The 54,791-nt window shown below is 63.2% G+C and carries 60 protein-coding genes, 1 tRNA gene, 1 other RNA gene and 1 pseudogene; 33 read left to right on the forward strand and 30 right to left on the reverse strand.

Annotated elements, in window-relative coordinates; translation table 11 throughout:
- From DP106_RS10560 to DP106_RS10575, 4 genes are all read left to right on the forward strand, one after another.
- On the forward strand, positions 1-392 hold a 392-nt coding region (locus tag DP106_RS10560; protein ID WP_165857870.1), incomplete at its 5' end, for a chemotaxis protein CheW.
- A 295-nt stretch (positions 393-687) separates the two neighbouring features.
- Positions 688-3,078 (forward strand): heavy metal translocating P-type ATPase, encoded by a 2,391-nt coding sequence (locus DP106_RS10565; RefSeq protein WP_120085200.1) that lies wholly within the window; start codon positions 688-690, stop codon positions 3,076-3,078.
- A gap of 74 nt (positions 3,079-3,152) precedes the next feature.
- Positions 3,153-3,623: an FKBP-type peptidyl-prolyl cis-trans isomerase gene (locus DP106_RS10570; RefSeq protein ID WP_120085202.1), complete on the forward strand. Its 471-nt coding sequence runs from the start codon at positions 3,153-3,155 to the stop codon at positions 3,621-3,623.
- Positions 3,624-3,959: 336 nt separating this feature from the next.
- Complete coding sequence (locus tag DP106_RS10575; protein WP_120085203.1) at positions 3,960-5,183, forward strand: RNA-guided endonuclease InsQ/TnpB family protein; 1,224 nt, start codon at positions 3,960-3,962, stop codon at positions 5,181-5,183.
- 57 nt (positions 5,184-5,240) lie between these two features.
- Here DP106_RS10575 and DP106_RS10580 read toward each other — a convergent pair whose 3' ends face one another.
- Entirely contained in the window at positions 5,241-5,561 is a 321-nt protein-coding gene (locus DP106_RS10580; RefSeq protein ID WP_120085204.1) for a hypothetical protein, read from the reverse strand.
- Complete coding sequence (locus DP106_RS10585; RefSeq protein WP_120085205.1) at positions 5,558-6,562, reverse strand: DUF7490 domain-containing protein; 1,005 nt, start codon at positions 6,560-6,562, stop codon at positions 5,558-5,560. The genes DP106_RS10580 and DP106_RS10585 overlap by 4 nt, the downstream gene beginning before the upstream one ends.
- A 228-nt stretch (positions 6,563-6,790) precedes the next feature.
- Here DP106_RS10585 and DP106_RS10590 point away from each other — a divergent pair, with 228 nt between their 5' ends.
- Positions 6,791-8,017 (forward strand): HEAT repeat domain-containing protein, encoded by a 1,227-nt coding sequence (locus tag DP106_RS10590; RefSeq protein WP_120085206.1) that lies wholly within the window; start codon positions 6,791-6,793, stop codon positions 8,015-8,017.
- Between the two features lie 22 nt (positions 8,018-8,039).
- Here DP106_RS10590 and DP106_RS10595 read toward each other — a convergent pair whose 3' ends face one another.
- Positions 8,040-8,279 (reverse strand): hypothetical protein, encoded by a 240-nt coding sequence (locus DP106_RS10595; RefSeq protein WP_120085208.1) that lies wholly within the window; start codon positions 8,277-8,279, stop codon positions 8,040-8,042.
- Positions 8,280-8,470: 191 nt separating this feature from the next.
- Positions 8,471-8,542 (reverse strand) — tRNA-Ala (locus tag DP106_RS10600).
- Positions 8,543-8,796: 254 nt separating this feature from the next.
- On the opposite strand from DP106_RS10600, the gene DP106_RS10605 reads away from it, so the two are divergent.
- From DP106_RS10605 to DP106_RS10620, 4 genes are read left to right on the forward strand one after another with little or no spacing between them, the layout of a single operon-like run.
- Positions 8,797-9,261 (forward strand): 30S ribosomal protein S15, encoded by a 465-nt coding sequence (locus DP106_RS10605; protein WP_120085265.1) that lies wholly within the window; start codon positions 8,797-8,799, stop codon positions 9,259-9,261.
- 9 nt (positions 9,262-9,270) lie between these two features.
- A complete protein-coding gene (locus tag DP106_RS10610) occupies positions 9,271-10,518 on the forward strand; it encodes an exonuclease RecJ (RefSeq protein WP_120085209.1) in 1,248 nt (415 codons plus the stop codon).
- On the forward strand, positions 10,511-10,882 hold the full coding sequence (locus DP106_RS10615; RefSeq protein WP_205738924.1) for a KEOPS complex subunit Pcc1: 372 nt from the start codon (positions 10,511-10,513) through the stop codon (positions 10,880-10,882). The genes DP106_RS10610 and DP106_RS10615 overlap by 8 nt, the downstream gene beginning before the upstream one ends.
- A gap of 2 nt (positions 10,883-10,884) precedes the next feature.
- A complete protein-coding gene (locus DP106_RS10620; RefSeq protein WP_120085210.1) occupies positions 10,885-11,538 on the forward strand; it encodes a 30S ribosomal protein S3ae in 654 nt (217 codons plus the stop codon).
- A 45-nt stretch (positions 11,539-11,583) separates the two neighbouring features.
- On the opposite strand, the gene DP106_RS10625 is transcribed toward DP106_RS10620, so the two are convergent.
- A complete protein-coding gene (locus DP106_RS10625; RefSeq protein WP_120085211.1) occupies positions 11,584-12,009 on the reverse strand; it encodes a plastocyanin/azurin family copper-binding protein in 426 nt (141 codons plus the stop codon).
- Positions 12,010-12,129: 120 nt separating this feature from the next.
- On the opposite strand from DP106_RS10625, the gene DP106_RS10630 reads away from it, so the two are divergent.
- A complete protein-coding gene (locus DP106_RS10630) occupies positions 12,130-12,855 on the forward strand; it encodes a protein sorting system archaetidylserine synthase (RefSeq protein ID WP_120085212.1) in 726 nt (241 codons plus the stop codon).
- A 5-nt stretch (positions 12,856-12,860) separates the two neighbouring features.
- Here the strand turns inward: DP106_RS10630 and DP106_RS10635 are convergent, their stop codons facing one another.
- From DP106_RS10635 to DP106_RS10645, 3 genes are all read right to left on the reverse strand, one after another.
- Entirely contained in the window at positions 12,861-13,184 is a 324-nt protein-coding gene (locus DP106_RS10635) for a DUF7111 family protein (protein ID WP_165857871.1), read from the reverse strand.
- A gap of 74 nt (positions 13,185-13,258) precedes the next feature.
- Positions 13,259-13,570: signal recognition particle sRNA (ffs, locus tag DP106_RS10640), an RNA gene on the reverse strand.
- Between the two features lie 79 nt (positions 13,571-13,649).
- A complete protein-coding gene (locus DP106_RS10645) occupies positions 13,650-14,219 on the reverse strand; it encodes a class I SAM-dependent methyltransferase (protein ID WP_120085213.1) in 570 nt (189 codons plus the stop codon).
- A gap of 142 nt (positions 14,220-14,361) precedes the next feature.
- Between DP106_RS10645 and DP106_RS10650 the strand changes: the two genes are divergently transcribed.
- The gene (locus DP106_RS10650) at positions 14,362-14,796 is read left to right on the forward strand and encodes a universal stress protein (RefSeq protein ID WP_120085215.1); all 435 of its coding nucleotides are present in this window, start codon (positions 14,362-14,364) and stop codon (positions 14,794-14,796) included.
- Between the two features lie 20 nt (positions 14,797-14,816).
- Here the strand turns inward: DP106_RS10650 and DP106_RS10655 are convergent, their stop codons facing one another.
- The 3 genes from DP106_RS10655 to gatD form a co-directional block, all read right to left on the reverse strand.
- The gene (locus DP106_RS10655) at positions 14,817-15,701 is read right to left on the reverse strand and encodes a universal stress protein (RefSeq protein WP_120085216.1); all 885 of its coding nucleotides are present in this window, start codon (positions 15,699-15,701) and stop codon (positions 14,817-14,819) included.
- A 107-nt stretch (positions 15,702-15,808) separates the two neighbouring features.
- Positions 15,809-16,075: a hypothetical protein gene (locus DP106_RS10660; protein WP_120085217.1), complete on the reverse strand. Its 267-nt coding sequence runs from the start codon at positions 16,073-16,075 to the stop codon at positions 15,809-15,811.
- A complete protein-coding gene (gatD, locus tag DP106_RS10665; protein WP_120085218.1) occupies positions 16,066-17,349 on the reverse strand; it encodes a Glu-tRNA(Gln) amidotransferase subunit GatD in 1,284 nt (427 codons plus the stop codon). Before gatD ends, DP106_RS10660 begins: the two co-directional genes overlap by 10 nt.
- A 151-nt stretch (positions 17,350-17,500) precedes the next feature.
- On the opposite strand from gatD, the gene DP106_RS10670 reads away from it, so the two are divergent.
- From DP106_RS10670 to DP106_RS10680, 3 genes are all read left to right on the forward strand, one after another.
- Positions 17,501-17,761 (forward strand): antitoxin VapB family protein, encoded by a 261-nt coding sequence (locus DP106_RS10670; protein WP_120085219.1) that lies wholly within the window; start codon positions 17,501-17,503, stop codon positions 17,759-17,761.
- Positions 17,758-18,144, forward strand: coding sequence for a PIN domain-containing protein (locus DP106_RS10675; RefSeq protein WP_120085221.1), 387 nt, complete (start codon positions 17,758-17,760; stop codon positions 18,142-18,144). The genes DP106_RS10670 and DP106_RS10675 overlap by 4 nt, the downstream gene beginning before the upstream one ends.
- Positions 18,145-18,232: 88 nt before the next feature.
- Positions 18,233-18,697 (forward strand): hypothetical protein, encoded by a 465-nt coding sequence (locus DP106_RS10680; RefSeq protein WP_120085222.1) that lies wholly within the window; start codon positions 18,233-18,235, stop codon positions 18,695-18,697.
- On the opposite strand, the gene DP106_RS10685 is transcribed toward DP106_RS10680, so the two are convergent.
- The 3 genes from DP106_RS10685 to DP106_RS10695 are packed head-to-tail and all read right to left on the reverse strand — an operon-like array spanning position 18,694 to position 21,398.
- Positions 18,694-19,374, reverse strand: a complete 681-nt coding sequence (locus tag DP106_RS10685) for a DUF1405 domain-containing protein (protein WP_120085224.1) — start codon at positions 19,372-19,374, stop codon at positions 18,694-18,696. The two genes, DP106_RS10680 and DP106_RS10685, sit on opposite strands and share 4 nt — an antisense overlap.
- Before the next feature lie 48 nt (positions 19,375-19,422).
- On the reverse strand, positions 19,423-20,658 hold the full coding sequence (locus DP106_RS10690) for an ABC transporter permease (RefSeq protein WP_120085225.1): 1,236 nt from the start codon (positions 20,656-20,658) through the stop codon (positions 19,423-19,425).
- Positions 20,658-21,398: an ABC transporter ATP-binding protein gene (locus DP106_RS10695; protein ID WP_120085227.1), complete on the reverse strand. Its 741-nt coding sequence runs from the start codon at positions 21,396-21,398 to the stop codon at positions 20,658-20,660. The genes DP106_RS10690 and DP106_RS10695 overlap by 1 nt, the downstream gene beginning before the upstream one ends.
- 110 nt (positions 21,399-21,508) lie before the next feature.
- Between DP106_RS10695 and DP106_RS10700 the strand changes: the two genes are divergently transcribed.
- The 3 genes from DP106_RS10700 to DP106_RS10710 all read left to right on the forward strand — a co-directional run bounded on the left by DP106_RS10700 (position 21,509) and on the right by DP106_RS10710 (position 24,910).
- On the forward strand, positions 21,509-22,579 hold the full coding sequence (locus tag DP106_RS10700) for a LolA family protein (protein WP_205738925.1): 1,071 nt from the start codon (positions 21,509-21,511) through the stop codon (positions 22,577-22,579).
- 107 nt (positions 22,580-22,686) lie between these two features.
- Positions 22,687-24,495, forward strand: coding sequence for a HEAT repeat domain-containing protein (locus tag DP106_RS10705; RefSeq protein WP_120085229.1), 1,809 nt, complete (start codon positions 22,687-22,689; stop codon positions 24,493-24,495).
- A 46-nt stretch (positions 24,496-24,541) separates the two neighbouring features.
- Positions 24,542-24,910, forward strand: a complete 369-nt coding sequence (locus DP106_RS10710) for a hypothetical protein (protein WP_120085231.1) — start codon at positions 24,542-24,544, stop codon at positions 24,908-24,910.
- On the opposite strand, the gene DP106_RS10715 is transcribed toward DP106_RS10710, so the two are convergent.
- Positions 24,911-26,371, reverse strand: coding sequence for an RtcB family protein (locus DP106_RS10715; protein ID WP_120085232.1), 1,461 nt, complete (start codon positions 26,369-26,371; stop codon positions 24,911-24,913).
- A 41-nt stretch (positions 26,372-26,412) separates the two neighbouring features.
- On the reverse strand, positions 26,413-27,474 hold the full coding sequence (locus DP106_RS10720; RefSeq protein WP_120085234.1) for a class I SAM-dependent methyltransferase: 1,062 nt from the start codon (positions 27,472-27,474) through the stop codon (positions 26,413-26,415).
- An 85-nt stretch (positions 27,475-27,559) separates the two neighbouring features.
- Between DP106_RS10720 and DP106_RS10725 the strand changes: the two genes are divergently transcribed.
- On the forward strand, positions 27,560-27,847 hold the full coding sequence (locus tag DP106_RS10725) for a hypothetical protein (RefSeq protein WP_120085235.1): 288 nt from the start codon (positions 27,560-27,562) through the stop codon (positions 27,845-27,847).
- Positions 27,848-27,877: 30 nt separating this feature from the next.
- On the opposite strand, the gene DP106_RS10730 is transcribed toward DP106_RS10725, so the two are convergent.
- Entirely contained in the window at positions 27,878-28,690 is an 813-nt protein-coding gene (locus tag DP106_RS10730; protein ID WP_120085236.1) for an ABC transporter ATP-binding protein, read from the reverse strand.
- The gene (gene btuC / locus DP106_RS10735) at positions 28,687-29,784 is read right to left on the reverse strand and encodes a vitamin B12 ABC transporter permease BtuC (RefSeq protein WP_120085237.1); all 1,098 of its coding nucleotides are present in this window, start codon (positions 29,782-29,784) and stop codon (positions 28,687-28,689) included. The genes DP106_RS10730 and btuC overlap by 4 nt, the downstream gene beginning before the upstream one ends.
- Before the next feature lie 62 nt (positions 29,785-29,846).
- Between btuC and DP106_RS10740 the strand changes: the two genes are divergently transcribed.
- Positions 29,847-30,923 carry a PGF-CTERM-anchored ABC transporter substrate-binding protein gene (locus DP106_RS10740; RefSeq protein WP_120085239.1) on the forward strand — a complete coding sequence of 359 codons (1,077 nt, stop codon included), beginning with the start codon at positions 29,847-29,849 and terminating at the stop codon, positions 30,921-30,923.
- Positions 30,924-30,941: 18 nt separating this feature from the next.
- Here DP106_RS10740 and DP106_RS10745 read toward each other — a convergent pair whose 3' ends face one another.
- Positions 30,942-31,676: an adenosylcobinamide amidohydrolase gene (locus DP106_RS10745; RefSeq protein WP_120085240.1), complete on the reverse strand. Its 735-nt coding sequence runs from the start codon at positions 31,674-31,676 to the stop codon at positions 30,942-30,944.
- Positions 31,677-31,858: 182 nt separating this feature from the next.
- On the opposite strand from DP106_RS10745, the gene DP106_RS10750 reads away from it, so the two are divergent.
- Positions 31,859-32,113, forward strand: coding sequence for a hypothetical protein (locus DP106_RS10750; RefSeq protein WP_120085241.1), 255 nt, complete (start codon positions 31,859-31,861; stop codon positions 32,111-32,113).
- Here DP106_RS10750 and DP106_RS10755 read toward each other — a convergent pair whose 3' ends face one another.
- Entirely contained in the window at positions 32,114-33,373 is a 1,260-nt protein-coding gene (locus DP106_RS10755) for a COG1470 family protein (protein WP_133305132.1), read from the reverse strand.
- A 220-nt stretch (positions 33,374-33,593) separates the two neighbouring features.
- Here DP106_RS10755 and DP106_RS15870 point away from each other — a divergent pair, with 220 nt between their 5' ends.
- The 4 genes from DP106_RS15870 to DP106_RS10775 all read left to right on the forward strand — a co-directional run bounded on the left by DP106_RS15870 (position 33,594) and on the right by DP106_RS10775 (position 36,078).
- The gene (locus DP106_RS15870) at positions 33,594-33,998 is read left to right on the forward strand and encodes a high-potential iron-sulfur protein (RefSeq protein WP_165857872.1); all 405 of its coding nucleotides are present in this window, start codon (positions 33,594-33,596) and stop codon (positions 33,996-33,998) included.
- 77 nt (positions 33,999-34,075) lie between these two features.
- Positions 34,076-34,609: a DUF2062 domain-containing protein gene (locus DP106_RS10765; RefSeq protein ID WP_120085245.1), complete on the forward strand. Its 534-nt coding sequence runs from the start codon at positions 34,076-34,078 to the stop codon at positions 34,607-34,609.
- A gap of 93 nt (positions 34,610-34,702) precedes the next feature.
- On the forward strand, positions 34,703-35,362 hold the full coding sequence (tenA, locus tag DP106_RS10770) for a thiaminase II (protein WP_120085246.1): 660 nt from the start codon (positions 34,703-34,705) through the stop codon (positions 35,360-35,362).
- Positions 35,359-36,078 carry a TenA family protein gene (locus DP106_RS10775; protein ID WP_120085247.1) on the forward strand — a complete coding sequence of 240 codons (720 nt, stop codon included), beginning with the start codon at positions 35,359-35,361 and terminating at the stop codon, positions 36,076-36,078. The genes tenA and DP106_RS10775 overlap by 4 nt, the downstream gene beginning before the upstream one ends.
- Here DP106_RS10775 and DP106_RS10780 read toward each other — a convergent pair.
- From DP106_RS10780 to DP106_RS10790, 3 genes are read right to left on the reverse strand one after another with little or no spacing between them, the layout of a single operon-like run.
- Complete coding sequence (locus DP106_RS10780) at positions 36,063-36,251, reverse strand: hypothetical protein (RefSeq protein ID WP_120085249.1); 189 nt, start codon at positions 36,249-36,251, stop codon at positions 36,063-36,065. The two genes, DP106_RS10775 and DP106_RS10780, sit on opposite strands and share 16 nt — an antisense overlap.
- Positions 36,252-36,307: 56 nt before the next feature.
- Positions 36,308-36,880: a MogA/MoaB family molybdenum cofactor biosynthesis protein gene (locus DP106_RS10785; protein WP_120085250.1), complete on the reverse strand. Its 573-nt coding sequence runs from the start codon at positions 36,878-36,880 to the stop codon at positions 36,308-36,310.
- Positions 36,881-36,918: 38 nt separating this feature from the next.
- On the reverse strand, positions 36,919-37,344 hold the full coding sequence (locus tag DP106_RS10790; RefSeq protein ID WP_120085269.1) for an EamA family transporter: 426 nt from the start codon (positions 37,342-37,344) through the stop codon (positions 36,919-36,921).
- A 117-nt stretch (positions 37,345-37,461) separates the two neighbouring features.
- Here DP106_RS10790 and DP106_RS10795 point away from each other — a divergent pair, with 117 nt between their 5' ends.
- Both DP106_RS10795 and DP106_RS10800 read left to right on the forward strand, forming a co-directional pair.
- Entirely contained in the window at positions 37,462-37,950 is a 489-nt protein-coding gene (locus DP106_RS10795) for an Lrp/AsnC family transcriptional regulator (protein WP_120085251.1), read from the forward strand.
- Positions 37,947-39,092 (forward strand): pyridoxal phosphate-dependent aminotransferase, encoded by a 1,146-nt coding sequence (locus DP106_RS10800; RefSeq protein ID WP_205738926.1) that lies wholly within the window; start codon positions 37,947-37,949, stop codon positions 39,090-39,092. The genes DP106_RS10795 and DP106_RS10800 overlap by 4 nt, the downstream gene beginning before the upstream one ends.
- A gap of 19 nt (positions 39,093-39,111) precedes the next feature.
- Here DP106_RS10800 and DP106_RS10805 read toward each other — a convergent pair whose 3' ends face one another.
- Positions 39,112-39,705 (reverse strand): HalX domain-containing protein, encoded by a 594-nt coding sequence (locus tag DP106_RS10805; RefSeq protein ID WP_120085252.1) that lies wholly within the window; start codon positions 39,703-39,705, stop codon positions 39,112-39,114.
- A gap of 119 nt (positions 39,706-39,824) precedes the next feature.
- On the opposite strand from DP106_RS10805, the gene DP106_RS10810 reads away from it, so the two are divergent.
- From DP106_RS10810 to DP106_RS10820, 3 genes are all read left to right on the forward strand, one after another.
- Positions 39,825-40,247 carry a nuclear transport factor 2 family protein gene (locus tag DP106_RS10810; protein WP_120085254.1) on the forward strand — a complete coding sequence of 141 codons (423 nt, stop codon included), beginning with the start codon at positions 39,825-39,827 and terminating at the stop codon, positions 40,245-40,247.
- Positions 40,247-40,471: a hypothetical protein gene (locus tag DP106_RS10815; protein WP_120085255.1), complete on the forward strand. Its 225-nt coding sequence runs from the start codon at positions 40,247-40,249 to the stop codon at positions 40,469-40,471. Before DP106_RS10810 ends, DP106_RS10815 begins: the two co-directional genes overlap by 1 nt.
- Positions 40,472-40,556: 85 nt before the next feature.
- Entirely contained in the window at positions 40,557-41,993 is a 1,437-nt protein-coding gene (locus DP106_RS10820) for a phosphohexomutase domain-containing protein (protein ID WP_120085256.1), read from the forward strand.
- A gap of 44 nt (positions 41,994-42,037) precedes the next feature.
- Here DP106_RS10820 and DP106_RS10825 read toward each other — a convergent pair whose 3' ends face one another.
- Positions 42,038-42,511 carry a redoxin domain-containing protein gene (locus DP106_RS10825; protein ID WP_120085272.1) on the reverse strand — a complete coding sequence of 158 codons (474 nt, stop codon included), beginning with the start codon at positions 42,509-42,511 and terminating at the stop codon, positions 42,038-42,040.
- A 158-nt stretch (positions 42,512-42,669) separates the two neighbouring features.
- Here DP106_RS10825 and DP106_RS10830 point away from each other — a divergent pair, with 158 nt between their 5' ends.
- Entirely contained in the window at positions 42,670-43,437 is a 768-nt protein-coding gene (locus tag DP106_RS10830) for a hypothetical protein (protein WP_120085257.1), read from the forward strand.
- On the opposite strand, the gene DP106_RS10835 is transcribed toward DP106_RS10830, so the two are convergent.
- Positions 43,438-44,037, reverse strand: coding sequence for a class I SAM-dependent methyltransferase (locus DP106_RS10835; protein WP_120085258.1), 600 nt, complete (start codon positions 44,035-44,037; stop codon positions 43,438-43,440). It lies immediately after the preceding gene.
- Between the two features lie 47 nt (positions 44,038-44,084).
- Positions 44,085-44,411 carry a 2Fe-2S iron-sulfur cluster-binding protein gene (locus DP106_RS10840; protein WP_120085259.1) on the reverse strand — a complete coding sequence of 109 codons (327 nt, stop codon included), beginning with the start codon at positions 44,409-44,411 and terminating at the stop codon, positions 44,085-44,087.
- Positions 44,412-44,522: 111 nt separating this feature from the next.
- Here DP106_RS10840 and DP106_RS10845 point away from each other — a divergent pair, with 111 nt between their 5' ends.
- Complete coding sequence (locus DP106_RS10845; RefSeq protein WP_120085261.1) at positions 44,523-46,178, forward strand: sensor histidine kinase; 1,656 nt, start codon at positions 44,523-44,525, stop codon at positions 46,176-46,178.
- Positions 46,179-46,202: 24 nt separating this feature from the next.
- Here DP106_RS10845 and DP106_RS10850 read toward each other — a convergent pair whose 3' ends face one another.
- From DP106_RS10850 to DP106_RS10860, 3 genes are all read right to left on the reverse strand, one after another.
- Complete coding sequence (locus DP106_RS10850; protein ID WP_120085262.1) at positions 46,203-46,607, reverse strand: VOC family protein; 405 nt, start codon at positions 46,605-46,607, stop codon at positions 46,203-46,205.
- A 75-nt stretch (positions 46,608-46,682) separates the two neighbouring features.
- A complete protein-coding gene (locus DP106_RS10855) occupies positions 46,683-47,231 on the reverse strand; it encodes an SRPBCC family protein (RefSeq protein WP_120085263.1) in 549 nt (182 codons plus the stop codon).
- Between the two features lie 36 nt (positions 47,232-47,267).
- Positions 47,268-51,809: a glycoside hydrolase family 15 protein gene (locus DP106_RS10860; RefSeq protein ID WP_120085264.1), complete on the reverse strand. Its 4,542-nt coding sequence runs from the start codon at positions 51,807-51,809 to the stop codon at positions 47,268-47,270.
- A gap of 240 nt (positions 51,810-52,049) precedes the next feature.
- Between DP106_RS10860 and malA the strand changes: the two genes are divergently transcribed.
- The gene (gene malA / locus DP106_RS10865; protein ID WP_240625401.1) at positions 52,050-54,023 is read left to right on the forward strand and encodes an alpha-amylase MalA; all 1,974 of its coding nucleotides are present in this window, start codon (positions 52,050-52,052) and stop codon (positions 54,021-54,023) included.
- A 366-nt stretch (positions 54,024-54,389) separates the two neighbouring features.
- Positions 54,390-54,536 (forward strand): annotated as a pseudogene (locus tag DP106_RS16090) (universal stress protein); the annotation flags it as partial.
- Positions 54,537-54,791: the final 255 nt, after the last annotated feature.

Below are 54,791 nucleotides of genomic sequence, written 5' to 3' on the forward strand. Positions count from 1 at the left end.
GACTGGAGTATGTCACCGAAATCACTGACAGGGGTGAGATGACATCGGTGCCGAACACGCCAGCGCACGTTGAGGGAGTGATGGATCTTCGTGGCTTGACGACAACAATTGTCAATCCGCTGGTCGTGCTTGAAGGAGAGTCACTTGATCCAGCGGAGCTCGTTACCGATGGCGGCAAGGCGACAAATCGCATCATCATGCTCGATAGGAAACTTGTCGATGGCGACGGAGCCATCGGGTGGCTTGTCTCGACAGTTTCGAACGTCACCGATATTCCCACAGATGCAATTGAAGCCGACACGATCACAGATTCACCGCTCTTCGGAGGTGTGGTAAAGCGGGACGAAGAGGGGTTCCTGATCTGGCTCAATCCAAACGAATTGACTGCCTGAACCACTCTGCAGTAGACTCCTTCTTATACTAAATCATATTTAAAATCTGTCAGGGTTGACAAACCGCTCAGAGCGAGCACCGGGAATCATCGACGAAGCAGATGCCGACCGCACGCCAGTTTGGCACACACCAGAGGCAGCCGGTCTGCAAATCCTCGTAGATCGTAGTGAGGATCATCTCGATCGTGGTCGTGGTGCTCTTATTAACAACGACGCCGTGAGACGCAATCCTTCTAGTAATATACGCGCTATTTAGCAGTTGAGTTAATAACCATCGAGCGAGTAGTCCCACTCAATGAGCGACGATCCCGCTGAGGCACCCCCGTCTCCACCACCGGATGCGACAGGGTCGACCACGACTGACCTGGCCGAAGGCGGTCTCGATACCCTCTCGCTGTCGGTGCCCTCGATGGACTGTCCATCCTGTGCTGGCAAAGTTGAATCCAGCGTGAGCGATCTCGCGGGGATCGCCGACATCGATCCTCGAACCGCCTCAGGAACGCTTGTCGTCGGTTACGATCCCGACCAGACAACACCCGAATCGATCCGTGGCCGTGTTGAGGCCGCCGGCTACGAGGTCGACGACGACGACGAATCCGCCGACCCGATGGCGATCTGGACAAGCGGGCGGGCGATCCGCACCGCCGTCGGCGGGGTGTTGTTGCTGGTCGGGATCCTGTTTGAGTGGGTGCTCCCGGCTGCGAATCCAACGCTCACAACGATTGCTGGCGCGCCGGTCGGCCTCGATACGGTCGCCTACGTGGCCGCGGCGACGGCCCCGGGTGTAATCATCCTGCGGAACGGCTACGCCTCGCTTCGCAACCGCAGTCTGGATATCGACCTGCTGATGAGCGGCGGGATTCTCGGCGCGCTCGCGGTCAACCTTCCCTTCGAGGCGGCGACGCTGGCGGTGTTGTTCAGCATCGCCGAACTGCTGGAACGGTATTCGATGGATCGTGCCCGCGGCTCGCTGCGGGAGTTGATGGCGCTGTCCCCGGAGACCGCAACCGTCAGACAGGACGGCGAGGAGCAGGTCGTCGCCGCCGACGCCGTCGAGATCGGCGACCGCGTGATCGTCCGGCCCGGCGAGAAGATCCCTGTCGACGGCGTGATTCGTGAGGGTTCCAGCGCGATCGATGAGTCGCCGATCACCGGCGAGAGCGTCCCCGCGGATAAGGAACCGGGCGCGGAGGTGTATGCGGGCAGTCTGACCGAGACCGGCTACATCGAGATCGAGGCGACCGCGCCGGCCAGTGAGTCGACGATCGCCCGCGTGATCGACCTGGTTGCAGCCGCCGAAGGCGAGGAGACCAACACCGAGCAGTTCGTCGACCGCTTCGCGGCCGTTTATACCCCGATCGTCGTCGCCGCCGCGTTGTTGACGATGGCGGTGCCGCCGCTGCTCGGCTGGGGCGCGTTCACCGAGTGGTTCGTTCGCGGGCTGACGCTGCTGGTGATCGCCTGTCCCTGTGCGTTCGTCATCTCAACGCCCGTTTCTGTTGTCTCTGGGCTGACGAGTGCGGCGCGCAACGGCGTGTTGATCAAGGGTGGCCCGCATCTCGAAGCGATGGGCGATGTTGAAGCGGTTGCGCTCGATAAGACGGGGACGCTGACGACCGGTAATCTCGGTGTCACCGACGTGATCCCGCTCAACGACACAACCGAAGCTGAGCTCTTAGACTGCGCGAGCACGCTTGAACAACGCAGCGAACATCCGATCGCCGACGCGATCGTCGACCAGGCCCGCGAGGCCGGTGCCGTCGGCGACCGCCCGGTTGAGGATTTCGAGGCGCTGACCGGTGAGGGCGTTCGCGCCGAGATCGACGGCGTCACCCACTACGCCGGCAAGCCATCGGTGTTCACCGAATTGGGCTTCGAACTCGATCATGCCCACCTCAAAACGGACGGCGGGCTGACGACCGACGCGATCGACGCCGATGAAACGGGTGCCGCCGACCCCAGCGACGAGCACCCGACGGTCGTCGAGGAGGCAACCGACTGCGAACACGGTCGGTACGTCGACCTGCTGGCGGAGACGGTCCCACGGCTTCAACAGGCTGGTAAAACTGTCGTGCTCGTCGGCACCGACGAAAAACTGGAGGGGCTGATCGCCATTGCTGACACCGTACGCCCCGAGGCGACGTGGGCTGTCGATCAGCTTCGAGCCAACGGGATCGAGCGGATCGTCATGTTGACCGGCGACAACGAGCGCACCGCCCAGGCGATCGGCGAGCAGGTCGGTGTCGACGAGGTGCAGGCGAGCCTGCTCCCCGAGGCGAAGGTCGATGCAGTGGGTGATCTCCGGGAGGCCCACTCAGGTGGGGTGGCGATGGTCGGTGACGGCATCAACGACGCCCCCGCGTTGGCAACGGCGACCGTCGGGGTCGCCATGGGTGCTGCCGGCACCGACACCGCACTGGAGACCGCCGACATCGCGTTGATGGCTGACGATCTGGGTCGGCTCCCCTACCTCCATACCCTCTCGGAGACCGCCGATGGCGTCATCCGGCAGAATATCTGGTCGAGTCTGGCCGTGAAGCTGCTGTTGGCGGTCGCCGCGCCGTTCGGCTACGTCTCGGTGCTTGGCGCGATCGTCATCGGCGACATGGGGATGAGTCTCGGGGTCACCGGCAATGCGATGCGACTGGCCGGCCTGACCCCTGATGAGCCGCCGGAACCGGAATAGCTGACACCTGCTGTCCCCGCTTTCGACGGTCTACCCAACGCAAGTCCTATTCGGCTCGGTGATGTATCTGTTCTATGACAATCGAATCCGGCGATGAGGTCGTTATCGAGTATGTTGGCCGTGACGACGATGGAACGGTGTTTGACACCTCACGCGAGGCTGTTGCAGCCGAATCCGGATTGGCTGAGGCTCAACCAGACCGAAAGTTCACCCCGTTGACCGTCTCCGTTGGGGCCGGCGAGGTTATCGCTGGGATCGAAGAAGCCCTCCCAGGGTTAGACGAGGGTGAGACCACATCTGTCGACGTGCCGCCGGAGAAAGGCTACGGCGAGTGGTCGGAAGACCGCGTCCAAGAGTACGAGACCGACGAGCTTGCTGCCACGCTCGGTGGCCAACGGCCGGCGGTCGGCCAGTACGTCGAAACCGAGCAGGGCGCAGCCGCCGAGATCACCGACGTTGCCGACGATGTCTCGAAGGTAGATTTCAACCCGCCGCTGGCCGGTGAAACGCTCCACTTTGAGCTTGAAGTGGTCGCTATCAACTGACGGGTTACTGTCGACGCTGTATGGCGTCGCGGATGCCGTTTCTTTACAAGCCGTTTTTACCTGAATTGAGGCGCTAAGGCCCCTTCCTCAACGAGCGATCGAAGAGAGCGAGTAGGGAGGGGATACGGCGCCGTACGAGTAGCAAACACGTTCGACGCTCGGCCCACAGGCCCACGCAATCGCAACAACTATACGCACAAATACGTATAATGCGTATGTCGTGAGACGGAAGAACATCACCATCCGCGAAGACCAAGCCGAGTGGGTCGAGGAGAACCACCTCAACCTCTCGTCGTTCGTTCGCGGACAACTTGACGAACTCATCGAAGAACGCTCGTGAACTACAACTACCGGTATCGACTCCGACCGTCCGACGCTCTCGAACAACAGTTAACGTGGACTGTCGATACCTGTAGGCAGGTCTACAACCACTTCCTCCATCGACTCAACCGCACCGAGGACACCTCGGCATACTCAGAGCAGAAGCTCCTGCCGGGACTCAAGAAGTGGTGGACTGACCTGAAAGACGTACACTCGAAAGTCCTTCAGAAAGTCGTACAACGGCTGTACGACAACCTCTCAACGCTTCGCGGTCGCAAAGAGAACGGTTATCACGTCGGCACACTCAAGTGGAAAGCTCCGAGCGAGTACCGCAGTTTCACCTACAGTCAATCCGGCTTCAAGCTCAAAAACACGAGCGGTCGGACAAAACTGTGGCTCTCGAAACTCGGAGAAATCCCGCTCACCTTCCACCGCGCCCTCCCCGAGGACGCTGAAATCAAGACGGTCACAGTCAAACAGGAACCGACTGGGAAGTGGTATGCCATCCTGGGCGCCGAAACCCCGGACGACCCGCCCGCGAAACCGGAGAACCCCGAGAAGTGCGTCGGCATCGACGTAGGGATTCTCAAGTACGCTCACGACACCGACGGAACAGCTGTCGAATCGTTCGACCTATCCGACGAACGCGAACGATTGGAACGCGCACAGCGGGATCTCTCTCGGAAAGAACACGGCTCTGCGAATTGGGAGAAACAACGCCGAATCGTGGCCGAGCGTCACGCCGAGTTGAAGAACAAGCGGCGGGACTTCCTCCACAAGCTCTCGAACTACTACGCCCGCGAATACGACTTCGTGGCCGTGGAGGACTTGGACGCAAAGGGCTTGGTTGAACTGCCGGGCAACTCGCGGAACCGAGCGGGAGCGGCGTGGGGAACGTTCCTGCGGATGCTCGAATACAAGTGCGAACGGGAAGGAACGCATTTTGTCGCGGTGAATCCTCGTGGGACGACGAAAGAGTGTGCGTCCTGCGGCGTTTCGACGGAGAAACCACTGTGGGTGCGTGAACACTCCTGTCCGGCGTGTGGTTTCGAGGCGGATAGAGACGTGAACGCGGCGTGGAACATTCTTTCTCGCGGTATCACAAAGCGGTTAGGAGCGGGACGCTCCGAATCAACGCCTGTGGAGACTGCGCTCCCTGTGGATACCTCGGTATCTGCAAAGCGCGTCGTAGAAACAGGAAGCCCCACCCTCAAGCGCGAGCCGTCAGGCGAGCGGTAGGGTGGGGTAGTTCACACAGTGGATCGCTCTGAAATAGGCCAAGCAGGGCTTTTGTCGCTACCGAAGCTTCTGTACCTGCCAGAGAATCCCCGCGCCGGATACCAACAGGATTGTGAGGTTGAACAACGCTTGAAACAGCGAGCGATACTCCCGTGTAACCCACGTATCGATCGTTGCCCCGGCCGCGAAATAAAAGCGGAGCGTCGCGATCAACGCCAACAACGCGAGGCCGGCGACGACCGCATACCGAAGCGTCCGCTCGATATCACCGGAAAGAAGCCGGCTCTTGCCGGTGTACCCGTCTACCGATGGCGGTGATCCGGGATCAGTCGACGCCTGTTCGTCTGTCGTCGTGGGGTCGTTGTGGTCAGAGCTCATACAGTTCGCCTCCGTGCAAGCAGCCCACCGACCAGGAGAGCCAGTGCCGCGACCGGAACACCGAACCCGGGGGTTGCTGAATCGCTTTCGCCCGCTGTGTCCGCCTGTTGTTCCTCACGATCCAGCCGTCGGTCGCGTTCGAAATCGCTGACCTCGAGTTCGACCGACTGTCTGGTCTCGTTGACCGCGATCCGCTCACTTGGGTTGAGATTCACCGCCGTCCGGGTTGTATCAACGATAACACCGTCCTTTTTCAGGACACCATCGACGTAGTAGTTGTAGTTGTTTGGCACCGAGACGGGCAGCGTAGTGCCGGTTGTGCGTCCGGGCTCGATCGTAGCCACATCAGCGGTGTCACGGGCGGCCACGAGATTTGAATCCGCCTGTCGGGCGATCACGCTTACTTCCACAGCATCCGACTGCACTGATCCTCGGTTGATCAGTTGGGCGGTGATATCCAGCGTTGCTTGGCGCTCGGTTGCCGCCTGGACTGAGACGCCAAGCGGTGGCAGCGTCGTTTCGTCGGCAAACTGGATCGGTGTGCGCGCGTATTCGGGCACCAACGCCGCCAGTCCACGCACCTCCTGACGGCCGGTATCGACCCGCTGGCCGTCCTGATACACCACCGTTTCGATGCGGTAGCCACCCTCACGGGCGACGCCGAGCGTTGCGGGAACGACCCGCTCGCGGCTATCCGCCAACTCGCCGACGTCGACTGTTCGGGTGGTCTCCAGCAGTCCGGACTCGGCGTCGATGGCTCGCAGGCGAACCGTGACATTCGGGCTTGGATTCCCACGGTGGCGCAGTGTTGTGTTGACCCGGAGGGCGACGGTTTGGCCGCCGACAGCCTGTGGCTGGATGGTGGTGTCGGCGATATCGACGCTGCCGGGTTGGGTCGCCGCACGCGGGGCTGAAAGCGCGCCTGGCGCGAGCAGGGCAACAAGGAGAGCCACCACAAACACGCCGGCGGCACCGGCTGTGAGGGTTTTCGTGCGATCCATACCGGCGAACCACCCGCCGCCTGTAAGTGTTTTTGGGAGGCTATAACGTCGGCTTGAGTCACGGTTGTGACGGTGTTGATGTCTTGGTGGACGGGTTGACGCTTGGGTGGGTACGACCGTCGGTGTGAGTGACCGTGTCGGCTATTACTCTGCCGCGGTGACATTTTATCCAGCCGGTATGTGTACGTAGCCAGTATTTTTTTACTCTACCGATCATAGTATGCGACAATGGCACAAGAACCCTCCTCGGAGATGTTCGACCAGTTCTATTCGTTGTCGAGCCGGGGAGCATACGGGGAACTTGTCCGCTATATTCGGGATCACGACGACGAGGATGTGCGATACGGTGCGGCCGGGGTGTTGTCAGAGTCCGTGTCAGGGTTCGCCGAGCAGATGACGCCGTCGGTACGGAAGGCCCTCGTTGATGTCGTACTCAACGACCCCAGCGACGCTGTTCGGGCAAACGTCGTCAAGACGCTGCTTGCTATCGATGAGTCGATCGCCGACAACATCATTACGCGGTTGGGGATAGCCCCGAAATCGACGCCGACCGACACGCCGTATCCGCTGCTTTTGACCAAATGGCACGAGCGACAGTGGCCCGAGCTTCGATTTCTCGCTGTCGTCGGGTTTGGACGCGTCGGCAGCCACACTACGATCGAAAAGCTGCGGACGACGATCCAACGGGAGACCGATCTGCGGGTGATCCGCCGGGCGATCGAAGCCGGCGGCACGGTTGGCGACGAGACGTTCGTCACACCGATCAAGAGCTATCTGCGGATCGACGACGAGAGTATGTATCAGTCGGCCGATGCCGAGGAGATCAGACGCACCAAACAGGCCGCCGTTGAGGCGTTGGTCACACTCGGAACTAACGGTGCCTACGAGGCGTTACACACAGCCTCCCGCGGGACGGATGCCGAGCTCAAAGCCTGCGCGCTCAGCGAGATCGGCCGGCTCGAACCCGACGAGGCGGTCGATCTGATCGTCGACGAACTGCACAACGGTGGTGACGATGTGGTACGCGAGGAGGCCGCTGAGGGGTTGATCACCACCTTCACCGAATCCGACTTCGAGGACGGCCACACTGTCCGCGAGCAGGCCCTTGCTGAGATGGGCGACGATGTCGACGCCGCGGTGTCGGCTGAGTTTGCCTCGATCGTCGACGAGTCGCCCCGCAAACCCGAACAGCGCAACGCGGCGTGGGTGTTAACCCAACTCGGATCCACCACCGAAGAGACCGTCGAGAGTCTGCTTTCGGCGTTGGATGATGACGACGACTATCTTAGAATCATCGCCGCCGCCGGGTTGACGACGCTTGACCCCTCGCTGGTCGAAGCGAAGCTTGAGGAGTTCCTTGCGTCGGTCGACGAGGAGTCTGTCGCCCACAACTTGGCGTCGTCAGTTCGATCAAATCTACAGGACGGCCCGGAGAAAGTGATCTGGGGCTCGTAGGGTAGCTGTCACCAACACCGTCTCAAGGGTTGATATCCTCGTCGTTGCGGATGTAGTAGGTCACCCCACCGTTGAAGCCGAAGGACTCCAATACGTTCCATTCGATCATCGTCGCTACGGTGTCATCGATCGTGTCCCGTGACGGTGCGTCCTCGCCAAACAGCTCCTCACAGACACGGCTGATCTCCTCGATCGAGAACCCAGCCTGTTCGTTCGATACCCGAAGTACCCCCGCCCAGACGCGGTCACGATCGGTTCCCACGAGACATGTCTACAGCCGGTAGTGATAAAAATACTACCGCTAAGCGTGGGCACGACAGTATCGCGTCGCTGACAGACGGCGACGGATCTACTACATGGACTCGGCGGGACTCCCGCGAGCGAACGCAGTGAGCGAGTGGGAGTTAGCCGAGTTCACTGAACGAGTTCGAGCACAGCGAGAACGAAGTGAAGTGGACTCGGCGGGATTTGAACCCGCGGCCTTCCCCGTGCCAGGGGGATGATCTACCGCTGATCTACGAGCCCACGAATGCAACCTGTGATTTCCCGGTTTTAGTATTAAGGCCTTCGACTCGGGGTAATGAACCCATCAGCAAATAGAAAGCCCTTAACGCCCACAACGGAGACAGATCAGTGGGAACAGCGCAGTCGTAACTCTGACTCGCCCACACGGGCTTGGGATTGCGACAGTGCGCCACCAGCCCGCGACGATCAGTTGGTCGTCTCTGGGCTGTGTGGACACGTCGTTTCTGCGGCCTGTGCCGTTCCAATATCAGACAATGGCACGAATGCATACCCGTCGCCGCGGCTCATCCGGTTCGGATCGCCCGGCGGCAGACGAACCAGCCGAATGGAGCGATGTCGACGCCGACGCCATCGAGGATCGCGTCGTTGAACTCGCCGAACAGGGCCACGACCCCAGCGTCATCGGAATGAAACTCCGCGACGAGGGCGTCAAAGGCACGCCGATCCCAAATGTCAAACTTGCCACCGGCAAGAAGGTCGGCGAGATTCTTGGGGACAACGACGCCGCGCCGGAACTCCCCGAGGATCTCCGCAACCTGATGGAGCGAGCGATCACCCTGACCGAACACCTCGATGAGAACGGCCAGGATCACCAGAACAAGCGCGCACTCCAGAACACGGAGTCGAAGATCCGTCGCCTCGCCAACTACTACCGCGGCGACGAGATCGACGCCGACTTCAATTACAGCTACGAGCAAGCGAAAGAACGCCTCGAATAAGGATTCACGATGTCGGACTCCCGGACGAACGCTGCGACCGCACCCGATCCCGACGCCGCCAACAGGGTCGCCGCGGCGGTAGCGGCCGCGCCGTTCGTCCGCATTTTCGGCCACGCCGACGGCGACGCACTCGCCGCCTGTGGCCTGCTGGCGGTCGCACTCCGCGACCGGGAGATCCCCTTTCGCGTCCACGTCTCGCCCGATCCGGCCGGCGACGCTGTCGACGGTGCGGAAAGCGACGCTAGCGAGCCCGATGACAGCCAATCCCTCGTGGTCAGTCGCGGCCAGCGCGGCCCTGCTGACCTCGCGGTGCCGGCCCGCGGCGACCGCCAGTCGGCGAGCGTCGCGGCCGCGACGGTCAGCCGCGACCTCGGCGTCGACCCCGATCCGGTGCTCGCTTTGGCAGGTGTTATCGCCGCCGGTGGGACACCTGGCGGCACCGGCAGCGACGATCTCCTCGCGGCGGCCGAGTCGGCCACCCTTGTTGAGCGTCGCCCCGGTGTTGCGGTGCCAACCGCGGATCTCGCCGCCGATCTCGCCCATTCGACACGGCTCGACGCGCCGTTTTCCGGCGATGTCGACGCCGCACGTGACCTCCTCGCCGACCTTGCCATCCCGACAGATTCGGACGCCGGGCTCGACGCGGAGACACACACCCAACTCGCTTCGGCCGTTGCCGTCGCAACTGCGACCGCCGAGCCGGCTGCCCCACAGGCTGCCGATTCGGTCGAGGCCGCACTCCGGCCGTACGCGACACCGACCGCCCCGTTTGCCACGCTCGGCGGCTACGCTGACGTGGTGTCAGCACTCGCCCGCGAGGCTCCAGGCGTGGCGGTGTCACTGGCGTTCGGCGCGCCGGGAGCGGTCAGCGAGGCGGTTGACAGCTGGCGCGATCATACTGCCGCAGCGCATGCCGCACTCGACTCGCCGACGACAGGCCGCTACGATGGCGTCTACGTCTTCCGTGTCGAAACGGATCGCCCAGCAGTGTTGCCGACAGTCGCCCGCCTTGCACGTGCGTACCGCACACCAGAACCCGTCGCGCTTGTTGTCACCGACGAGCCGGTCGATGACCGCCGTCGAGCAGCCCTTGCGGCAGCCGAGTCACACAGCCTTGACGACGTGACGGCGACCGTCGCCCGCGAGTTCGACGGCGACGCCGGTGGGACGCCGACGCAGGCGACACTCGCTGTCGACGACAGCGTGGCCGACGGCGAGTTGATCGCCGCGGTCAGGGAGGCTCTCGACGATGACTGACGCCACCCACAGCGCGGTCGCCACCAGCGCGACCGTGACGACGGCGTACGCGACACCGACGCGCGCCGGGCGTGTCGCCCGCGCGGTCGCCCCCGACAACACCGCGTCGATGACGACGCAGGTTGAGTCGGCGACCGTGACGACCGAGATCGATCGGGACACAACCGGCGGGCTGCAGTCGACCGTCGATGACTACGTTGTCAATCTTAGCGTTGCCGAGGGCGTATTCGACGCTATCGACACGGCAGCCGACGCGGCTGCTGTCGACGTTGTCGACGACGCGGCCGACGCTGACACGGAATCCGACATCGCGCCCACCGAGGATAGCACAGCAGCCGAAACCACGACAGACGAGACAACCTAACTATGAGCGAACGATCAGTATCTAAGCAGCAACAGGACGGCAAACGATGGTACACCGTACAGGCCCCCGAGCAGTTCGACCGGGCCGAACTCGGTGAGACCATCGCCGCAGAGCCACAGCAGGTCGTCGGCCGCACGATCGAGACGACCCTCGGCGACATCAACGATGACGCCGGATCAGACAACACCAAACTCACGTTCAAGATCGATGACGTGGGCTCGGATACGGCCTACACCGAGTTTATCAAACACGAGCTGACGCGGGATTACCTGCGCAGCCTCGTGCGACGCGGAGCCTCGAAAACCGAGGCCAACATCACGGTCGTCACGACCGACGACTACCGCGTGAAGATCCAGCCGGTCGCCTTCACGACGAAGAAGGCCGACAACAGCCAGGAGCACGCCATTCGGCGTGTCATGATCGACCTCGTCAACGAGGCCGCCGCAGAGCGTACCTTCGAGGAGCTGGCCGACAGTGTCATCGAGGGCCGCCTCTCGTCGGCGATCTACGGCGAGGCAAAACAGATCTACCCGCTGCGACGCGTTGAGGTGACGAAACTCGAACTCGAAGCCCGGCCCGAAGAGCTGGCCGAAGAGGAAGCCACGGCCGTCAGTGTCGACGAAGACGACGTGGCCACCGACGTCGCAGACGACTAAGCTGGCGACCACATTTTCGACTTCTTTTGCCGCCCAGCGGAGCGATTACTCCTCAACGATGACTGTTCCAACCATGCTACTGGTCTCATGAGGGATGCAGACATAGCTGTACGTTCCGGGCACGTCGAAGGTATGGCTGAACGTGTCGCTGGTTTCGAGGCGACCACCGCTGTCGCCGTGCCACGCCGTCCGTGCCGCCTCAGTTGATTCATACCCCCCGCTGGCGAAGAAGGCCGCTCCCGCCGGGAGCGTGCTTCCGTAAGCGGTAACGGTGTGCCCGCGGGCGCTCGTGTTCCGCCAGACGACAGTTGTGCCGGCCTCGACGGTGATCTTTTCGGGGGCGAAGGCTGTAGCTCGCATTCCGACGTCATACTCCGGGCGACTGAATGTGCTGAGACAGCCCGCGAGACCGCCTGCCGCGGTGGCCCCGAGGGTGGCCAACAGACGCCGTCGCGTCCGCAGTTCGACCATACAAACGGTAGGGGCGGCAGGCATATATGCCGCGTGGTTCGGCCGACTGTCAGTCACCTGTGCCGCAGCCTCGGCCACGGAGATAACAACACATAACCTCCCACTGGCCAACGAGCAGATATGCAACCGCGGTTCGTCGGGCGACTCGGGGCTGCCGATGCGGTCACCGTCGCCAACGCTGCGCTTGGCTTTCTGGCGACCGCGGCCGCGCTTATCGATGTGACGCTGGCTGCCCGTCTCATCCTCGTCGGTGCGATCACCGATGCCCTCGATGGGATCGTCGCTCGCCGCCGAGGAAGCACGCCTGCCGGCGTTTATCTCGATTCCCTAGCCGATGTCGCCTCCTTCGGTGTTGCTCCCGCTGTTCTCGTTGTCGCCGTCGTCTTCGAGCAGTGGATGCCAAACGGCGATCCCACGGTCGTCGGCGTCGGCGTCTGTCTGCCCGCCCTATTCGTGGCGATGGCGGTCACCCGGCTGGGGATGTACACCGCCTACGACTACGACAGTGCGGAAACCCAAGGCGTCCAGACGACACTGGCGGCAACGATCCTCGCGGCGGCTGTCTTGGCTGGCTTCACCGTGGTCTGGCAGCTTATCGGCCTTGTTGGCGTGCTCGCGGTGCTGATGGTGTCACAGATCACTTATCCGGATCTCCACCCCCAGGACGCGCTGATCATGGGGGTTGTCCAAGGGTTGGCGATTCTCACGTCGGGCTACTACGGCCGCGTTTTTGCCTTCGCGCTGTTGTTTCTGGCGGTGGCGTATCTCGTTTTCGCGCCGCGATTCTACTGGCGGGATCACCTCGACAGCGACTTCCTCCGGTCGTCGTTTGGCGAGAACGGCTGATCCGACTACATCCCCATGTCGGCGGCCGCCTCGGGAACCGGGAGCCCGTTGGGGTCGACACCGAGCAGTTCCGCGGCGTGATCGAGTGCCATATCGAAGCCGTAGTAACGTTCGAGCTCGTCGCCGTCGGCCTGCTGTCGCACCCGCAACATCGCATACCCCTCGCTGTTTTGGGCGACGACCGCGGTCTGGCCGTCTCGATCAAAGCTGAGGCGGCGCTCACCGGCGGTCTCGGCGTAGGTAGCGTGGATGTCGCCGGCGGCTGCGGTCGTCTCGCCGTCAGTCTTGGGTGTTGTGTCGTCGCTGTCAGTCGTCGCGTTGTCGACCATACAAACCCAAGGCACTGCTGATAGTCGAACCTGTCGGTGGGTTGGACGGGGTGATCGGAGAAATCGCGTATGAATGGCGGACAGACCGGGTTGCCGGCCGTTCCAAACACAGGGATTCTCGGTTGCCTTCTCCACCCCGCGATCCGGCGAGCGACTGGCGTCCGGCGATGGGCTGCTCGCTTCCGCGCCTGACCCACTGTCGCCGACAACCCGGCGTGGAACACCCCTGCGGGTGTACACACCGAGCCGCTGTCCCCGACGGACGAGGTTTCCACGTTGGCTCCCGAGGCCTGTGTCGGTTCGACCGACGCCCCGGCTGTTCGGCCCCCGCTAAAGACTGTCTCACGGGTGCAGAGCAGGGCCTACCTGCCCGGCCTAGTCCACTCCTGGGTACAGGCGAGGGCATTAAGTCCCTTTCGGCTCGCCGTCAGCGCAGGCCGACGCAATCGGGGGGTTGTCACAGCGTCAGCGGTCGTCCCATGTCGCCGCGATCAGCAGCGTTTCGCCGCGTTCCTCCGCGCGATCGACGTTGAAGCCGGTCTCGGTCAACGACTCCCGCAGGTCGGCCGCGCTCAGGCGTTCGCTTCGCGGCGGCCCGGCCTCCCCTTGTCCCTCGGCTGACCAGTCGACGATCACGAATCGCCCGCCCGTGCCGAGCACCCGCTGGAGCTCCGCCAGCGTCGCCGCAAGCGGGAGCTCGTGGGCCGTCATCGTCGACAATACCGCATCAACCGAGCCATCATCGAGTGGAAGGCTATCGGTCGAACTCTCGACCAGCGAGACGTTTGTTGGCACCCCGTTCTCTCGAAAGTGGTCGTGCATTTCTGACTGGATATCGACCGCCGAAACCTGCCCAAAGAAGGGGGCAAGCGCGGCCGTATAGAAGCCGGTGCCGCTGCCGAGATCAACAAGGTGGTCGTCGGCCCCGTTGTCGGTCGCAAACGCGCCGAGCAGCTCCTCCCGCGAGCAGAACTGATAACGGCCTTCGTCGTCTAACTTGGCTGCCTTTGCCGGATCAAACGTGTGAAATCCCATTGGTCGATTGTGGGAACCAAGCCCAATAGAGCCTCGGATTTGGCTCCTCGTGGGCGAGGATCTATGTGGACAGCGGCGAAAGCGAGGGTATGCTCGGCTCCTCGCTGTCCGCATTCGATTCCGCACTGTCAGGTGGTCGTCGATGACCGACCGGTCGGGGCTGCTCACGCGGCCGGTTGTCCCAGTCTCGGATGGTGACGACGCCACCGAAACCTACGACGCGCTTCGCCCGGAGATCGACCCGGCGTGGTGTCACCCACTGGTGGTCAGCGTCGCCGCGGCCACCGATGGCGGCGACACCACCCAGCGCGCCGCGACTGATCGCGCAACCGACGCCGTCGATCGGTTTGCGTCGCTTGCGGCCGCCGACGGGATCGATGTTGCGACCGAGGTACTGACCGGTGAGGACATCGCTGCCACCATCATCGAGGCTGCCAACGATAGCGACGCCTCCGCGATCGCCTTCCATTCCCGTGGCGGCAGCGACTGGCTGGATATCGTTGCTGGTGGCGTGCGAACCGCACTCATCGTCAAAACCGATATCCCGGTTGTCGTGTTGCCGGCCGACAAGCAGTAGCTCTCAGCTTCCCCCGCAGCTTACGCCTCGGTGTCGTGATCTGTCGGTGGGACGACCAACACGGGTATCGATGCGGTTCGGATCAGCGTCTCGGTGACGCTCCCTAACAGATACCGATCAAGTCCAGTTCGGCCGTGCGTGCCGACGACGATGCAATCGCTGTCAGCGTCGGCGGCGTACGACTGAATCCCTGCGACCACCGACTCGTCTTCCGCTACCGCGGTGACAACGTCGTCGACACCGGCGGCTGTGGCCCGATCGTGGGCGTCAGCAACGATCTCGCTGGCGGTCTCGCGCAGGCTGTCAACGTACTGGTCTGCCTGCAGCTCGCTGCCGAACAGCGAGGTGTCGGTGACTGACAACAGCTGGAGCGTGCTGCTGTTGACGGCCGCAAGATCGATCCCGACACCGATCGCTGAGCTGGCGGTGTCGCTGCCGTCGGTCGGGACGAGCAGGCGCTCAAACGGTGTCGCCAGCGGCGTGGCGTCGGGTCGAAGCGTGAGTAGTGGTACCGGCGTCTCACGGCTAACACGCTCGGTTGTACTCCCGAGTAGTCGCTCCTCGATGCCGGTTCGGCCCTGTGTCGGCATTGCGATGAGGTCGATGTCGGCGGTCGCCGCGTACTTGGTGATTGTCGCGGCGACACCACCCTGTATCACCGCCGTCTTCGTGGGAATCCCGCGTTCGGCTGCCTGGCTTGCGGTCTCGGTGACGAGCTCCTCGCCTTTGATTTCGAGGGCATCAACGACCTCGTCGCCGATCCGGGTGACGCTGTCGTGAGCGGTGTCGGCGACATTGAGCACGTGGAGGGTCGCGTCGTGGGTGGCCGCGAGGGCATAGATGCTCTCGCGGATGGCGACTGCACCGTCGCTATCGTCGATCGGGAACAAGATACGGTCGAACATGGTCGTCTCTTCGGGTGGCGACCTAATAACAACCCTTGCCGACACCGCTGTCGATCGACCTGCTCTCTCGTCTTATCGCTCCGCTATACGACGGGTGCTGCTGTCGGTTATTCAGGTGGTCTCTCGGGGGCCGATGACGTGTTGTTTACTCGCCCGTACAGATACCCGAAGTGGACGATCCCCGGGAGCACGAACCCGCCGATCGCCCAGCCGACCGCCACCGGGATCGACCGCTGTCGACGACGTGCATCCCGAAACAGCCACACCGAGATGGCGAGCGTGATCCCGTAGATGACGATCAAAATCGGCTGGCCGATGATAGCGGCAACAAGCAACGGCGAGCCGGCGGCTGCAGGCGACGCCGCTACTGCCACGGCTGGGATTCCTCGGTGAGTTCGCCGGCCAGCGACCGCCCCATCGCCTCGGCTGGATCATCGACGTTCGCTAAGGCCCACATCAGCTTCACCTTCGCGGTGCCGGGGAGCGTATCGCCGGCCTCGATGATGCCGGCGTCCAGCAGATCACGACCGGTGTCGTAGACGCGGTCACAGACCCGCCCCCCTAAACACTGACTCGTCATCGCAACCACGGTTCCGTTGTCGACGAGCTCCTCGACGCGGCCGATCAGCTCAGTATGGATGTGCCCGAGGCCGGTACCCTCGATGACCACGCCGTCGGCGTCGTCGAGGTAGTCCCACGCCGCGGGATCCATACCGGGGGTGAACTTGATAAGTTCGACCGCGGGATCGAGGCCGTCGCTGAGCGCGAGGTCGGTCTCGTCGCGGGCTGTGTAGTCGCGGTTAAACTCGATGGCGTCATCGGCGACCGCGCCGTCGGCGCCATCGTCTCTGGCGGTCGCATAGTCGATTGTCGCCAGCGGCTTGTTGCCAACGGTCTCGAAGGCGTCCCGCCGTGAGGTGTGGTTTTTCCGGACGCGCGTGCCGCGATGAAGCGCACAGCGGTCGTCGCTGGCCGACGCGTGCATACAGAGCAGCACCTCCGCGCAGTCAGCTTTTGCGGCCTCGACCGCAGCCACCGCGTTCATGACGTTGTCCGAGGAGGGCCGGTCGGCCGATCGCTGGCTGCCGGTGAAGACGATCGGCACCGGCGTGTCGAGCATGAACGACAGCGCGGCCGCCGAGTACTGCATCGTGTCGGTGCCGTGCATGACGACAACGCCGTCCGCGCCGGCCTCGATTTCCTCGGCGACGGCGGTGGCTAACTCCTGCCAGATCGAGGGCTCCATGTTCTCTGAGAGGATGTTGGCGACGACGCGGCCCCGATAGTTGGCGCGACCGGTGAGTTCAGGAACGGCCCGCAACACGTCCTCGGCGGTGAACTGTGCGGTCACCGCGCCGGTGCGGTAATCAACCGTTGAGGCGATGGTGCCGCCCGTCGAGATGAGTGAGATCGTTGGCAGCTCGTCGCCGAATTCGATCGTGGAGACTTCCCCGTCGTCGGGTTCGTCGTCGCCGATGTCGTGGACATCAGCTTCGAGCACGTCGACGCTGGCTGCCTCGCGGTCGATGCCGATGTTGTAGCCGCCGTCGAGCTTGAGGACGATGTGGTCGCCCGTCGAGGAGGGCAGCACCACGCCTTCGTTGGTGGTGTCGCCGCGCTTGACGCGGACGCGGTCGCCTGGATTCATACGCCTGCCTTGCCCGGGGGTCGACTTGAAACCACGCTTTCGCGGTTTCGATAGTGGGAACTCCACTGGAAGCTTTCGACGCCGCTTATGTTGAAACCGGAGAGACCGGGAACAAGCTTGATGTGTACCCAAACATATACACAAAACACGGATGGGATCGAAAAATATCGGCATCAAAAAAGATGTCTACGAGCGGCTAAAAGCGCACAAACGCGGTGATGAAAGCTTCAGCGAGACGCTTGATCGACTCATCCACGAGCGTGAGTCCGACTGGCGGACGAACGCTGGCTTTCTCTCTCAGCACGAGGCTGACGACCTCGAAGCGGCGGTTGAGCAAGGCTTTGTGGATCTCAATGTTGCGTTCGATGAAGATGGTACCCGAATCGACGAGCGGCTTTCAGAGGAACCGTGAAGCTCGTCGACGCGTCGTTTCTTATCGACTACGCCCGCGGTGACGACGCCGCAATCGCGTATTTAGCCGCCCACGACACCGAAGAGATCGGTGCACCGACTATCGTCCTCTCGGAGCTGTATCGCGGGTTGATGATCACCCAAGAGATGACACAAGCTGAGGCGATGTCGAAATACGAGTGGGTGCAGCCGGTGCCGTTCACGAACGAAACGGCTGCGGAAGCCGCCGAAATCTACGTCACGCTCCGTGCCGATGGCGAACTGATCAACAAAAGCGACATCTACATCGCTGGCACTGCTCGCTCGCTCGGTGTGCCACTCGTCGTCGACGACACTCATTTTGCTGCTATCGAGGATCTGAAAACTGATACGTATCGAAGATAATTCGCAGCTGTTGTGTGACAGACGGCAAGCCGCACAGTGTCGTCGCTGTCGGCACAACAGCCAAACCGCTGGGTCGCCACGATTGGGTATGCAGCAGTCGGATGAACTAACCGAGACGGTCGACGGGGTCGACACCGAGATCCCATCGAGTGCCGATGATGACGGCGATGCGGGTCGCCTCGGTGGCCGCTTTTCGGCGAAAGCCCTCCTCGTGTCGCTGGTCGCTGTCGCCATCGGTGTCGTTGGCGGCGGCGCGATCCCGATCATCGGTAGCATCGGCTCGGTTGCCGGTGTTTTCGCGGCAACGTTCGTCCTTGGCATCCTCGCCGGCGACGCTCGGTATCTCGAAACCGGCCTTGCCGGCGGTGTGGTCGTCGGCATCAACTTTGCGCTGAGCCTGCTCACCTCCGCCGCGCTCCCGATTGGCGTCGACTTCTTCCAGCAGTACGGGCTCGCCTTCGGCGGCCTTGGCGTCGTTCTCGGTGCGGGCCTCGGGCTCGTCGGCCACTACTTCGGCCGGGATCTGCGCGACGGGCTGACGCGAGAGATTTAGTCCGTCCGCACGTCGCCCAGCCGGTCGAACTGCCAGGCCGCCAGCGCGACAACACCGACCGACAGCGCGACTGTCAGCGTCGGCACCACCACGCCGGGCTCATAGCGCAACGGCGGATAGAACCCGAAGCCGTAGTCGACGATGTCGTTTGCGAGCAACAGCCCAAGCGACAGGCCGAGAGCCCCCCGTGTTGTTCGCCCGTAGTGGAGGATGGCGAAGGCCAGCGCGACGAACAGCAGGTGGGTGCCGATAATACCCCAGTAGGCATACAGCGCGTCGGCGTCGAACCCGATATACAGCCCCACGCGGCGGTTGAGCGCGACGACGACCCACAGGCCGTACTTGATGAGCCAGACATAGGCGAGCGTGTGAAGATACGCTAGTGGACGGTTTGTCGGCGTTGACGCCAACGGTTGGTTGAGCGTCGGCAGCAATGTTGCCAGCGACAGCGTCGCCAGCGCGATGGCGGTTGGCGAATCCGCATACAGCGGCCACAGCAACGTCGAAACTGCGGGCATGGTGTCGACGTAGAACTGCACCCCAACCAGGAATGCGACCGCGCCGGCGACGAGCAACATGACCAGACTCGGGCCATGAGAGAGATACGACTCGGCGACCGCTCTCGGTATCGGTCGTCGGCGCGTCGGTGTCGTCGCTCGGTCATCCGGCCGCGACATAGCTGGGTTCTGTGCGGCCAGCTACAGGTGTTTATCGGTCGGCCCCGCTCACTCGTGTCGGAGCGCGTCGATCGGGTCGATGCGGGCGGCCCGCCAGGCCGGATACAGGCCGGCGACGATCCCGACAACAACGCCGACACCGACGGCGAGAGCGATCCAATCAGGGGCCAACGCGAACGTCACGTCGGCGTAGGCGGCAGCCCCGCGGCCGACAAGGAGCCCGAGCGGGACGCCGAGCAGCGAGCCAAGCGTTCCTAACAGCGCGGCCTCGATAACAAAGATACTCATTATATCGCGGTTGCGCGCGCCGACAGCTTTCATGATCCCGATCTCGCGGGTGCGCTCGGTGACGCTGACCAACATCACGTTGGCGATACCGATCGCGCCGACGACCAGCGAGATAACGCCGATCCCGGTCACAAACCGGGTGATGCGCTCGATCACGTCGCTGATCTCATCGATGAAATCACTCCCCGAGCGGGCGACCAACTCGGTGTCGCTCGCCGACAGCTGACGGGCATCGGCGTCGTCAGCGAGATAGGTCTCGATCGCTTCGCGCGTCTCGGCGGTCTGTCGTGGATCGCTGACGACGGTTATCTGTGGGTAGGCCCGTTGTCGCACCCCAGCCGAGGGGCTTTCGACGACCGCCGCATAGAAAGGATCGACCGGCGCGTAGAGCCGCGGCTGGCGGGCAAAGTTGCTCACCGGCAGCTCGCCGCGGGTACCGTTGACGATACCTGTTACCGTAACCGGTCGCTCCTCGCCGTCAGGATACAGCAGCGTCAGCGTTGACCCGGTTGTCAGATTCTCACGAAAGCCGGTCGCCAATCGCTCGTTGACGACCACCTCGCGGTCGCCGCTGGTGAACGAACGCCCTGCCACGGTCGACCCGGCGGTGATGCTTTCTGGTGTCGTTGCGGTCACCTGTGATCTGGCAAGCGTCTGATTTCCGGCACGTATCGACGACACCTGGATTGAGCCGCGTGGTAAGGCAGCCGTCACACCATCGATCTCGCTGATCGCCGCAAGATCAGTGTCGGTGAACACCGGCTGCAACACCCGGTCGAACCCCTCGTCGTCGCTGGGGGTACCGAAAACGTAGATGTTGCCCGCGTTGCTGTCGCCGATATCGCCGATGATCTCGGCTTGGACGCTGGCTCCGAACGTCGCAAACGTGATCACCGAGGCGATGCCGATGACGATGCCGACGACGGTCAACGCCGAGCGAAGCTTGTGGGCCCGCACCGACCGCACAGCGATTCGGAGCCCTTCACGGCCATCCATCAGGCCTCACCCGTAGCTTCGATCGACCCGATCTCGCCGTCGGTGATATGGACGATCCGGTCGGCGCGCTCGGCGACATGGCGTTCGTGGGTGACAAGCAGGATTGTGTTGCCCGCGGCATGGAGCTCATCAAAGATGTCCAGCACGGTCGCGCCGGTGTCGGTGTCGACGTTGCCGGTGGGTTCGTCGGCCAGGATGAGCGCCGGATCGGGTGCAAGCGCGCGAGCGATGGCGACTCGCTGGCGTTGGCCGCCGCTAAGCTCGTTGGGGACATGGTCGGTGCGATCGCCCAGTCCAACCGCCTCTAAGCGCTCGACCGCGCGGTCGATCCGGTCGGCCCGCGACCAGCTATCGAACACCAACGGGAGGGCGACGTTTTCGACGGCGGTCAGCCGCGGCATCAGGTTGAACGTCTGGAAGACAAAACCGATGTCAGTGCCACGGATCGCGGCGCGTTCGTTTTCGCTTGCTGTCGATATCGGCTTGCCGTCGACGGCAACATGGCCAGCGGATGGCGTATCGAGTCCGCCGATCAGGTTCAACAGGCTGCTTTTGCCGGAGCCACTCGGCCCCATGATCGCGGTGTACGAGCCTCTTGGGAGCGTAAGGGTCACCTCATCGAGTGCGGTTACCTGCCCCCCGACAGTGTAGTGTTTCGACACCTCATCGACGACGACTGTGGGCTCGGTCTCGCCGGCCTCGGTTACGGCTGTTGTCGCGGTCGCGGCTGTCTCGCTCACACACAGCTGTTGGCCGGCTGCGCCTATCAACGTTGGCCACCGGTTGATTCCCACCAGCTACCTCCCTCATCGGAGCAATGTACTTACGGCGCAAGCACGTACACTCGATGATGAGTTCTACTCCCTTCAGTCGTCGCCTCGGCGTGCTAGCCGCCCTCCTTGCGGTCGGTCTGTTGGCCGCTGGCGCGGCGACCGGCCTCCCCGGCATGGCTGTCGATGACCAGCCGTCCGGCGACGAGATCCTTGATCGCGTTGAGACCCGATACGATGCCGCCGACACGCTCAGCGGGACGGCGACCGTGACGGTCGAAAACGAGACAACAACGTCGACGGCGACCGTCGAGTACGCCGCCAAACAACCCGAAAAGGTCGCCTACACGGTTGAAAAGGCCGGCACAACCTACGAGGCTGGCTCGAACGGCAGCGTCGCCTGGGCGGTCGGCGACAACCGATCGTACGCCCGCGAGATCCCAACCGACGCCGAGATTGAAGCCTACGAGGCGAGCGGCGATCGCGAGCGGCTCCCGGGCGAAGCTACCCAGTACGGCTCGCTAACCGATCCGGTCTCCGGATCGAACGTCACCGCGACGCTCGTTGAGACCACCGACCTCGACGGCGAGTCCGCCTACGTTGTCGACATCGAGTCGACCGGCGACGCTACCGCCGCCGGCACGCTTTGGGTCGACACCGAGGACAGCCGCCTACTGCAGGCGACCGCGACCGACGGCACCAACGAGACGACCGTTCGGGTCACCGAAACCAACTTCAACGTCAGCATTCACGACAGCACCTTCGAGCCGCCGGCCGACCGGGTGTCGGTGACAACGACTGACACCTACGACAGCTTCAGGGCGGTTCAGTCGGCGACCGAGCTCTCGCTATCGTCATACAACGCTGACACGTTCACGACCGCTACCGTTATCAGTCGAGCAAACGGCCAGGCTGTTGTCCAGCAGTACGGTGTTGACGGCGACACCGTCTCGGTGATCACGACAAGCGGCGTGTCGATGCCGTTCGATCAACTCGACGATGCGGCGACGGTGACCATCGATGGGCGGTCGGCAACCGCCGTCGAGCGTGACGACCGCGCGGTCGTCTTCTGGACGACTGATGGGGTTACTACCGCCGTTGCTGTCGAGGGAACGATCGAGGACGCGACCGCGGCCGCGGCGGAGCTGTAACGCGCTGTTGTGAGCCGCCGTTCGTGCGTCGTTTTCCTAATTATCGCTGGTGATACCCGCGGGCGAACGCTTTTTGAATGAGCTACCAACCATCCGATATCAGGTAGATGGCGTTCCAGTCACCACACCACCACTGCTGTTGTTGCGGCACACCCGTGTCGTGGGCGGCCACCGACACTGACGCCGCAGAGCCGACCACACAGCGGTCGGTCGGATCGGGATCGCCCCCGGCTCTGGGAGGCCCGCCGACGATCGGCTCCGACCCGGCGGGGGAGGGAGCTCCCGAACCAGACGGCGGGGTTCAACTCCCGCCACCGATCCCCAACCCGGTGTGTCGGGACTGTGCGACCACGGCAACCACGCCCACCGGCGACCCGATCGACCCACCGCCGACCTCTTCTGGGGCGTCTGCCCCCCCGGCCACCGTCCCCGACTTCGGCCCGAATCCCGTCGTTGTCGACGGGGTCACCTGTTGGCGCGTCGGCACCGACGACCGGTGGCAACTCGCCCGCGACGCGGTCGGCTGTGACTCAGCCCGTGCGTTTCTCCGACAGCATACCGACGCCGATGGCACCCCACTGCGATGGTTCGGGATCGATCACCGCGGCTCGCCCCGACAGGTGCGGATCGACCCCGACAGCGTTGTCGACTTACTCAGCTTTTGTGAGACGTTTGGCTCCGGCACCGCCTTCGAGATCGAGACGGCTCGTCCTGCGTCACCGATCGAGCCGCCGGTTGTTGATCCTCAGCGCGCAACGGCATCACACCCAACGCACGACACCCCGCAGGTGTCAGCGTTGACAGCCGAGCCTGCCCCACGTCGGGTTGTGGTGTCGATCGATGCGGTCGAGACTATCGCTGTGACGCCACAGCCAACGGTAGCGGCCCCTGATCCCGGAGCCACCCCGAAGCAACTCGATCGCTACGGGCAGTTGGCGGCGGTTGCGCCCGGGGTTATCAACCCCAGCGGCCTCGAAACGCTGCTTCGGACGCCCGATCCACAGGCGCGAGCGACCGCCGTAGAGATCTTTGAATCCGTTCTCGCCGCGGCAGCCACCTCCGGGTTGACAGCGATCTCGTCGCTGGTGGACTGTCTTGATGCGGGGCGGGTGAGCACACTGTATGCCCTGCGCTCGCTGGCGCATATCGCGGAGCTGTATCCCGATATCGTCGCCGAAGAGATCGATCCCGTCGTCGACACCGTCACCGCCGATAGCCGGCTGGTGGCGGCGGCGGCGACACGGCTGTTGCTCTACGTTGCGGAACACAACCCCGAGGCCGTCTTGGATGCTGTCCCCGCCTTCGGCTCGTTGTTGGCTCCGACGCCGACCCGTGCCCGCCGGCAGGCGTTGGCGACGGTCGGTCTGCTCGCCAAGCCCCATCCCGGGGCGGTACGGCCGCTTGTTCCACAGCTGTGTTCACTGTTGGACACCGATGACACTACTTATCGGATCAGCAGTACCGCCGCGCTCGGCCGCGTGACGGCTGTCTACCCAGCGGCGGCGACACCGGCGGTGCCGACGCTGGTGGCACAGCTTGAGGCCGACCATCCGGAGCTCCGCGCCAACGCCGTCGGCGTCCTCGGCGATATCGCCAAGGAATTCCCCACCGATATCGCGCCGTATACCGACGAACTTGCCGCCCGCCTCACCGACGATGATCCAACCGTGCGGTCGAACGCCGCGGGCGCATTTGCGCGTATCGCATCGGTAAAACCCCGACGCGTCGAGCCGTTTACCGATACGTTGATCAAGCTGTTGGATGACGAGTGGACGCGAAGCCGTGTCCATGCCTGTTGGGCGTTGGGTCGGTGTGATGCCACCGCGGCTGCCGACGCACTCGCCGAGTGTCACCACACTGATCCCGAGGAGTCAGTGCGACAGCGGGCAGCGTGGGCGCTGGAACGCATCGAGTGAAAGGGCGCACAAAGGGCTCAATAGCGTTGCCGCCAAAGAACTGGTAATGAGCTTCACTGTCACCTACTACTGTCCTCACTGTGAGGCCCTCGTTGAACTCGACCGCGAGGGCTATCTCGATGACAAGGCCGTCACCCCATACCCGTTCGAGGGCTGGTCGTATGTTGCCCCTGATGAGCCATTCGAGGACGAAGCCGATGTTGACGGCGTCGCCTTCACCTGTGGCGAGGACGGCACGCTCCGGGATGGCGAAACCGGCTGTGGGGAGTCGTTTTATCTTAGCTTCATCAGATTCGACGACGGCCGTGAGATCGATCCACGGCAGCCGAGTGAACAGGTCGAACTCGCTGATGAATCGCCCTCGGCACCCAGTGGCCCGCGCGGCCCGTCGGGGCCGGGTGGCTTCTGGTCGTGATCAGCCCTTGATATTGCAGACCGGCACGGTTCTGGCTACCGGATCGGCCAGATCAAGATCCTCGGAGACGGCGACCACGTCGTCGATATCCTTGTAGACACCGGGGGCCTCCTCGGCGATGGTCTCGCCGTCCTCGGCTTTGATGTAGATCTGCTGGTGATCGCGGAGGTCGGTTTGGACGTCGCTCGCGCCGTACTCGCGTGTGGCCTGCGTGCGGCTCATGATCCGGCCCGCGCCGTGGGCGGTCGAGCCGAAACTCTCCGACAGCGAGCCATCGCCGCCACGCAGCACGTAGCTCCCGGTTCCCATACTACCCGGCAAAAGCACGGGCTGGCCCACGTCGCGGTAGGCCTGCGGCACTTCCTCGCGGCCGGTCGGAAAGGCTCGCGTCGCACCCTTTCGGTGGACGTAGAGTTCCTGCTCTTCGCCATCAACCTCGTGAACCTCCTTTTTCGCAATGTTGTGGGCGATATCATACAGCAGTTCCATCCCCATGTCTTCCCAAGAGCGACCAAATACCCGTTCGAAGACCTGCCGTGTTTGGTGGGTGAGCAGCTGGCGGTTGACCCACGCAAAGTTGATCGCCGCGCCCATCGCCCCGTAGTACGCCTCGGCGACCTGGCTGCCGGCGGGAGCGGCCGCGAGGTTGTCAGCGGGGAGGTCAGCGTTGAACTCGGCGTGTTCCTCGCTGATCCGGTTGACGTAGTCCTTACAGACTTGGTGGCCGAGCCCGCGACTCCCACAGTGGATCATGATGACGACCTGGTCGGCCTGAAGCCCGTAGGCGTCGGCCACGTCGTCGTCAAAGATCTCGCTGACGCGCTGGACTTCGAGAAAATGGTTGCCGGAGCCGAGACTGCCGATTTGGTTTTTGCCGCGGTTTTTGGCGTCCGCTGAGACGAAGTCGCTGTCGGCGTTCGGGCGACGGCCCGCATCCTCGCAGTGTCGCATGTCGTCCCGTGTGGCATACCCTTCGTCGACCGCCCAGTCGAGCCCGCGGTCGAGCACCTCGGTGACGGTCTCGATGTCGGTTTCGACAACACCGCCGTGGCCGATCCCAGTCGGAGTATTCGCAAAGAGTGCGTTGACGAGTTCTTCCTCTCGGCCGCGGAGGTCATCGTAGGTGAGGTTCGTCCGGATCAGTCGGACGCCGCAGTTGATATCGAAGCCGACCGCACCCGGCGAGAGACAGCCCTCCTCGGCGTCGATTGCGCCGACGCCGCCGACCGGAAAGCCGTAGCCTTGGTGGCCATCAGGCATACAGAGCGCGTGGGTCGTGATTCCCGGCAGTTGGGTGGCATTGGTGATCTGATCGAGGGTGTTGTCGTCACCAATCTGATCGAGGAGGGCCTCGCTGGCGAGGAGCCGCGCCGGGACACGCATCTCTCCTTCTTGAGGGATCTCCCAGACGTGTTCCCGAACCCGGTGTAGCTGATAGCCGTTGATCTCCCGTGTGGTCATAGCTGGCTGTCGGCGGCCGAACCGAAAGAGGGTTGCGTCCGCTATCGGTCAGCTCGCCGCAGCCGAACGTCAAGACAGACGTTCAGTTCGTGTGGCGCGTACGACCGGACGACGTGTTGGGTTTCGACGCTGACGGTGTACGCTGGCTCGGCGGCCGATTTGATCGCTTCAATCCCCGGGCCAAACGGATCGTCCTCGTGTTGGATATCATAGTAGTGGAGGACACACTCCTCGCCGGCAAGTTCGACCGCCGTGGCAACAAACTCGTCCGCGCTGTGTGGAAGGTTCATCACGAGCCGGTCGGCCCAGCCGTCGTAGTCGTCGGCGACCCCGCGTACGTCGCCGGCGATCGCGGTCACCGCGTCGACGACACCGTTGCGGCGGGCGTTTTCTCGGCAGTAGTCGACAGCCGTCTCGTTGAGATCGACGGCGACAGCGCTTGCTCCGCGGCTGGCAGCGGGGATCGCAAAGGGGCCGACACCGGCAAACATATCCAGTATCTGTTCGTCCGGTTCGATCTGTTCGACAACGCGGTGGCGTTCGGTGGCGAGTCGCGGCGAAAAGTAGACGGAAGCGAGATCAAGGCAAAACTCGTGGCCGTACTCCCGGTGTACCGTTTCGGTCGGCGTGAGGTCGTTGCCGGCGGCCGCGTCGGTAGCCTCGGCTGTCGCCGCGCTGTCGACAGCCACTACCTCCCAGTCTCGCACCCGGAGCTCGCCTTTGATCTTTGAGGCACGGTTGAGCACCGACCGAGCCGGCAGGTCGGCGTCGATAACGGCCGCAGCGATCGTCGCCGCGCGGTCGGGGTCGTCCTCATCGATGACGACGATGTCGCCGATCCGCTCTACGGAGGGCTCAAAGCCGAGGATGTCGGCGGGTGTGCGGACACCCTGGCGAACGGGGAGGTCGTAGGTCGTCACCTCGGTGTCGCAATCGAGTTCGGCAACAGCGTCGGCTGCGGCGTCGGCGTCGGTGACCGGGATGTAGAGACGGCCGTCCTCAACGGCGATCTCGTGGTCGTCGTCAAGCACCGCCGCCTCCGCCAGCGCGGTGCGGGTCGCCTCGCCGGCTTCGCGGGCGACGGCGACAGACGGAACGTCCATACCGGCTTTCCGCTATCGCCGCGCCTAAGCGTGACGTTTGGCGGCGACCACGAGGGCTTTGAGGGTGGCACCCCAACGAACAGCAATGAGCGACAACGAGTTTCCGGCTCCCCGCCCCGGGCCGTCGTGGGAACGACTGCGGGTGCGAGCCGTCTGCAGCGCGGGTGTCGCGGTGCTCCAACTCGCCGTCTTCTGGGAGTTTGTCGTCCGGACGATCCCGATGCTGTGGCCACCGGTCGAGCCGTTGACCCAGTGGGTGAGCTTTCTCATGGTTTCGATTGGCTCGTTTGTTGTCATCTCCGGGCTGTTCGGGACGTTGCTCGGCGACCAACTCTACGACCGATATCTACGCGACGCGTCGAAACCGACGTAACTCAGCTGGTTTCCGCCTGCGACGAATGATCTATTCTTCCTCGTCAGCGGTCGGTGTCGACTCCGCAGGTAGCGCGGTCACCCGTGGTGTGTCGGTCACCTCGTCGTGTGAAACGACCGCGGTCGCATCGAAGGCGTCAGCCAGGGTTTCGCTCGTCAACACTGTGTCCGGGTCGCCAGCGGCGACAACGTCGCCCTCGGCCAACAGCACAAGCCGATCGCAGTAGCGGGCTGCCAGATCGAGATCGTGGATCGCGGCGACCGCGGCGGTGCCGTCGTCGGCGACCGCCCGAACGGTTTCCAGCGTGCGGATCGCGTGGTTGATATCGAGGCTTGCGGTCGGCTCATCCAACAACAGCACCGGCGTCGCCTGTGCCAGTGCCCGAGCCAACAGTACCCGCTGGCGTTCGCCGCCGCTGAGGTCGGTGACCGGCCGATCGGCCAGCGATTCCAGAGAGGTTCGTGCTAAGGCATCGGCGATCGCCGCCTGATCCGTCTCGTCGGGGGTGCCAAACCGGCCGATGTGGGCGTGTCGACCCATCGCCACGGCCTGCTTGACCGAGAACCCAAAGGAGAGTTCGGTCTCCTGTGGCACCGTTGCCACCCGCTGACCGATCTCCCTGGCTGACAGCGACGACACTGATTGGCCCGTTACCGTCACCGCGCCGGCCGCCGTGGGCACGCCGCCGCGGATCGCCCGCAGCAACGTGGTTTTCCCCGCGCCGTTCGGGCCGATAAGGCCGACAAGTTCACCGCGCTCAGCTGTGAGTGAGACTCCCGACAGCACCTCCCGCCCACCGAGGGTGACTGATACGTCGTCGACGACGAGTGGGGAGTCGCTCACAGCGCGTGCACCTCCCGATTGCGGAGCAGGTACAGAAAGAAGGGCGCGCCCAACGCGGCGGTGACGATACCGACCGGGATCTCCGTCGCGCCCGCCCGAGCGATCGTATCCGTGATCACGAGAAACGACGCGCCACCCAGCGCGGCCGCCGGCAACAACACCCGATGATCGGGGCCGACAACCAGCCGCAGCATATGCGGGACGATGAGGCCGACAAAGCCGATCACACCGGAGACGGCGACCGCGGCGGCAGTCAATACCGCCGACACCGCAAGCAGGAGTCGCTTTGTGCGCTCGACTTCGACACCCAGTCCGGCGGCGGCCTCCTCGCCGAGCAACAGCACATTCAGGTCGCGGGCATACGCCAAGAGAATCACAAACAGCACGGGCACGATGAGCAGCGTGATCGTCACATCACTCCAACCGGCGTTGCCGAGATGGCCCATCAGCCAGTGGACAACTGCCCGAAGCCCCTCGCCGCTGTACAACTGCAAGGCGGCGATCACAGCTCCAAGAAATGCCTGGATCGCCACCCCTGCCAACAGCAGCGTCGCCACCGGCGTCCGGCCGCCCTCGGTGGCGATCAGATAGACGGCGAAGGCTGTCAGTATCGCGCCGACGAACGCCGCGCCGCGAAGCCCCAGTCCGAACGGGATCGCCGCAGGGACGACGATAGCGGCGACCGCGCCGACAGCGGCCCCCGAGGAGACGCCGATGATCGAGGGGTCAGCCATCGGATTGCGGAAGAAGCCCTGCATCACCGTGCCGGCGGCCGCCAGCGCGAAGCCGACCGTTGCCGCCAACACAATTCGTGGGAGCCGCACGCGCATGATGATCGTCTCAGCCGTCTGATCGACCGGGAAAGCAATTGCTGGTCGCCACCGCAGTGTCGGCACCGGGAGTTGGAGTGTGCCGGCGACCGACAGCGGTGCGATCTCGATTCCGGCCGGCACCGACACCGCGTTGAGGAGGATCTTCACAACGGTTTCCGGCGGAATCCGCACCGGGCCGATCCCCGCACTGAGCGTAATCGCGACAGCGAGCACCGTGGTGAGCCCCAGCGACCACGTTGCGGCACGCTGTCGCACTCGCATGGATGAAAGCCGAGTTGCAGTAGGCAAATACTTATTGTCTTCACCCGGAGGTGGCGTATATAATGAATCGACGACTGTGTGTTGTGTGTCTGTTGGCACTTGTGGCCATCAGTGTGGGGCTGGTCGCTGTCGCACCTGTGTCGGCTACAGCGTCGCCGTCTGCGGGTGAGTCCGTGTCGACCACAACCGACACCTTCCCGGTCACGCTCACCGACGCGACCGGCACGGCGGTCACTGTTGAGTCCCGTCCTGAGAATGTGACGACGACCAACCCGAGTGCGGCCCAGACGATGTGGACGCTTGGCGCGGCCGACCAGGTCGTTGGCGTCACACAGTACGCGAGCTACCTCGATGGGGCCGAGAAGCGGGACAACGTCTCGGCGGCCGGTCTCGGCGTCAGCATCGAGCGGGTGGTAGCGACCGAACCAGATCTGGTGCTCGCACCGAATGCGACCAGCGTTGAGACCGTGCGAACGCTTCGCGCAGCCAACCTCACCGTGTATCAGTTCCCGACCGCAACCGATTTCGAGGCGGTTGCCACGAAAACACAGACCATCGGTCGGCTGACGGGCAACACCGCCGCGGCCGCTGAGACGAATGCGTGGATGTGGCGCAATGTTGCGGCGACCGAGTCGGAACTGAACGATGTTGATCGCCCACGCGTGCTCTACCCGCTACTGGGTGGGTTCGCCGTCGGCAACAACACGTTTATCGATGAGATCATCACTACCGCTGGCGGCACAAACGTCGCTGCCAGCGAGTTTGATGGCTACCGACAGCTGAACGATGAAACTGTCATCACCCTCGCCCCGGAGGTACTGATCGTCACAGGGCAAACGAAGGGACAGATCCTCGGTTCGGAGCCCTACTCGCTCACCCCGGCGGGTGAAACTAATCGCACGGCCACCCTCTCGGTGCAGTATCTCAACCAACCCGCCCCACGGAGTGTCGTCTATGCGACCGGTAATCTCAGTGCTCAGTTGCATCCGGATGCGACGGCCGACGTGACCGACACACCCAATGTCGGCGGCGACGGGGGGCCGGCGACAGACGTTTCGGCCCCCGGATTCGGTACTGTCGTCGCTGTCCTCTCCGTGGTGGCAGTCGCTGCCAGCGCGCGATTCTATCACCGTCGGTAGTCGTCGACGCTGGTGGGGTTATTTTGGTGTCGACACGGTCGCTGTCGCCGTCGTTGCAGCGCCATAATCAGCGTCGGCTACCGATTGCGGCAGCTCACCGTCTGGATACCGTGCGTCTACGGCGGCGGTGAGGCCGTCTCTGACACAAGCCCGAGCCGCCTGGCCAACTGTCGTCGCCGAGCCAACAAACTGTGCTGGCTCACCGGCGGGGTCGCTGCCGATAATTACCGCATCGCTTGTCGTGCCGGTAAAATCGGTTCGGTGGCTGAGTGTCGCGGTTTTCGCCTCGGCGACCCCTGCAAGCAGGCTGGCCAGCGCGGCCGGTGGGAGGGCCCGCGTGGTGCCGACGATGATGTTGATTGTTCCACAGTGTTCGGTAGCGTCTGGGGTCGTCCTGTCAGCCGTGGTCGTCGTCGACGACTCGGTGGCATCCCCCGGCGGCAACGTAGCCGGATTTGAGAGCCCAGCGGTGACGAGTGCCTCAACCGGGTCGAGAACAGCCCGTCTTGCGTGTTGTTGCTCGACACCTGTCAACAATGCCGGCCCATCAGTCTCGAAGCCGGCGGCTGCCGTCCGCCGGGCGACGTACTCGCTGAGGTCGGTGTCGTCCCACCCGCTCGGCACCGTGATGTTGTAGGCGGCGTCGGCGCGCCCTCGACCGCCATCGACGCCCGTCGAGAGCCAGTCGGTATCGGGCCGGCCAGCCTGTAGCGCGCCGTCGCTGATCGTTATCTCGAAGACCTCATCGGTCATCGTTGGTGGCAATCTATCGCAGGACAGGTAGCCCTGTCGACTCTGAACGCAGCCTAATTATTCATAAATACGAGATTAAAACGATATTAACCAAATGAATATACAAACAAATTCGTATTGAGATTGTACTTCACAGATATATCCACAATTCTTTTTACAACCGCAGTTATTACTGTCTACGTATGAAGACGGAGCGATCAAAACCACACGAATACCGCGTCATCGACGAAATGAATGCAAACGATGCGATTAATCTCCTCAATCCCTCAGCAAACCGTGTGTTTCAGGTCGTTGCCTACGAGGATGATGCGCTCCGCGAAGAGCTTGCAACGCTGCCGGCCGGCAAACTCGTCGAGCTTAAACTTGATCGCGTCGGGGCGCGGGCCAACGTGTGGCGGGCCCATCGCCCGGCGAATGTGACCTCGCTTACCGCGTGATCAGCGTGCTTCGTCTCTGGTGATCTCGTAGCTGAAGTCGATCGTATCTTCCGGCATGATCCGCACCGACCACTCGCCGGCAGTTGGCGCATCCAGCTTGTAGGTGAACGTCTGTTGGCCGCCGCGGGCGGCGTAGGTGCCGTCGGTTGTTTCTCTCGGTCGCTGCGCGCCGAGATTGACGCTGCCGGAATCCGTCAGGCTTGCTCGCTCGGCGTCGATCTCACGACCGTCCGGGGCGACAAAGGTCACATCGAATGATGCGTCTTGGCTTCCCTCGCCGGCCCGCCGCCGCTGGTTGGCGGTGAGTTCCAGCGTTGCATTACTCGTCGTCTCGCTCACGCTGAAGCTCGTCTCGAAGGGCTCCTCGGGGGCAGTCCACACCTGAAAGTTGAGGTCGACCTCCTGCCAGTAGGTGTTGTCAGCGTTGCGGGCTGGATCGGTGAGGCCGAGATCAACGGTCGCGCTGTAGTCGCCGCGCTCGGCGTCAGCGGGGGGTTCAACGGTGAGCTCGATTGTCTCGGTCTCGCCTGGGGCGATCTCATTCGGATCCTCGATTGTCACCCACGAGCGATCCAGTGTGGTGCGACCGCCGGGGCGACGGTGGCGTCGATTCTCGGTGTTGACCGTCGGGTTGACCGGAACCGCCTCGTCGCCGGTGTTCGAGACAGAGACCTCGCGAGTGATTGTTTCGCCGGCTTGGAGGTGGGTGTAGATGTGTGTTTCCGAGTTGAGCTGGACGGTCGGCTCCTGCCAGACAGTGACGCTGAGGGAGACGCTGTGGATCGGTTGCGGCGGCCGACCCGGATACTGGACTGTTTCGTCGGTGAAGGCGATGGTGCCGCGATAGTCGCCGATCTCGGCGTCATCCGGCACGTCGACTGTAATCTCGACGTCGGTGGATTCGCCGGCATCGAGCGTGGTTTCACCGTCCGGAATCGACACCCAATCGGGGTCGACCGGTGGCTGGCTTCGAGTCGGTGGGGTGGCGAGCTGCGGATCGATATCGACGGCCTCGTCCTCACCGTTTTCGACGCTGACGGTGACGGTGTCGCTTTCGCCCGGCTTGAGTTCGAGGTTTCGGTACCCCTCATCAACATAGAGTCGGGTGTAGTTGCCGGGATCAGGGGCGGTGGCCCCACCGTCGGCGGTCGCTGTCTCGGTTGCTGTGGCGGTGCTTCCTGTCGTTGCGGCGACCACGCCCGTGGCAGCGACGGCACCGACTACCACCAGCGTGATCAACATGAGCGTTCGACTGTTCATAGTGGACGCCAGCGTGTGTCGATCCGGCCTGCATGGAGGGCGGTGTACTGGCAGCTACAACTCGGTGGTCGTGGGTAGTACCCCTTGTGAAGACTCAAAGCTCGATTTGTGTTATACGTTCACACCCATTTTGTCACCGACGGCGGCGACATGTGAAGTTGATTCCCAGTTCGTGAGAACAGTAGCCCCCGTCTTTTATCTCCTTGTCGTACCCCCTGATATGTCGCAGCCACCGAACTCACGCCGACAGTTCCTGCGTGTCGCCGGTGCCGCAGCCATCACCACCAGCCTCGCCGGCTGCGGTGGCAGCGGCGGTGGTACAGACAGTTCGGAATCTACGACTGAGAGTACTGACGAATCGGGCGACGGCAGCAGCGAATCTGCACCGGTTCCGGAGTCCGAACGCACCGCCGAGGCGCTTGGCGGCATCGAACGCGACCCTGACGCGCTCCAAGATCCCAAGGCACTCAACTACCAGTCGACGCCGAACAACGGCCAGCAGTGTAACGGCTGTCAGTACTATGTCCCGGATCAAAACGGCGACGGGATGGGTGCTTGTACGCTGATCGCTGGCCAGATCGACCCTGAAGGCTGGTGTATCAGCTACGCCGCGTACAACGGCTAACCTGACTCGCCGTCGTCACGCCCGTCACCGCGCCGTCGTGCAGTAGGCTCTTGCCACGATAGGGCTAGCTATCGAGTATGCGTCGCCCTCGCGGTGATCGCCTGACTCGCCTCCGACAGCGAGTCCGAACGGCGGTTGAGGCCTCGTTCAACGACGACCAGCCGCCCGCGGAGATCGCCGGCAGCGTCGCGATCGGTATCTTTCTGACCACGCTGCCAACGTTCGGCGGCAACCTCCTTGTGATGGTCGCGTTGGCCGCCCGCGTCGCCTGGATCAACCCAGTCGCGCTGTTTAGCTCAGGGATCGTCATCAACCCCCTCGTCAAGTGGGGGGTGTATGCGGTCAGCGTCCCGATCGGTGTCGCGCTGCTCGGCCCGATCGATGGCGGCCTCAGCATCGACCTCTCGCTGTCGGGCAACCGACCCGTATTGATTCGCCTTGTCGTCGGCTCAGCGATCATCGCGGTTCTCGGGAGCCTGCTCAGCTACTGGCTTGTCCGTCGCATGGTCGTCGCCCACCGCCGCCGTGAGATCGATGTTGTCGAGGAGCTGGCTGATACCGTGCTCACCGACGGCGACGAGCCCACCGTTTCCACCGACGAGAGTAAGTAGTCGATCAGCTGAGGGTGACCTACCGCGGCTCTCGCCGACTGATAAGTTAGTGTTATTAGCAACTTATAACTGCGAGAAACCGAACACACAGCTATGGCCGGCAGCGACCACCTCCTCGATGCAGGCGAATCGATCTGGCAGGCCCAGAAAGCCCATCCGTTCGTTGTCGAACTTGCCGATGGCAGCCTTGACCGCGCGGCGTTCGAACACTGGGTCAAACAGGATTATCGGTATCTCCAAGATTACGCCCGATTGTGGGCTCTCGCCGGAACGAAAGCCCGCGATGAGACGACGATGACCGACCTATTGGGTGTCGCACACAACATCCTTGAGACCGAGATGGATCTTCACCGCTCGTTTGCGGCCGACTACGGCATCTCACGCGACGAGTTGGAGGCCACCGAGAAGACACCAACCTGCGTTGCCTACACCAACTTCCTGTTGCGGACGGCCTACGAGGGCAGCCTTGCCGAGATTGCCGCCGCGCTGTACCCCTGTATGCAGGGCTATCTCGATATCGCCGATCACATGGTCGAGTTGGTCGACGACACCCACGAGTACACACCGTTTGTTGAGACCTACACCAGCGACGAGTTCCGCGAGGACGTGGCGTGGGGTCGGGCGTTCGTCGACGACTGCTGGGAGCGATATCCGGGTGAACACAAGGCGATGGAAGAGGCGTTTCTCACCAGCGCGAAACTCGAATATCGGTTCTGGGAGATGGCCTACAGCGAGGAGGGGTGGGGCCTATGAGCGGCGACACAACAGCAGCGACGGCCGGCGACGCCTTCGACGCCTACGCCGCCGACCGCGACGAGCCGCGATTTACCGACTGGCTCCGGGAGCGAAGCGGGCCGGCGTGGAGCAACGCTGTCGACCACAGATTCACCCAGGAGTTGGGTGCAGGCACGCTTGATGAGGCGGTGATGGCTGACTATCTCCGACAGGATTACGCCTTCGTCGACACGCTGGTTGGCGTTTTCGGCTACGCTGTCGGGCAGGCCCCGACGATGGCTGAGAAACGCCGCTTTGTCGAGTTCCTTGACGTAGTCACCGACGACGAGGACGACTACTTTGAACGCTCATTCAACGCTCTCGATGTGCCGGCCGAACGGTGGCAAACACCGACGCGAACCGAGACAACGGGGTCGTTTATCGACCTCTTGCTCGCGGCGAAACAACAGGGCGGGTATGCCGAAACATTGGCTGTGTTGGTGCCGGCTGAGTGGATCTACCGTGCGTGGGCAACGCGTGAAGCCGACGACCGCCCCGAACAGTTCTATTTCGCCGAGTGGATCGACCTCCACGCCAACGACGGCTTCGTCGCTTTCGTCAGCTGGCTGCGAGAGCAACTCGATACGGTTGGCCCGACACTGTCGCCCCGCCGCCAACAACGGGTGGCTCGATTATTCGAGCGCACGGTCACCCACGAGGTCGCCTTCTTCGACGCCGCCTACGAGTCGTCGTAGCCGGGATTGTCAGGTGGCGACTCGACGACGTGGTGTGGGCCAAGCGGCCCGTGAGTCGGACAGATCCCGTCGATCGTGGTTGCGTTAAGACAGCAGGCACGCTGCTCGCTGGCGATGGCACCTTGTTGGAGGGCACCCCCACAGAGCCGGCAGTACCCCACGTCGTTGTCCATGCAAGCTCTTGTCGTGGCAACGAATAGGCCTCTCGGTTGTCGATTTGCTCGCGGCGTTAGTCGGTCAGATGTCGTGTCGCCAGCCCAACAAGGTGTGGACCCTCGGGCAGAATGATCGCCTCGGTCGCTAGCTCAACGGCGTTGGTGCTGCCCGGCAGGACGAAAACGGGCGTATCGCGGGCGATGCCGCCGGTCGCCCGCGAGGCGATGGTTCGTGGGCCGATCTCCTCATACGAGAGCTCCCGGAACAGCTCGCCGAACCCAGGTAGCTCACGGTCAACCCGGTCGGCAACGGCATCAGGGGTTACGTCGTCGACGGTCGCGCCGGTGCCGCCGGTGGTGACGACCAGATCAACGGTATCGTCGTCAAGGAGGTCATCGAGCGCGCGCTGAATCCCGCCAACACTGTCGGCGACAAGTCGGCGGTCGACAACGCGATGGCCGGCGTCCTCAAACAGCGATTCGATGCGGTCGCCGCCGGGGTCGTCGACATCGCCGTCAGTCTCGGCTCGGGAGGTCGAGACTGTCAGAATCGCCGCCTGAAGCGGCGAAACGAGATCGTGGCCGTGGTCGTCGGTTGTTCGGCGCTCGGGATCGGTCGTCGGTGTCGGCGGCCCGTTGGCTGTCATGTCTCTTCTGGGTGTCGCTGTCATCTTAGCGGTGGCGGCTATTCGATACTGACGAGGGCGACAGCAACGACCGCCAACACGATGCCAGCTAGCTTTCGCGGTGTCGGTGCCTCCCCGAGGACGGCGATCCCGAGAATCGAACTCGTCACCAGAAACATCCCGAAGATGGGCGTCACAACGCTGACCGGGCCGCGAGCCAGCGCGCGGTAGTACGCCAAGATCCCCACCGTGAGACACACCCCGGCGGCGAGGATGTAACCGGCGTTCGGCCCGCGAAGATGTGACACAACCGGCTGATCGGTGGCGACGACGAGTGTGCCGACGACGCCGATCAACAGCCCGTTGGTGAGCAACATGGCTACGTCGCTCGGCACCGCGTTTGGCCCGGTTGTCGCCACCCGCAACAACACGGGCACGAGTGTGTATCCAACTAATGCTACGAGTGCCCATGGCAGATAGCTCATACTGTCACTCGGTTCGCTGCAATCATAGCGGTTCTGGATGTCGGCTGCGCCGGCCTGCATAGAGCGTCGTCGGCCGAGTGTCGCAAATGCTATGCAGCCTGGGATCCCAACATATGTATGGACGAGAAACAGGAACTCCTGTCGCTGCTGTCGACCGATGCGCGGGAGGATGTCGACGACATCGCTCGCCAGCTCGGTACCGATGCTGAGACGGTTGTGAGCCTACTCGATGAGCTGGAGTCCGACGGCACCGTCCGTGGCTACCAGGCGGTCATCGACTGGGACAACACCGACAGCCAGCACGTCGCCGCGTTCGTCGAACTCAACGTTGAGCTCGACCGCGAGACCGGCTACAAGGAGATCGCCGACCGGATCGCTAGATTCCCTGCGGTCGAATCGCTTCGGCTCGTCTCCGGCGATTACGACTTTGCGATCGAGGTAACTGGCGACTCGATGCAGGACGTTTCCCAGTTCATCTCCGAGCAGATCGCGCCGATCCCGGAGATCACCCAGACGGTGACCCACTTCATCATGGAGACCTACAAGGAGGCCGGCATCGATTTCGGTGACCGCGACGACGATGATCGACTCTCTGTCTCGCCATGACGCTGCAGCCGAACGACCGCGTCGCGACCACCCCCGAGTCCGGAATTCGAAAGTTCTTCGAACTCGCCGAGGAGCGCGACGACGTGATCTCCCTTGGTGTTGGCGAGCCCGACTTCTCCGCGCCATGGGCCGCACGCACCGCCGCGATCCACTCACTAGAAGCGGGCAAGACATCCTACACCGCCAACCGCGGGAAGCTTGAGCTCCGGCAGGCGATCGCTGACCACGTTTCACAGTGGGGACACACATACACCCCGGACAGCGAAATCCTCGTGACGACGGGCGCAAGCGAGGCGGTTGATCTCGCGTTGCGAACGTTTCTTGATCCCGGTGACACGGTTGCTGTCCACCAGCCGACCTACATCTCCTATAAGCCAGGTGTTCGTTTTGCGGGCGGGGAGCCACTGTCGGTGCCAACGGGTGCCGACAACGACTTTGTGTTGACGCCGGAAGCGCTGCGTGAAGCCGGCGCGGCCGAGGCTGACGCGCTCATCTTCTGTTATCCGAACAACCCAACCGGCGCGGTGATGAGCGCCGATGAGATCGCAGCCGTCGCCGAGTTCTGTGTCGACAACGACATCGACGTGATCGCCGACGAGATCTACGCCGCCCTCACCTACGACGGCGACCACACCTCGATCGCGACGATGCCGAACATGCGGGAACGTACGGTCGTCATCAACGGCTTCTCGAAGGCGTATGCGATGACAGGGCTGCGGCTTGGCTACGCGATGGGGCCGGCCGACGCGATTGAAGCGATGAATCGCGTCCACCAGTACACGATGCTGTCGGCGCCGACAACCGCACAGTACGCCGCCATCGAGGCCCTGCGCAGTTGCCAGGAGAGCATCAACGAGATGGCGACCGAATTCAACCGACGGCGACGATTCGTTATCTCGCGGTTCGAGGAGATGGGATTGGACTGCTTTACAGCCAAGGGTGCGTTCTACGCCTTCCCGGCCTGCGGCGGCGACGACGAGGCCTTTGCCGAGAACCTACTAGAAGAGCAGGGTGTTGCTGTCGTTCCCGGCAGTGTCTTCGGCCCCGGCGGCGCGGGTCACCTCCGTATCTCGTATGCGACGGGGATGCGTGATCTCAAAGAAGCGATGACCCGGATCGAATCGTTTGTCGCCGATCGATAGCTGGCCGCTGTTGTGAACGTTACTCAAAGGAGACTTCTTCGTCGGCGTCGTCGAACTCCTGATAGAAGCCGGCGTAATCCTCGTGGTCGGTGAAGGCATCCATCGTGTCGTCGAGATCATCCCGAATCTCGTTGATCTGCTCGGTGAGTTCCTGATACTCCTCGTTGTCGGCAAGGGCGGACTGGCTCTTTTCAGACTCCAAGAGTGCCTTCTTTGAGGACAACGAGAACAGCTGTTGAACGCCTGCCTCGTATGAGTTCCGTGAAAGCAGATCCTCGATCGTCTCCTCAAGCGTTTCACGGGTGACCGGTTTGACGAGGTAGGTGTCGAACCCCATCTCGATGATGTCGAAATCGGGTTCAACGGCGGTCACCATCGACACCCGGCAGTCGATTCCGCGGTCACGGACTTCCTCCAGCACCTCGTCGCCGGAGAGGCCGGGCATCCGCCGGTCGAGGAGGATAACATCGATCTCGTCGTCTAGCTGTTCGACAGCCTCTTCGCCGCCGTAAGCCGTCCGAACCCGGTACTCCGCTTGGAGCCAAGTGGCATACAGATCAGCAAGGTCAGGTTCGTCTTCGACAACGAGTACGAGTGGGGGTTCGTCAGTCATATGTCGATGGATCCCTCGTCGCTCATAGAGGATATGATGGCCGAGGATATATGAAAATACCCCTTCCGGCGACGAGGCACAAACAGTGTTTTCAAGCCCCCACCGACCTACCACCACACATGAAGGACGACGCCGCGGAGACGATCGCAGCCTACTACGAGGCGTTAGAAGCCAGCGAGCCGCTGTCGCCGTTTTTCGCGGAGTCGCTGTCGACGGTCAAGATCGGCCTCAGCGAACAGCTGGTCGGTTACCCCGATGTTGCCGACGGCTTGGCCGAACAGACCGCAACGACGGCCGATTGGCGCGTCGAGAACGCCGATCCATCGGTCACCGAACGCGAGTCGTTTGCGTGGTTTCACGACCGGTTGACGCTGGCGTGGACTGATACAACCCTCGACACCGACTACGAGTTTGACACCCGGTGGACGGGCACACTGGAAGCGAACCCGGATGGTACCTGGCAGTTTGTTTCACTTCACGTCTCATCCCCTTCTGCGGAGCTCGAAGACGCTGCGAACGACCTGTTCTCCTGGGACGGCTAATGGTTGGCTCAAGCCTCACCGACGACGAGAAAGACACCGCGAACACGCGGCTCAAGGCCGGCTTCGTGTTGCTTGTCGCTGCCTCAATGGGGCTGATGGCACTACAGGTCGATCCAACACCGCTACAGTTGGCTGCCGTTTTTGCTGTTGGGATCGTCGTTGGCGTCGGGTTGTTGTGGTTCGTACTGCGGAATCTCGCGGAGTATCGGTCGTCACTGCGGTGAGCATCGACTGTCGCTGTCCGCAAGAGACTCACTCTTCCTTGGGGTGGATCACTGCACACTAAGTGACTCAGCCCATTGGGCCGGTATGGTCGAATTTGGAACCGCCGGCATTCGCGGTTCGGTCGTTGAGACGGTTACCCCGGCTGTCGCCCTCCGCGTTGGGGGTGCGGTTGGCCGCCTTGCGGTCGCGGATGCACCGGCCGATCACCCCGAGATTGTCATCGGCCGGGATGGCCGGCTGACAGGGCCAGCCCTCGCCGCGGCGGTTGAAGCCGGCGTCGCCGCTGTGGGCGCGCATCCGGTTCGGATCGGAACCGTGCCGACGCCGACGCTGGCATTCGCATCCGACGGTCGCTACGGGGTGATGCTCACAGCGTCACACAACCCGCCAGCCGACAACGGTATCAAGTGTTTCCTCGATGGCGAAGAGTTCGGCGACGAGCTAGAGGCACGGGTCGAATCACTCGCCGGCGATGCGACCGCCAGCCCAGCCGAGTTTGCGGACTGGGGGGCTCCACGCCGCCACGAGCCACTGCCTGACTACCGGGCTGCGGTCGCCGCGTACGTCCGCGAGCAGCTCCCAACCGACGGCGAGTCAGCCGCCTGTGATGGCCTGCGTGTCGCTGTCGACTGCGGCAACGGAATGGCCGCGCTGGCGACGCCGCAGGTGCTGGACGATCTCGGAGCGACTGTCATCGCACTCAACGCCAACGTTGACGGCCGCTTTCCCGGCCGGCCAAGCAAGCCAACCCCCGATACGCTTGGCGATCTCCAGACCTTTGTTGCCGACGGCAACGTCGATCTCGGGATCGCTCATGACGGCGACGCCGATCGGATCGTGCTGCTTGATGATGCCGGTGAGATCGTCCACGAGGACAGCGTGGTGGCGATGCTGGCGGGCTACTACACGCGCCGAGCGGCCTCGGACGACGCCGGCACCGACGGCGGTGAGGCGGGTGGTGACCCGGTTGTTGTCACAACCCCAAACGCCTCCGGGCGGATCGACGAACAGGTGACCGCCGCCGGCGGGCGCGTCGAGCGGGTACGCCTCGGCGCGCTGCATGAGGGGATCGCCGCCGCCGAACGTGACGGCGGCTCAGTTGTGTTTGCGGCCGAACCGTGGAAACATATCCACCCTGGATTCGGCGGCTGGATCGACGGCGTCGTCAGCGCGGCCCTGCTTACCGGCCTCATCGGGATCCGCGGGCTTGAGCCACTCCGTGAGCCCATCACCGAACGACCCTACAGCAAGGGCAGCATCGATTGCCCAGACAGGATCAAAACCGCGGCGATGACGACACTGGAATCGTCGTTACCCGATGCCTTTTCGGAGGCAACGGTCTCCGTAGATCATGGGGTTCGGCTCTCCCTACCGGATGGCTCGTGGCTACTTGTGCGACCCTCCGGCACCGAGCCATACATTCGGCTGTATGCTGAGAGTGAGTCCGTCGATGAGCTTGTCGAGGCGGCAACCGAGCGGATCGAAGCCGCTGTCGACGACGCTACTGAGACGGCGGACTGACGGCTCTCTGCGATCGAAAAATATGGTGAAAGCTGCGGCTCGCGTTAGGCGTCTTCGGCGGCGGCGACGAGTTCCTCGTAGTCGGGTTCGTCGGTCGGCTCGTCGGCAACCCAGTTGTAGGTGACCGTGCCCTCGTCGTCAAGCACGTAGACCGCGCGGTTGGCGATCCCGTGGAGGCCGAGCTCCGGGATCTCCATCTCAAGACCGTAGTCGCGGATCGCCTCGCCGCCCATATCGCTGACGAGCCTAAAGGAAAGCTCGTGTTCGTCGCTGAAAGCACCCAGCGAGAACGCCGAGTCGGCACTGAGGCCAAGCACAGTCGCGCCAGCATCCTCGAAGTCATCGAGGTGTTCTTCGAGGGCAACCATCTCGTTGGAACACGGCGGCGTGAACGCGCCGGGGAAGAAGGCCAACACGACAGGGCCGTCGCCGAGATGCTCCGAGAGCTCGAAGTCTTCGTGGTCGGCTGTGCCGATCGTTGCGGAAATATCAGGGGCGGTGTCTCCGGTTGAAATCATATGCATGCAGATTGTTGAGTGGGATCATCATAAGCCCATTGTGCCACTAAATCGCACACGCAACCACTTCTCGCTACACTGTCGGGTTCGCTCGGCGTCGACCCGCTCCACCAAGCGATGATAGCAACTGTTGTTCCGATGGCGACCATAACTGTCGTGTGCACACCAACGACAACGGTCACTACGCGGCGGCGGTCGCCGCACTCGCTGATCGACGCTACGAGACAGCCGGCGACGCATACACCCGGGCCGGCTGGTCGGTGCTTGCTGACCCTCGTGATGACCACGACCCATTTGCCCCGGACGACCGCGGGTCAATCGGTGACGCTCCCCGCCACCTGCTGACAGCCGCGCTCTGTTATCGCGTCGCCGACTGTCCGGCGCGAGCGACCCGTCGGGCGACCGCCGGGATCGCTGTCGTCGGCGATCTTGGGGCGACGATGGCAACGCCGCTACAGGCCGCCTGTTTCGATGAGTTAGCCGCTGATTTCCGGGTTGCCGGTGGGCTAAACGGAGCCGCAGACGCATACGCCGATGCCGCTGACGCCTACCGGACGGCTGCTGACGGGTCAACTGAACCACAGACGGTCGGGGCGACACCCCTCTTTTTGGCCGCGGCCGCACCGGCAAAACAGCTCGCTCGCACGCTTGAAAACGGCGAGATCGCTATCGAGTGGGAAGATCTCCATGGGTCAGATCCGTCCGCCCCGGGAGACTTCTTAGCCGCCCGAGCCGAATACAAACGCCAGCGATTCCCGTCGTTGGTCGACGGCTGTGTCGAGAACGGTGTTCTCGCCGCACCGCGTGGGACGACCGAGTATGCAACCGATCACCACGCGTGTCCGGCCTGTGGCTCCCGCGATGTCAACTGGGTTGCCAACAGCACCCTCTGTCTTCGCTGCTCACGCCCAACCGAGCCACAGTAGCTACCCGGTGTATTCGGCGAGGACAAACTCAGTGCTGCTGCCGAGTGGATCAGTCGCCGTTGGCGTGGCGAGAATCTCGAAGCCGGCTGTCCGCAACTGCTCCAGCGTGCGGTCTCGTCCCGGCGCCGAAAAGAACATCTCACCGCCCATCCAGCCGCGTCGCACCGTCTCGAAGCGACCACCGGGAAGCGTACTCAACAGCACCCCGCCCGAGCCCAACACCCGGGCGAACTCCGCGTACACATCCGGGTGCCGCGCCCGCGGGACGTGAAAGACCGCGTGGTAGGCGGTCAGCCCGTCGGCGACGGCTTCAGCCACAGGCAGGTGCCGCATATCGGCCTGTGCCAGCCGTGCCTCAGGAACAGTATCGGCTGCCAGTGAGAGCCCGGTGCGAGCAAAGTCGACGCCGACGCTGTCAGCCGGGAGGTTCGCCAGCGTGCGCGCGCCATCACCACAGCCGATGTCGACGATCGTTGGGTCGGCCGGACACTGGTCGAGCAGGTCGTTGATGAGGGCTGCATCCGAGCCGTCCGGATCGCGGCGATCGGCGTAGGTTGTCGACAGCCCTTCCCATGCCGCCTGTCGCTCGTGTGGTTCCATACGACGACTATGGGCGCGATCGCAATGAGTGGTCGCCCGCCTGTCCCCTATGAGTCGCGGCCGCCCCAAACCAGCTTGTCATCGAGCAGTTCGACCCGCATATCGCGGTCAACGGTCACCTGACACGACAGCCGCGGGTAGCCAAACCGATCGGCCAGCCGGTCGTGCCAGTGGTCGGCTGCCACGTCGGCAGCGAGTCGCACCCCACAGGTCGCACACAGCCCGCGACCGCCGCAGTTTGCCCGCTCGGAGAGTCGCCCGTACGGCGAGCAATCGGCCGCCAGCAACGCATCTCGGAGCACCGTCCCAGCTGGAACCGATAGCTCGGTTTCAGTTCCCTCGCTTGCAACAACAACACGGCAGGACTCATCCATGGGGGAACCCTGTCGCTGCAGCGACCTGAATCCGTTGTCGCAGCCGCGACAGCGGCAAGTGTGACACGACGAGACAGGAAAATTGATACCCCCCACGGCCAAACGATAGCCATGAGCAGTGCGGAGGCGTCGTTTCAGCTGTTGTATATCGACGCCGATGCAAACCGCCGTGAGGCGGTTCGGGGGGCGTTTGAACCAGCGTGGGCGGTGACAGCCGTCGAGAGCGGCGCGGCGGCAACAGCCGCCGCTGATGTCGCTGTCGACTGTTTTGTCGCCTCGGCAACGCTGCCGGAGGCGACCTGGCAGTCGCTGTATGAGTCGCTGACGGCCTCATCCGAGGTGCCGTTTGTCCTGTTTGCCGAGGAGCCTGATGCGGATATGGTGCGGCAGGCGTTCCGGCTCGGTGTCGACGACGTTGTCTACACAGCGAGCGACAGCGGCGCGGCAACGCCAACTACCGCAGGGTTGGGGTCACCGACCGACCCGGCCGGCGAGTCAGCCGTCGACACCGGCACCGGATCCTTCAACGCTGAGGCTATGACCGTTACAGAGCCCTCGGCGGCACAGTCGACCGTTGAGCCGCTCGACGGGGTCGTCGGCCTGCGAACCCGCGTCGAATCGCTTGTGGCCGCCCAGCGACTCGATATTCAGGATACAACCCTCGATGTCTCCCGATCGCTGATGAGCGCGGCCATCGACGAGGTTGACGTCAAAATCGAGTGGGCACTGCAGTCGCTGGCGACCGAGCTTGAGGCGGTACAGTGCCTGCTGTATCACTACGATGATGAAACCGGGCTTCTCACCGAGGACTTCGGTTGGCGGGATACCGATGCTGCCGCCGCCGACCTTGCTATCGAGCCGCTGGACGACGAGGAGATCCCAGCCGCTGAGTTCCCCGGCTTCGCCGAGCGGTTAGAGCAGTTCGAAGCCGTCTGTTATGATGCGACGACCGATGACTCACCGTTTGACGCCGAGACGGGGACGCTGCTTGCGGTGCCGATCGTCATCAACTGGGAGTTAGCCGGCACGCTCGTCGTGACGACAGCCACCCCGCGGCGGTGGCCCGAGTCGGTGCGCCAACAGCTGACCTCCGTCGGTGAGTTCATCGGCTACACCGAACGCCGCCGCCGCCGGCGCGCTGAGCTCGAACGGCAGAACGAACGGCTCGAACAGTTCACCTCGGTTATCAGCCACGACCTCCAAAACCCCCTCAGCGTCGTCACCGGCTATCTTGAGTTGGCAACCGAAACCGGCAACGTTGATCGGCTTGCCCCTGCGGTCGACGCCGCCGAGCGCATGGAGACGATGCTCAACGAGCTGTTGACACTCGCCCGCGAGGGCCGGGCCGTCGGCGACACCGAACCGGTCGCGATCGACACGATCGTCGCCAACGCGTGGGACGGCGTCGACACCCCTGAGGCGACGCTGGAAACTGAGGCGTTAACACCGATGGCGATGGTTGAGGCCGACCCAACACGGCTCCGTGAGGTCTTCGAGAACCTGTTCCGCAACGCGATCGACCACGCTGGCGCAGACGTGACGGTGACTGTCCGGGCGACCGACAACGGCGTTGTCGTCGGCGACGACGGCGAGGGGATTCCCGACGATGAGCAGGACGCCGTCTTCGATCACGGCTACACCGGTGGCGGCGGCACCGGGCTTGGGCTCTCAATCGTTGAAACGATCGTCGAGGGCCACGGCTGGGAGATCTCTCTCGGCGACAGCGAGGCCGGCGGCGCGGCGTTCCGGATCGATTTTGACCCCTGATTTCTGTGTGGCTGTTTCGGCAGTTCAGTGGAGTTTGAGTTCGACCCGTCGGCCGTCGGGATCACGGACATAGATCGCCCAGTCGTTGCCGTACGCGCCGTACCGCTCGTATGGCTCGCCCGCCTCGACGGCGTAGCCGGCCTCCTCGATCTCGTCGATCAGGGCGTCACTCTCCGCCCGTGTGTCAACCGCGTCCGATCGCACCAACAGACAGAGGTGCTCACCACCAACGTCGATCGGCTCGTCGGTTGGGACGAGATGGATATGGCGGCCGCCGGCAACGACCGCGACAAACGGCACCTCGCCGGCGTTGAAGCGATCCTCATCTCGCGTGTCCAACCCAAGCAGATCACGGTAGAAACGAAGCGATTTCTCAAGGTCGCTGACGCGGATCGCACTGTGGTCGATATCGACAACGTCGATCGTCATAGCGGGCAAACGACCGCGAGCGACTAAGCGATACTGGTGGTTCGTTGACGGTGAGAACGTACTGCTGTGGGTCGATCAGGTGTTGTCCTCGGCAGCTTCTGGTGTGTCACGGTCGACAGCCGGCATCCAGTCCGGAGAGGAATCACCCTCCAGCAGGGCCTTTGTCTGACGATGCCGGTACCGAAACATCGGTTCGAAGCCGACGACAGCAAGCCGATCGACAAGTGGGCCAACTGCCCCGGCTGGGAATTCGTACTCAACGGTGTCGATCATGACCGTCTCATCGCCGTCGCCGTAGAACTCGTGGGTGTGTACCCACACCGAAAACGGGCCACCAACCATGTCGTCGCGGAACAGCCGATAGCCGTCGTCGCGCTCGCGGGCGACGATCCGGGAGCGCCACCGGCTTTCGGGGGCGACACCGAACGGCCGACTGGCCATCGAGATCTCGCTGCCCTCGAACAGCTCCGCGGGCGCAGCATCGCCGTCGGGGCCGACGACGCCCTCAACGCGGAGCCCCATCCACCCCGGCGTCAGCGCCTCAAGCCCGTCGATCTGCCCGTGAAACGCCCAGACGGCCTCCAGTGGGGCCGCAATCCGTGTCCGGCGGCTGTAGGTTGCCATACCACCTGTAGGCACGGGGGTCGCAAAAACACCCGGTCAGATGGTGATGCGTTCGACCGTCGTGCCCGCCGCCGTCAGGTCAGTGTCGGTCGCAGCGGCGACCGTAACTGTGGTCTTCCCGTGGCCGGCCGGCAGCGTCAACTCAAACGTCCCGTTGTCGACGGTGACTGTCGTCGATTCGCCGCTGGCACCGGCCGCAACAACCGCGCCATCGGTTTCACCGGCGATCGTTACTGTGTCCTCCGACACGCTGTGCTCGACTGACAGCGTCGGCCCAGCCGGCCGCGGGCCGCTGCGATACCGGTCAGCGACGGCTGTCGGCGTTTCGACTGGTTCGCCCTCGGCGATGCCGTGGGCCAGACGGATGAACTGTGCCATACTCCACGCCAGCGGTGTCGCCGACCCGGTGCCGTCGCCGATCTCCCAGTTGTACTCGTTGTCGATGTGGCGATCCCAGACCTGCTCGGCGATCATCCGGCCGCTGTTGGCGAACCGAGCCATCGTCGCCAGGAGATTCCGCGGGGCAAGCTCGCCATCTTCGGTGCCGGCCAACAGCTCGTACTCGCCGCGCTCGCCGGTGAAGATCGGCCACAGCCGGCCTTTGCCTTTGGTTTGAACCGACCACGGCGCGCCCTTCTCGCCCATCGCGCGCTCACCGTAGCCGTCGCCGTTGTAGCGGTAGAACGCCGGCCCCTGGGGGGTGTCCAGCCGAATCGTCTCGTCGACCTCAACCAGCGAGTTGGTGATAATCTCGTCGTCAGGCGATTTGATCCCGAGTCGCGTGAGCTCGAGGAAGCCGCCGTCGATGATCTCCCGCTCATCGAGTGTTGGGCCGGCGTTGGCCAACGTCCGCAGGTGGCCGGCTTCGGGGTTGCCGTCGCGGGTCACACGGACGTAGTACGGCGTGTTTGTGTGAAGTTGCGTGCCGGTTTCGGTTGCACACCACTCCTCGACGCGGTCGGCCCACTCGTCGGCCAGCGCGAGCCAGACGATCGCATCGCCGGTCTCGCCGGCGTCGACGGCGATATCGGCCGCACAGACGAGGCCGGCGACCTCGGCGGCGATTGAGGAGGGTGAGTAGCCGGCTTCTTCCTCCCAGCGCTCTTGAGCGGTCGCCGGCCCGTTTCGGGCGACGTAATCGGCCGACCGCTTGACGTTGCTGTAGTCGTAGCTCACGTCCTCGAAGGCGATCCCCACCTCGGCCAGCTGATAGGCCATGATCAGCGGGAAGGAGATGTTGTCGATCTGCTCGCCACCCCAGCGCGTCAGGCCGTTGACGTAGGTGTTCTGGGGGATGAAGCCTTCCTCGTCTTGCTGGTATTCGAAGATATACTGGAGGGCGTCGGTTGCGGTTTTGTGGTCGCCGATCGCCTCGAAGACGGTAAAGACCTGATACAGATCCCGCGACCACACGAAGTTGTAGCCGTACCCTTTCGGCTCGTCGGCGGTGACCGCCTCACCCCATGGCACCGAGGGGCTGGCGATCCCCGCCCCAAGATAGGTTTTGTCCTCAACGGCCCGCAGAGCCATTAGACAGCTTTTATACTGTTTGTAGAGTGTCTCGTCGTCGACGACGAACTCGGGGATCTCCTTGTCGGCCAGAAAGTCTCCCCACGTCTCGCGGTAGTGTGCCCGCACGTCGTCGTAACCGGTCGCCAACGCGCCTTCGGCCTCACCGAGGGCAGCGGCGGTGTCGGCGTTCTCGCCGAACCCGATCGCCAGCGTCTCGGCGACGGTTGCTCCGGTTCCGAGCAGGCCCGCAAGCACGATGTTGTCGTCGTCAAGACGGTCGTTCGGGAGCGGCTGATCTCCCTCGCTGAATAGCTCTGTGAGGTGTTCGGAGCCCGCAGCCCCGACGGTCGCCCACTCGAACTGGTTCGGCGTCGTCATCGCCACAGCGACGCTGTAGATATCGCCGTCCTCGTCGGTCAGGAGGGCTTCCGCGCCGGTATCGTAGGCCTCGGCGTCGCGGGCGGCTAGATGGTAGTTGCCGCGCTCACCGAGCCGGTAACCGCGGTCGCGGGTGCCGGTGTTGGTCAGCGAGATGTCGGCGACTGAGTAGATAGCATACTCGTTGTCGTCGTCGCTTTCGAACTCGATGTCGGCGACGATGGCGTCGTGGTCGGGATCGATCGCGTACTCGACGGTCAGCGTCCACTCGTGGCCGCGGCCGTCGCCCTGTTCAGTGATGATATGCCGGAAAAGCAGTGCGTCATCGTCAGCCGGCTCGACCCGCCGATTGATCGTTTCGGTGTCGTCGTCGGTGCGGGTCTCGTTGTGGGTTCGGGCGGTGTAGTCGGCGGTGTCACCGGCGTCAGCCACGACAAAATCGACCGTCCGGAGGTTCATCATGTCGACTCGGGGGAACCGCGCCTCGGTGAGCGCGCCCTCGGTGAGGGTAAACCACACCTTCGAGGCGTCGTCGTCGCCGTGGTCGGCGACCGTCGCCACACCGTATTTCTCACCGGTCGTCCACCGGGGTCGGCTCTCCGGCCCGGATGGTGCGGGTGAGATGATCGGCAGCGCGTTCTGTTCTCGCAGCGTCGCCGTCGCTCGCAGGCGCAGGGCGTGTGACCACCCCAGCGGGGCCGCGCTGTCGACGGTGCCGTCGTCGAAGGCCTGTTCGGCGAGATAGCCGGCTCGCGTTGTCAACGGCCCGTTTGGAAGGAGATGCTCGTACAGCGTGCCGGCCTGATCGAAACACTCCTCGGCGTCGTTCTCGCGGTCATACGTTGACAGCAGCACGCCGAGTTCGGTTGCGGTGACCGCTCCCCACGCCGTTGAGGGCGTCCAGACCTTCTCGCCCTGTTGGCCCTCCGATCGCCAGGTGTCGCCCTCGAACCGTGCGAGCCCGGCGACAGTGCTGTCCTCAGGATCGCGGTACAGCGCGTCGAAGACATGTTGGACATGGTCGGTGAGTCGATCAAGCGTCTCCGCAGACAGCTCCGTGTCGACAAGCTCGTCGTAGGCAGCGACCGCCTCAACGATCATGAAGCTCGCCGAATCGAGCCGGTCGTCGAGTTTGCCGCTGTTGTTGAGCCGGATGCCGTATGCCCCACGGGTCTCACTCCAGAACCGATCAAGGTTATCAAACACTGTTGTTGCCTGCGCCCGTGCGTGTGACCGTAGGTCGGCCCCGACCGGGGCGTCGGCAACCGCCACGTAGGCCGCAAGATACGTTGCTGCGGTGTGGCTGAACTGTCCGGTCATGTTCTCCCAGAGGTTCTGGCAGGCGATCGGTAGCCCATCGTCGGCCAGCGTCTCATCGAGAACATCGACCGCATCGCTGATTGTTGTGTGGATCTGCTCCTGCAGTGGCTCTGAGAGGGCCTCGCCCCGGTCGGCCAACAGCTTTGCGAGGAAGCTGACCGCACTCGCTGTCTGGTCGGCCTGGTAGTCGTCGTTGCCACCCTCAATTCGGCCGTGGGCCCACCCTGGGGCGAGAGAGCCATCCATCGCCCACACGCGGTGTGACCACGAGCCGTCGTCTTCCTGTGTCTCACAGAAGAACTCAGCGGTCGCTGCCAACGACTCTTCGAGGTCGAGATCCAACAGCGAGTCCGCTGTCAGGAGATGGCGGCCAACCTCCGCCTCATCGCGGAACCAGGTGTAGCCGTAGCCGCCGGAGTGCGCATAGAAGGGGTCGAACTCCGGAGCCGCGACGTGAGCGCCGGTCGGGGCTTTCAACAACGAAATGGCTCGCAGATCCTCACGGACGACATTGCCGTTGGGAGCCGACTCCGGCACCGAGACCTCCGCGCGCTGACGGCCGGCGTTGCGGATATCGTCGGCACTACGGTGGGCGGCCGCACACTGTCGGAGATCCGCGAGGGCGGCCTCCCGGTCAACCCGCTCGTGATCCGACAGCTGGGTGACGATCGTCGTCTTTGCCGCCCGGCCGCTCTGTTCCAGCGGGGCGTTGACGACGACATCGCCGCTGAGGTGGGTGTCCTCAAAGCGGTTGATGACGGCCTCACGTGGGAACTCGTAGGCCTCCTCGGAGAGAATCTCCTCGAAGCGTTCGGGGATCTGGCCTCGCACGTCGACGATACCGGTTGAGGCGGTGACGTAATCGTGTTCGCTTCGATGGAACACCTCGACAACATCGGTATCGTTAGGGCCGGCCTTGCCGTGGATCAGCCGACCGACCTGGGATTCCTGGCCTCCGGGGGCGAAGGTGAGAAACGCCGTCAGCTCGGCGTTCGGTGGGATCGCCCCTCGAAGCTCGATGTGGGTGACGTGGGCCCGTCCAAGTGTGAGATCGTACTGGTGGACGGTGAACCCGTCGGCGGCGTACTCGGTTTCGACAACGTTCGTCTCTCGGTAGTAGTGCTGGCGAACCGTCGAAAACTCATCGAACCACTGGGTGTCGGTTTCGGTTTCGATGCCGAGTCGTGCCCGGTCAATCCCAGAGAGGCCTGACAGCGGCGCGGAGTAGTCTCGGAGCCCGCCATCCGGATCGACGTAGACAAGCCGATCCCCGTGCGCAGAAAACGCCCCCTCGGTGGTTCGGCACTCGGCCGGAAATCGCCCATCGTGGGTGCGTTTGAACTCGTTGAGCGCGGTGCGGAGTCGCATGTAGATAGGGATTCGCTGTCCATAACTAAGTATTGGCGGCTTTTGATTCGCTCAGATTCGGCCATACTACTGCATAACTGTGATAAAATAACGTGGATCTCTCCGACACGATACGCGTTGCTACCAGCGGATTCAAACAGTCCTTGTTGGGTATGAGTGCGTGCCGCTTGATTTATTATGTTTGTACACTGTTTCTCGGAGATACACAAGAGCAAAGTAACCCTCTGTGTAGATGTGGGTATGAACCATCCAGGGCAGCCGCAGTTCATCGCCGTTGGGGATGCTGTTCAGTTAGCCCCTCGTGACCCCGACCCGGATGCCGACTACAGTTGGACGATCACCGACGCACCGATCGACAGCGATACCACGCTCGGCGACGACCCTGTCGAGCAGTTCGCCCCCGATGCGCCAGGGCAATACGTGGCGACGCTGACGACCCCAGAAGCTAGCTTCGACCAGACCATCCGCGTTTTCCCCAGTTCACACCAGCCGATGGGTGAGGGTGCCGGCGCGACCGGTGTTAGCGGCTACAGCGGTCAAAGCGGCTACAGTGGTCAAAGCGGTTCCGCGCGACCACAACAGCGCAGCGGCAGCGGCTCTGTCTCGGGCTCCGGCTCGGGCGCACTCGGTGAGTCACAAGGCGAGGGCGAGGGTCGCCCGCGAATCCGTCTTGACGGCGACATCGTCGACGACGAAGCCGTTATTACGGCGACGCCGAAACCCCACCCTGATTCGTCGCGTGACGCCGAGGAGCTCGACGTTGAGTTCCTGCTCGACGACCGCGACGGTGTCGAGGAGTCCGCGGTCACCATCGACGGTCACGAACTCCGTGCGCCGCTTGACGTGATTGAGGATGAACTCCGCGTTCACGCCGTCGCCATCGGTGACAGTTACAGCGTGGCCGACGCCGTCAGCATCGACCGCCTCGGCGGCGAGGGCGACTTCGCTGTTCACCGGTTGTACGATCCGCCGCAGTGGGGCAAAGAGATCACCCTCTATGAGATCTACGTCCGCGGCTACGCGGCCGACGACGACGAGGCCGAGACGACGTTCGAGGCCCTCGAAAAACGGCTCGACTATTTGGAAGATCTCGGCGTCGACTGCCTGTGGATGACGCCTGTCCTCCAACATGACGGCGCGCCACACGGCTACAACATCACGGACTTCTTTTCGATCGCCGACGACCTCGGCGACCGTGCCGACTACGAATCCTTCGTCGATGCCGCCCATGAACGTGGGATGTCGGTGTTGTTCGACCTCGTGTTGAATCACTCCGCGCGTGACCATCCGTACTTCGAGGACGCCTATCAGAATCCGGACTCGGAGTACTACGACTGGTATGAATGGCAGGACAACGGTGAGCCAGGCACCTACTTCGGCTGGGAGTTCATCGCCAACTTTGATTTCACGAATCTCAACGTTCGCCGACACCTGCTGGACGCGCTCGACACGTGGGCGGAGGTCGCTGACGGCTTCCGGTGTGATATGGCGTGGGCCGTCCCCGAATCCTTCTGGAAGGAGATGCGCGAGCGGCTGAAGGCCGTCGACCCCGAGTTCCTGCTGCTCGATGAGACGATCCCGTATATCGCCGACTTCCATGAGGGGATGTTCGACATCCACTTCGATACGACGACGTACTTCACGCTCCGGCAGGTCGGCGACGGCAACGAGCCCGCTGAGGCGATCCTTGACGCTGTTGAGGGCCGCCAGCGATCAGCGTTCCCCGACCACGCTGCGTTCATGCTCTACATGGAAAACCACGACGAGACACGCTATATCGTCGACTGTGGTGACGCCGCGACGAAGGCCGCCGCGGGTGCGGTGTTCACGCTGCCCGGCGTGCCGATGCTGTACGGCGGCCAAGAGCTCGGCCAGCGTGGCCGGCGCGATCATCTCGCGTGGGATCACGCCCGCGATGAGATCCGCGACCACTACGACCAGTTGATCGATCTCAAACAGGAGTACCCCGCACTGAGCTCGAACGGCGAACTCCAGCGGATCGACTACGACGCCGACAACGAGAGGGAGGTCGTTGCCTTCGGTCGCGAAAGCGACGACGATCGGTACATTGTCGTACTCAACTTCGGTGAGGGTGAGACGGTCGTTGGCGTCGACGAAACCGTCGATGCGACTGATCTTGTCTCCGGCGAATCCCGCGCCGCAGAAGATGGGCTGACCGTCGACAGCGTGGCCGTCTTCGAGGCCGCCGACTAAGCGCGATATCGCGTTTCGGCTTCTTTACCGACAGTTTTGAGATTGGCCGTCACAGGGCCATATATCTACGGCCGATTTCTCCTGTCAACAGCTATGAACCCCGGCGTCAACCAAGCGACCACCCACGCGATCGACGCCGCTATGCGGCATGACGCCGCGTTGCACGTGCTCTCTGCTGTCGACTCCAACGCTTAAGCTCGCACCCGGGCGACGAGTACGCCCACGAGTTTGGGGGCCTTGAGGGCGCGCCTGAACAGGCTGGTGTGGATGCTATCACAATAATCGTCGAGTAGACCGCTGATCCGGCGTTGAGGTCGAGTCAGCCATCCGACACGGTGTCCACACTAAGAGACTCTCGCTTACCTTGATGATGCCAAGATCGACCTGACAATCGTGGGCTCGAAACATCGCTCCGGGGAGTATCGGAGCCTGCTCGGGAGGGTCACCGAACGTGTTGTGACGGTGGCTGACGGGCCGATGGCCGTGGTGAAAACGCCGGTCGATGAGGACTAATCGGTCATGTTGCGTCCCTCAGCGGTGTCGACGACGATGCCATGTGAGCGGTCGACACACAATCACCTATGTGTCCAATTCTCATGGCTTGTTGTCGCTGCTAACGTGACGAATGGTTGAAATTCCTGCTTTGTTTTTGAATCTCGGACTGTATCAGAGGCCTTTTGTAGTAACCCCATCTTCGATAGAATGCACTGGTTGTGTGTGGAAACACGCCCGACCACCGCCGTCCGGAACCGCCGGACGGCACCCAGT

This window comes from Halonotius pteroides (assembly GCF_003605635.1).
GTDB lineage: Archaea > Halobacteriota > Halobacteria > Halobacteriales > Haloferacaceae > Halonotius > Halonotius pteroides.

Coding starts and splice junctions, on each gene's coding strand:
- DP106_RS10700 (WP_205738925.1), top strand. CDS start 21,509: ATGAGTTCTACTCCCTTCAGTCGTCGCCTCGGCGTGCTAGCCGCCCTC.
- DP106_RS10705 (WP_120085229.1), top strand. CDS start 22,687: ATGGCGTTCCAGTCACCACACCACCACTGCTGTTGTTGCGGCACACCC.
- DP106_RS15870 (WP_165857872.1), top strand. CDS start 33,594: ATGTCGCAGCCACCGAACTCACGCCGACAGTTCCTGCGTGTCGCCGGT.
- DP106_RS10625 (WP_120085211.1), bottom strand. CDS start 12,009: ATGGTCGAACTGCGGACGCGACGGCGTCTGTTGGCCACCCTCGGGGCC.
- DP106_RS10650 (WP_120085215.1), top strand. CDS start 14,362: ATGACCGACCGGTCGGGGCTGCTCACGCGGCCGGTTGTCCCAGTCTCG.
- DP106_RS10655 (WP_120085216.1), bottom strand. CDS start 15,701: ATGTTCGACCGTATCTTGTTCCCGATCGACGATAGCGACGGTGCAGTC.
- DP106_RS10840 (WP_120085259.1), bottom strand. CDS start 44,411: ATGGATGAGTCCTGCCGTGTTGTTGTTGCAAGCGAGGGAACTGAAACC.
- DP106_RS10815 (WP_120085255.1), top strand. CDS start 40,247: ATGGTTGGCTCAAGCCTCACCGACGACGAGAAAGACACCGCGAACACG.
- DP106_RS10630 (WP_120085212.1), top strand. CDS start 12,130: ATGCAACCGCGGTTCGTCGGGCGACTCGGGGCTGCCGATGCGGTCACC.
- DP106_RS10670 (WP_120085219.1), top strand. CDS start 17,501: ATGGGATCGAAAAATATCGGCATCAAAAAAGATGTCTACGAGCGGCTA.
- DP106_RS10565 (WP_120085200.1), top strand. CDS start 688: ATGAGCGACGATCCCGCTGAGGCACCCCCGTCTCCACCACCGGATGCG.
- DP106_RS10850 (WP_120085262.1), bottom strand. CDS start 46,607: ATGACGATCGACGTTGTCGATATCGACCACAGTGCGATCCGCGTCAGC.
- DP106_RS10685 (WP_120085224.1), bottom strand. CDS start 19,374: ATGTCGCGGCCGGATGACCGAGCGACGACACCGACGCGCCGACGACCG.
- DP106_RS10725 (WP_120085235.1), top strand. CDS start 27,560: ATGAGCGACAACGAGTTTCCGGCTCCCCGCCCCGGGCCGTCGTGGGAA.
- DP106_RS10745 (WP_120085240.1), bottom strand. CDS start 31,676: ATGACCGATGAGGTCTTCGAGATAACGATCAGCGACGGCGCGCTACAG.
- DP106_RS10615 (WP_205738924.1), top strand. CDS start 10,511: ATGACTGACGCCACCCACAGCGCGGTCGCCACCAGCGCGACCGTGACG.
- DP106_RS10635 (WP_165857871.1), bottom strand. CDS start 13,184: ATGGTCGACAACGCGACGACTGACAGCGACGACACAACACCCAAGACT.
- DP106_RS10690 (WP_120085225.1), bottom strand. CDS start 20,658: ATGGATGGCCGTGAAGGGCTCCGAATCGCTGTGCGGTCGGTGCGGGCC.
- DP106_RS10810 (WP_120085254.1), top strand. CDS start 39,825: ATGAAGGACGACGCCGCGGAGACGATCGCAGCCTACTACGAGGCGTTA.
- DP106_RS10580 (WP_120085204.1), bottom strand. CDS start 5,561: ATGAGCTCTGACCACAACGACCCCACGACGACAGACGAACAGGCGTCG.
- DP106_RS10835 (WP_120085258.1), bottom strand. CDS start 44,037: ATGGAACCACACGAGCGACAGGCGGCATGGGAAGGGCTGTCGACAACC.
- DP106_RS10755 (WP_133305132.1), bottom strand. CDS start 33,373: ATGAACAGTCGAACGCTCATGTTGATCACGCTGGTGGTAGTCGGTGCC.
- DP106_RS10845 (WP_120085261.1), top strand. CDS start 44,523: ATGAGCAGTGCGGAGGCGTCGTTTCAGCTGTTGTATATCGACGCCGAT.
- DP106_RS10805 (WP_120085252.1), bottom strand. CDS start 39,705: ATGACTGACGAACCCCCACTCGTACTCGTTGTCGAAGACGAACCTGAC.
- DP106_RS10825 (WP_120085272.1), bottom strand. CDS start 42,511: ATGATTTCAACCGGAGACACCGCCCCTGATATTTCCGCAACGATCGGC.
- DP106_RS10780 (WP_120085249.1), bottom strand. CDS start 36,251: ATGGACAACGACGTGGGGTACTGCCGGCTCTGTGGGGGTGCCCTCCAA.
- DP106_RS10750 (WP_120085241.1), top strand. CDS start 31,859: ATGAAGACGGAGCGATCAAAACCACACGAATACCGCGTCATCGACGAA.
- DP106_RS10570 (WP_120085202.1), top strand. CDS start 3,153: ATGACAATCGAATCCGGCGATGAGGTCGTTATCGAGTATGTTGGCCGT.
- DP106_RS10610 (WP_120085209.1), top strand. CDS start 9,271: ATGTCGGACTCCCGGACGAACGCTGCGACCGCACCCGATCCCGACGCC.
- gatD (WP_120085218.1), bottom strand. CDS start 17,349: ATGAATCCAGGCGACCGCGTCCGCGTCAAGCGCGGCGACACCACCAAC.
- DP106_RS10680 (WP_120085222.1), top strand. CDS start 18,233: ATGCAGCAGTCGGATGAACTAACCGAGACGGTCGACGGGGTCGACACC.
- DP106_RS10645 (WP_120085213.1), bottom strand. CDS start 14,219: ATGGGATTTCACACGTTTGATCCGGCAAAGGCAGCCAAGTTAGACGAC.
- DP106_RS10775 (WP_120085247.1), top strand. CDS start 35,359: ATGAGCGGCGACACAACAGCAGCGACGGCCGGCGACGCCTTCGACGCC.
- malA (WP_240625401.1), top strand. CDS start 52,050: ATGAACCATCCAGGGCAGCCGCAGTTCATCGCCGTTGGGGATGCTGTT.
- DP106_RS10790 (WP_120085269.1), bottom strand. CDS start 37,344: ATGAGCTATCTGCCATGGGCACTCGTAGCATTAGTTGGATACACACTC.
- DP106_RS10740 (WP_120085239.1), top strand. CDS start 29,847: ATGAATCGACGACTGTGTGTTGTGTGTCTGTTGGCACTTGTGGCCATC.
- DP106_RS10715 (WP_120085232.1), bottom strand. CDS start 26,371: ATGACCACACGGGAGATCAACGGCTATCAGCTACACCGGGTTCGGGAA.
- tenA (WP_120085246.1), top strand. CDS start 34,703: ATGGCCGGCAGCGACCACCTCCTCGATGCAGGCGAATCGATCTGGCAG.
- DP106_RS10800 (WP_205738926.1), top strand. CDS start 37,947: ATGACGCTGCAGCCGAACGACCGCGTCGCGACCACCCCCGAGTCCGGA.
- DP106_RS10590 (WP_120085206.1), top strand. CDS start 6,791: ATGGCACAAGAACCCTCCTCGGAGATGTTCGACCAGTTCTATTCGTTG.
- DP106_RS10620 (WP_120085210.1), top strand. CDS start 10,885: ATGAGCGAACGATCAGTATCTAAGCAGCAACAGGACGGCAAACGATGG.
- DP106_RS10585 (WP_120085205.1), bottom strand. CDS start 6,562: ATGGATCGCACGAAAACCCTCACAGCCGGTGCCGCCGGCGTGTTTGTG.
- DP106_RS10820 (WP_120085256.1), top strand. CDS start 40,557: ATGGTCGAATTTGGAACCGCCGGCATTCGCGGTTCGGTCGTTGAGACG.
- btuC (WP_120085237.1), bottom strand. CDS start 29,784: ATGCGAGTGCGACAGCGTGCCGCAACGTGGTCGCTGGGGCTCACCACG.
- DP106_RS10855 (WP_120085263.1), bottom strand. CDS start 47,231: ATGGCAACCTACAGCCGCCGGACACGGATTGCGGCCCCACTGGAGGCC.
- DP106_RS10785 (WP_120085250.1), bottom strand. CDS start 36,880: ATGACAGCCAACGGGCCGCCGACACCGACGACCGATCCCGAGCGCCGA.
- DP106_RS10795 (WP_120085251.1), top strand. CDS start 37,462: ATGGACGAGAAACAGGAACTCCTGTCGCTGCTGTCGACCGATGCGCGG.
- DP106_RS10860 (WP_120085264.1), bottom strand. CDS start 51,809: ATGCGACTCCGCACCGCGCTCAACGAGTTCAAACGCACCCACGATGGG.
- DP106_RS10765 (WP_120085245.1), top strand. CDS start 34,076: ATGCGTCGCCCTCGCGGTGATCGCCTGACTCGCCTCCGACAGCGAGTC.
- DP106_RS10710 (WP_120085231.1), top strand. CDS start 24,542: ATGAGCTTCACTGTCACCTACTACTGTCCTCACTGTGAGGCCCTCGTT.
- DP106_RS10720 (WP_120085234.1), bottom strand. CDS start 27,474: ATGGACGTTCCGTCTGTCGCCGTCGCCCGCGAAGCCGGCGAGGCGACC.
- DP106_RS10605 (WP_120085265.1), top strand. CDS start 8,797: ATGGCACGAATGCATACCCGTCGCCGCGGCTCATCCGGTTCGGATCGC.